The 41,043-nt window shown below is 65.1% G+C and carries 37 protein-coding genes and 1 pseudogene; 13 read left to right on the forward strand and 25 right to left on the reverse strand.

All coding sequences use genetic code 11. The annotated features are described in order from the left end of the window. The first annotated feature begins 65 nt into the window (after window positions 1-65). Together VSR34_RS33510 and VSR34_RS33515 are read left to right on the forward strand one after the other, a co-directional pair. Entirely contained in the window at window positions 66-266 is a 201-nt protein-coding gene (locus VSR34_RS33510; RefSeq protein ID WP_036019009.1) for a hypothetical protein, read from the forward strand. Then, on the forward strand, window positions 263-577 hold the full coding sequence (locus VSR34_RS33515) for a transcriptional regulator (protein ID WP_342964671.1): 315 nt from the start codon (window positions 263-265) through the stop codon (window positions 575-577). The genes VSR34_RS33510 and VSR34_RS33515 overlap by 4 nt, the downstream gene beginning before the upstream one ends. Window positions 578-619: 42 nt before the next feature. Here VSR34_RS33515 and flhA read toward each other — a convergent pair whose 3' ends face one another. From flhA to flhD, 17 genes are all read right to left on the reverse strand, one after another. Next, a complete protein-coding gene (flhA, locus tag VSR34_RS33520; protein WP_028212021.1) occupies window positions 620-2,719 on the reverse strand; it encodes a flagellar biosynthesis protein FlhA in 2,100 nt (699 codons plus the stop codon). Continuing rightward, window positions 2,716-4,101 carry a flagellar biosynthesis protein FlhB gene (flhB, locus tag VSR34_RS33525; RefSeq protein WP_342964672.1) on the reverse strand — a complete coding sequence of 462 codons (1,386 nt, stop codon included), beginning with the start codon at window positions 4,099-4,101 and terminating at the stop codon, window positions 2,716-2,718. The genes flhA and flhB overlap by 4 nt, the downstream gene beginning before the upstream one ends. A gap of 286 nt (window positions 4,102-4,387) precedes the next feature. Continuing rightward, complete coding sequence (locus VSR34_RS33530) at window positions 4,388-5,656, reverse strand: DUF3443 domain-containing protein (protein ID WP_028212020.1); 1,269 nt, start codon at window positions 5,654-5,656, stop codon at window positions 4,388-4,390. A gap of 16 nt (window positions 5,657-5,672) precedes the next feature. After that, window positions 5,673-6,173 carry a DUF2844 domain-containing protein gene (locus VSR34_RS33535; RefSeq protein ID WP_042290177.1) on the reverse strand — a complete coding sequence of 167 codons (501 nt, stop codon included), beginning with the start codon at window positions 6,171-6,173 and terminating at the stop codon, window positions 5,673-5,675. A gap of 327 nt (window positions 6,174-6,500) precedes the next feature. Further along, a complete protein-coding gene (cheZ, locus tag VSR34_RS33540) occupies window positions 6,501-7,199 on the reverse strand; it encodes a protein phosphatase CheZ (protein WP_028212019.1) in 699 nt (232 codons plus the stop codon). Between the two features lie 76 nt (window positions 7,200-7,275). Next, window positions 7,276-7,671, reverse strand: a complete 396-nt coding sequence (gene cheY, locus VSR34_RS33545; RefSeq protein WP_028212018.1) for a chemotaxis response regulator CheY — start codon at window positions 7,669-7,671, stop codon at window positions 7,276-7,278. A 130-nt stretch (window positions 7,672-7,801) separates the two neighbouring features. Continuing rightward, window positions 7,802-8,935 (reverse strand): chemotaxis response regulator protein-glutamate methylesterase, encoded by a 1,134-nt coding sequence (locus tag VSR34_RS33550; protein ID WP_028212017.1) that lies wholly within the window; start codon window positions 8,933-8,935, stop codon window positions 7,802-7,804. After that, window positions 8,932-9,762, reverse strand: a complete 831-nt coding sequence (gene cheD, locus VSR34_RS33555; protein WP_028212016.1) for a chemoreceptor glutamine deamidase CheD — start codon at window positions 9,760-9,762, stop codon at window positions 8,932-8,934. The genes VSR34_RS33550 and cheD overlap by 4 nt, the downstream gene beginning before the upstream one ends. Further along, complete coding sequence (locus VSR34_RS33560; protein WP_238327825.1) at window positions 9,759-10,706, reverse strand: CheR family methyltransferase; 948 nt, start codon at window positions 10,704-10,706, stop codon at window positions 9,759-9,761. The genes cheD and VSR34_RS33560 overlap by 4 nt, the downstream gene beginning before the upstream one ends. Before the next feature lie 239 nt (window positions 10,707-10,945). After that, complete coding sequence (locus VSR34_RS33565) at window positions 10,946-12,835, reverse strand: methyl-accepting chemotaxis protein (RefSeq protein ID WP_028212014.1); 1,890 nt, start codon at window positions 12,833-12,835, stop codon at window positions 10,946-10,948. Window positions 12,836-13,021: 186 nt separating this feature from the next. Continuing rightward, a complete protein-coding gene (gene cheW, locus VSR34_RS33570) occupies window positions 13,022-13,543 on the reverse strand; it encodes a chemotaxis protein CheW (RefSeq protein WP_174480114.1) in 522 nt (173 codons plus the stop codon). Between the two features lie 75 nt (window positions 13,544-13,618). Then, the gene (gene cheA, locus VSR34_RS33575) at window positions 13,619-15,883 is read right to left on the reverse strand and encodes a chemotaxis protein CheA (RefSeq protein WP_342964673.1); all 2,265 of its coding nucleotides are present in this window, start codon (window positions 15,881-15,883) and stop codon (window positions 13,619-13,621) included. Between the two features lie 54 nt (window positions 15,884-15,937). Further along, window positions 15,938-16,312 (reverse strand): response regulator, encoded by a 375-nt coding sequence (locus VSR34_RS33580; protein WP_028212011.1) that lies wholly within the window; start codon window positions 16,310-16,312, stop codon window positions 15,938-15,940. A gap of 13 nt (window positions 16,313-16,325) precedes the next feature. Next, window positions 16,326-17,399, reverse strand: a complete 1,074-nt coding sequence (gene motB / locus VSR34_RS33585) for a flagellar motor protein MotB (RefSeq protein WP_342964674.1) — start codon at window positions 17,397-17,399, stop codon at window positions 16,326-16,328. Window positions 17,400-17,409: 10 nt separating this feature from the next. Beyond that, window positions 17,410-18,270 carry a flagellar motor stator protein MotA gene (gene motA, locus VSR34_RS33590; RefSeq protein WP_028212009.1) on the reverse strand — a complete coding sequence of 287 codons (861 nt, stop codon included), beginning with the start codon at window positions 18,268-18,270 and terminating at the stop codon, window positions 17,410-17,412. Between the two features lie 343 nt (window positions 18,271-18,613). Beyond that, window positions 18,614-19,156, reverse strand: a complete 543-nt coding sequence (gene flhC / locus VSR34_RS33595; RefSeq protein WP_028212008.1) for a flagellar transcriptional regulator FlhC — start codon at window positions 19,154-19,156, stop codon at window positions 18,614-18,616. Window positions 19,157-19,254: 98 nt separating this feature from the next. Then, window positions 19,255-19,572, reverse strand: coding sequence for a flagellar transcriptional regulator FlhD (gene flhD, locus VSR34_RS33600; protein WP_028212007.1), 318 nt, complete (start codon window positions 19,570-19,572; stop codon window positions 19,255-19,257). 575 nt (window positions 19,573-20,147) lie between these two features. Between flhD and VSR34_RS33605 the strand changes: the two genes are divergently transcribed. Next, on the forward strand, window positions 20,148-21,215 hold the full coding sequence (locus VSR34_RS33605; RefSeq protein WP_342964675.1) for a glycosyltransferase family 4 protein: 1,068 nt from the start codon (window positions 20,148-20,150) through the stop codon (window positions 21,213-21,215). 196 nt (window positions 21,216-21,411) lie between these two features. On the opposite strand, the gene VSR34_RS33610 is transcribed toward VSR34_RS33605, so the two are convergent. Beyond that, entirely contained in the window at window positions 21,412-21,708 is a 297-nt protein-coding gene (locus VSR34_RS33610; RefSeq protein ID WP_028212005.1) for an H-NS histone family protein, read from the reverse strand. Between the two features lie 287 nt (window positions 21,709-21,995). Here VSR34_RS33610 and aqpZ point away from each other — a divergent pair, with 287 nt between their 5' ends. Both aqpZ and VSR34_RS33620 read left to right on the forward strand, forming a co-directional pair. After that, on the forward strand, window positions 21,996-22,742 hold the full coding sequence (gene aqpZ, locus VSR34_RS33615; RefSeq protein ID WP_028212004.1) for an aquaporin Z: 747 nt from the start codon (window positions 21,996-21,998) through the stop codon (window positions 22,740-22,742). Between the two features lie 67 nt (window positions 22,743-22,809). Continuing rightward, on the forward strand, window positions 22,810-23,643 hold the full coding sequence (locus VSR34_RS33620; protein ID WP_342964676.1) for a histidine phosphatase family protein: 834 nt from the start codon (window positions 22,810-22,812) through the stop codon (window positions 23,641-23,643). Window positions 23,644-23,717: 74 nt separating this feature from the next. On the opposite strand, the gene VSR34_RS33625 is transcribed toward VSR34_RS33620, so the two are convergent. Beyond that, window positions 23,718-24,539 carry a Cof-type HAD-IIB family hydrolase gene (locus VSR34_RS33625; RefSeq protein ID WP_028231353.1) on the reverse strand — a complete coding sequence of 274 codons (822 nt, stop codon included), beginning with the start codon at window positions 24,537-24,539 and terminating at the stop codon, window positions 23,718-23,720. Between the two features lie 153 nt (window positions 24,540-24,692). Beyond that, window positions 24,693-25,589: a BadF/BadG/BcrA/BcrD ATPase family protein gene (locus tag VSR34_RS33630; RefSeq protein WP_342964677.1), complete on the reverse strand. Its 897-nt coding sequence runs from the start codon at window positions 25,587-25,589 to the stop codon at window positions 24,693-24,695. Window positions 25,590-25,768: 179 nt separating this feature from the next. Between VSR34_RS33630 and VSR34_RS33635 the strand changes: the two genes are divergently transcribed. Together VSR34_RS33635 and VSR34_RS33640 are read left to right on the forward strand one after the other, a co-directional pair. After that, the gene (locus VSR34_RS33635) at window positions 25,769-26,365 is read left to right on the forward strand and encodes a DNA-3-methyladenine glycosylase I (RefSeq protein WP_028212001.1); all 597 of its coding nucleotides are present in this window, start codon (window positions 25,769-25,771) and stop codon (window positions 26,363-26,365) included. A 26-nt stretch (window positions 26,366-26,391) separates the two neighbouring features. After that, a complete protein-coding gene (locus VSR34_RS33640) occupies window positions 26,392-26,643 on the forward strand; it encodes a hypothetical protein (RefSeq protein WP_342964686.1) in 252 nt (83 codons plus the stop codon). Here the strand turns inward: VSR34_RS33640 and rpsU are convergent. Together rpsU and VSR34_RS33650 are read right to left on the reverse strand one after the other, a co-directional pair. Beyond that, window positions 26,640-26,852, reverse strand: coding sequence for a 30S ribosomal protein S21 (rpsU, locus tag VSR34_RS33645; RefSeq protein ID WP_004198205.1), 213 nt, complete (start codon window positions 26,850-26,852; stop codon window positions 26,640-26,642). The two genes, VSR34_RS33640 and rpsU, sit on opposite strands and share 4 nt — an antisense overlap. Before the next feature lie 415 nt (window positions 26,853-27,267). Further along, a complete protein-coding gene (locus VSR34_RS33650) occupies window positions 27,268-28,209 on the reverse strand; it encodes an aldo/keto reductase (protein WP_028212000.1) in 942 nt (313 codons plus the stop codon). 361 nt (window positions 28,210-28,570) lie between these two features. Between VSR34_RS33650 and VSR34_RS33655 the strand changes: the two genes are divergently transcribed. The 5 genes from VSR34_RS33655 to VSR34_RS33675 all read left to right on the forward strand — a co-directional run bounded on the left by VSR34_RS33655 (window position 28,571) and on the right by VSR34_RS33675 (window position 35,908). After that, window positions 28,571-29,743: a flagellin gene (locus VSR34_RS33655; protein WP_342964678.1), complete on the forward strand. Its 1,173-nt coding sequence runs from the start codon at window positions 28,571-28,573 to the stop codon at window positions 29,741-29,743. Between the two features lie 143 nt (window positions 29,744-29,886). Then, on the forward strand, window positions 29,887-31,464 hold the full coding sequence (gene fliD, locus VSR34_RS33660; RefSeq protein ID WP_342964679.1) for a flagellar filament capping protein FliD: 1,578 nt from the start codon (window positions 29,887-29,889) through the stop codon (window positions 31,462-31,464). Between the two features lie 23 nt (window positions 31,465-31,487). Next, complete coding sequence (gene fliT / locus VSR34_RS33665) at window positions 31,488-31,787, forward strand: flagellar protein FliT (RefSeq protein WP_342964680.1); 300 nt, start codon at window positions 31,488-31,490, stop codon at window positions 31,785-31,787. Window positions 31,788-32,140: 353 nt separating this feature from the next. Next, window positions 32,141-35,179, forward strand: a complete 3,039-nt coding sequence (locus VSR34_RS33670; RefSeq protein ID WP_342964681.1) for a tetratricopeptide repeat protein — start codon at window positions 32,141-32,143, stop codon at window positions 35,177-35,179. 60 nt (window positions 35,180-35,239) lie between these two features. Further along, on the forward strand, window positions 35,240-35,908 hold the full coding sequence (locus tag VSR34_RS33675; protein WP_342964682.1) for a class I SAM-dependent methyltransferase: 669 nt from the start codon (window positions 35,240-35,242) through the stop codon (window positions 35,906-35,908). A 231-nt stretch (window positions 35,909-36,139) separates the two neighbouring features. Here VSR34_RS33675 and VSR34_RS33680 read toward each other — a convergent pair whose 3' ends face one another. Then, on the reverse strand, window positions 36,140-36,982 hold the full coding sequence (locus VSR34_RS33680; RefSeq protein ID WP_342964683.1) for a hypothetical protein: 843 nt from the start codon (window positions 36,980-36,982) through the stop codon (window positions 36,140-36,142). A 137-nt stretch (window positions 36,983-37,119) separates the two neighbouring features. On the opposite strand from VSR34_RS33680, the gene VSR34_RS33685 reads away from it, so the two are divergent. Beyond that, window positions 37,120-37,251 carry a hypothetical protein gene (locus tag VSR34_RS33685; RefSeq protein WP_342964684.1) on the forward strand — a complete coding sequence of 44 codons (132 nt, stop codon included), beginning with the start codon at window positions 37,120-37,122 and terminating at the stop codon, window positions 37,249-37,251. A 9-nt stretch (window positions 37,252-37,260) separates the two neighbouring features. Here VSR34_RS33685 and VSR34_RS33690 read toward each other — a convergent pair whose 3' ends face one another. After that, complete coding sequence (locus VSR34_RS33690) at window positions 37,261-40,005, reverse strand: methyltransferase domain-containing protein (protein WP_342964685.1); 2,745 nt, start codon at window positions 40,003-40,005, stop codon at window positions 37,261-37,263. Window positions 40,006-40,166: 161 nt separating this feature from the next. Continuing rightward, window positions 40,167-41,043: pseudogene (locus tag VSR34_RS33695) on the reverse strand (heme utilization protein); the annotation flags it as partial.

A 41,043-nucleotide genomic window follows, 5' to 3' on the forward strand; every position in this document is an offset into this window, starting at 1 on the left:
GTCTTACGGCAAGCCCGTAGAGCGGATTTCGAGGCGGGGCGAAAACGCTGCGCAATGCACGGTAAATGTTGTGGCGGGTCAAGTCGCGCCGCCAGAAAGGAAAGCGTGGCGGCCTGCGGGTGATCTACTACTACTGGATGGAAGGCGCGCAATTCTGGATGTTTTTCATCTACGGCAAGGACGAGATGGACGATCTCACGCCCCGTGAAGCGAAAGCACTTGGCGCGATGCTCAGTACCGAGGTCGAACAGAGGACCGGCAAATGAAGAAAGATCGCCTTTTCGATGCCCTCAAGCAGGGTTTTGATGAACTCGCCGCGGAGCGTGCGGGCAAACTCACGCTGCACAAGGTCACGCTGGACGAACCTGAGCCGATTGACGTCACCGCGGAAGAAATCAAGTCTGTTCGCGAGTCGGTCAACGCGTCGCAGGCCGTCATGGCGAGGCGGCTGCGGGTCAACGTGCGCACCTGGCAAAACTGGGAACAGGGCAAAGCGAAACCCAACGCGCAGGCCGCCGTACTCATCAAGCTGGTCGAGAAGCATCCGGAAACGCTCGAACTCCTCGAAACGCTGTGACTCCTGCAAAGCACGCGCCGCCGACCCAAACGGCGGCGCGTGCTAGTTCGCCCCAATCACATTCACCACCTTCACATTGCGCGTATCCGGCACTTCGGCGTACGAAAGCACCTTGAGCTGCGGCAAGCTGCGGCGCAGGAAGCGCGAGAGCATCGGCCGCAGCGCGTGCTGCACCAGCATCACGGGAGCGAGACCCAGCGCCTGCTGACGCCCCATCGCCTGCTCGGTCTGCATGAGCAGCGTGTGCGCGAGGCCCGGTTCGAGACCGGGATTCGGGCCCGACGTCAGCGTCTGCGACAGCACGCGCTCCAGGTTCGCGTCGAGGCCCATCACCTGCATGTCGGCGTTGCCGGGGAACCACTGCTGCGTGATCGCGCGGCCCAGCGAGATGCGCACCGCCGCCGTGAGATCGTGCGCGTCGGTCAGGCGCGGCGTTTGCTCGGCGAGCGATTCCATGATGCTGCGCATATCGCGAATCGGCACGCCTTCTTCCAGCAGGTTCTGCAACACCTTCTGCAGCGTCGTGACCGGCAGCACCTTCGGCACGAGATCGTCCACGAGCGAAGGCGTGTCCTTCTGCACGCGCTCGAGCAGCGCCTGCACCTCGCGCCGCCCGAGCAGCTCGGCTGCGTGCATCACGACGAGGTGGTTCAGGTGAGTCGCCACGACCGTGCTCGAATCGACCACCGTGTAGCCGAACACCTGCGCCTGCTCGCGCACGTTCGAATCGATCCACACGGCGGGCAGCCCGAACGCCGGGTCGGTGGTCGGCGTGCCCGGCAGCACCGCGCTCACCTGCCCCGGATTGATCGCGAGCCACTGGCCCGGATAGGCTTCGCCCGTGCCTACCTCCACGCCCTTCAGCGCGATGCGGTACGCGTTTGGACGCAGCTCGAGGTTGTCGCGAATATGGATGACAGGCGGCAGGAAGCCGATTTCCTGCGCGAACTTCTTGCGGATGCTCTTGATGCGCTTGAGCAGCTCGCCGTCGGTGTTCTTGTCGACGAGCGGGATGATGCGGTAGCCCACTTCGAGGCCGAGCGTGTCGATGAGCGCGACGTCGTCCCACGTCGCCTCGGCGTTTTCGACCGGCGCGAGCGCGGCCGGCGCGGCGTCGGCAATCACGGCGCTCGCATTCTTCGCTTCGGCGTTCTTCTTCATCACGCGGCCGAGCTGGATCGCGCCGGCGCCCAGCAGCAAGAAGGCGAAGTGCGGCATGCCCGGAATCAGGCCCATGATGCCGATGATCGTGCCCGTGATCATCAGCACGCGCGGGTTGGTGAAGAGCTGCCCGGTGAGCTGCGTGCCGATGTCCTCGTTGGTCGCCACGCGCGAGACGATCACGCCCGCCGCGGTCGAGATGACGAGCGACGGAATCTGCGCGACGAGGCCGTCACCGATGGTGAGCAGCGTGTAGGTCTCGCCCGCCGCGCCGATCGGCATGCCGTGCTGCACGACGCCCACGATCAGGCCGCCCACGATGTTGATCACCATGATGAGCAGGCCGGCAATGGCGTCGCCACGCACGAACTTGCTCGCACCGTCCATCGAGCCGTAGAACTCGGCTTCCTGGGCAATCTCGCTGCGGCGCTTTCTCGCCGCTTCCTCGTTGATGAGGCCGGCGTTGAGGTCGGCGTCGATCGCCATCTGCTTGCCGGGCATCGCGTCGAGCGTGAAGCGCGCGGCCACTTCGGCGATGCGGCCCGCGCCCTTCGTGATCACCATGAAGTTGATGACCATGAGGATCACGAACACCACGATACCCACGGCGAAGTTGCCGCCCACGAGGAAGTGGCCGAACGACTCGATCACCTTGCCGGCCGCGTCGGGGCCAGTGTGGCCTTCAAGCAGCACGACGCGCGTGGAGGCGACGTTCAGCGAAAGGCGCAGCAGCGTGGAGAACAGCAGCACGCTCGGGAAGGCCGCGAAGTCGAGCGGCTTCATGGTGTACATGCTGACGAGCAGCACCATCACCGAAAGCGCGATGTTGAACGTGAACAGCAGATCCAGCAGGAACGGCGGCAACGGCAGGATCATCATGCCGAGGATCATGCAGATCAGGATCGGTCCCGCCAGCGCGCGCAGATTCGTGCCTTGCAGCATCTCCGGGCGCCGCGCGAGAAAACCGGTGCGGGCGTTCATTCTGTTGCTCCTTCAGTGCCTGCGCGCCTGGTGCCCGGGTTGGCGGCTCCATCGGCGCGGCCGGCGGTGTTCGATGCGTTGCCTGCGTTCGCGGCGTCTGCGGCGTTCGCGGCGTTCGTGCGGTTGGCCGCCTGAGCGGATGACTGCGCAGCTGCCTGCGCGGATGACTGAGCGGATGACTGCCCGGCGGCAGCGCGCTCCTCGGGCGTGAGGGCGTCGTCGGCTTCCTCCGCGGCGGCGTCGTCGCTCATTGCGCCCTTGTCCATCTCGGGCGGCACTTCGAGGTCGGTCGGAGCCATCGGCACGTCGCCGCCATGCTCGCGGAAGCGCTTGAGCTGATAGACCCACGCGAGCACCTGCGCGACCGCGCCGTAGAGCGGCCCGGGAATTTCTCGGTTGAGGTCGACGTTGTAATAGAGCGCGCGAGCGAGCGGCGGCGCTTCGAGCAGCGGCACGTTGTGCTCGGCGGCGATCTCGCGGATGCGCGCGGCGACGAGGTTCACCCCCTTCGCCACGACCTTGGGTGCGCCCATCTCGCCATCGGCGTACTTGAGCGCGACGGCGAAGTGCGTCGGGTTGGTCACGACCACGTCGGCCTTGGGCACCTGGGTCATCATGCGGCGGCGCGCGACGGCGCGCTGCTGCTGACGAATGCGTCCCTTCACGTGCGGATCGCCTTCGTTTTCGCGGTGCTCGCGCTTGACCTCTTCCTTCGTCATGCGCAGCTTGCGGTAGTACGACCAGAGCTGGTACGGCACATCGAGCGCGGCCACCACGAACATGCCCGCGACCGTCATGCCGCAGCACACCGCGACCAGATGCGTGGCGTCGGCGAAGGCGCGCGGTGCGGGCTGCATGCCGAGCCCGAGGATCTCGTCGCGCCGGCTCCACAGCGCCCAGCCGCCGATCACTCCCACCACGAGCGTCTTCGCGAGCGACATGCCGAGCTGGATCGGCCCGTTCACGGAGAAGATCCGCCCGAGCCCCGACATGGGATTGAGGCGGCCGAAGTTCGGCTCGAGCGACTTCGTGGAGATGAGCCAGCCGCCAAGCGCCATGGGCGCGAGGAGCGCGGCGAGCCCGGTGAGCGCGAGCACCGGCAGGAGGGCCATCAAACCCTCGCGCGCGGCCACGCCGGCGCCGATGAGCATGCGGCGCGTTTCGAACGCGCTCGCATGATTGAACGTGAACGCGCCGCGCATCATGGCCTGCATGTGCTCGCCGATCGTGCCGGAGAGCATCCATACGCCATAGAAGCCCGCCGAGAGCAGCGCGAATGTCGCCAGCTCCCGGGAACGCGGAACCTGCCCCTCCTCCCGCGCCTTTTCGAGGCGCTTGGGAGTGGCGGATTCGGTTTTCTCGAGGTCGCTGTCCTCAGCCACGCATGCTCCGGTCGCGGGCGCGCGCCGCTCGTCGCGGCTGCGCGGCTGGCGCGCGCCCTTTTTCAGTGACAGCGATTATTGCCGCCGCAGGCAAGCACCGATCGACGGAGTAAGGCGGGGAAACCAGGGTATTTCGGGCGATGGAAACGGGGCGCCATCAGTTGCGGACGCTGGCGCGCGGTGCGCCGGGACGTCCTTCGGCGTTGGCGAGCGGGCGAAATCGCCCGCTCATACGGGCACGGCCGACGCGGCGATGCATCGGCGCCGCGCCAGCCCGCCCAGTGCCTCAGAACGCGACGTACGGCGGCTTGCCGCCGCTCCCGGTCTGGTCCATGCCGTAGTAGACGTAGCGGCCATAGAAGAACGAGAGCCCGAGATCGAGGCTCGCCGACGACCCGAACTGACCGGCCAGGTCGTTCGCCGCGTAGTTCGAACCGCCGCCGAGCAACGCGCTCGCGTTCGCGACATTGAAGACCGCGGTGCCCGAGGCGCCGCCGCCATACGGGGTGAGCGTCGCCGTGAAGGACTGCGTGGCCGACGGGCAGTAGAACGAGCCGAGATTGCCGCCGCACTGCGGGAGGCTGCTGTCGACGAAAAAGATCGCGTTCGAGCCCGAGTCGAGGAAGGTATCGAGCGTGCGGCCGTTCAACGTGCCGCTGAGCCTGCCGAACGAATCTGTAGCGAAGCGTTGCCCAGCGTTCATCGCGTTGTTCGACTGCGTGCCGATGCCGAATACGAGCGTGCCCGTGGCGCTGGGCGCGCCGCTGTCCGAGACGGGCGCCATCTCGAGGATCACGCCGTTGTTGTCGGTGGTGAACTTCCGCACGGGGTTGGTGACGAGCTGGGACGATTGCGTGACCGATGTCGCGCTGCAGTTGGTGTCGCCGGGGCAGGAGTAATAGTCACTTGTGGTGTCATAGGGCGCGACACCAATGCCGAGAATGCCGTTCGCGCCCAGTTGCGCGACTGTGTCCTGTGCAACGCCGAAGCCCGTGCAGGCCTGCGGCACCGTAGTTGTGAGGTCGCCGATCACCTGGATCGGGATACTGGGCGCGGTCTCGCCGCCGATATTGACGTCGGCGGAGCGGACGCTGCCCCATGTGTAGCCGTCCGCGAAGGCCGCGCATTCGGCGAGATTGCCGCCGTTGTTCGCCTTGACCGGGGGCAGCGCTTGCAGGAACGCCGAGGGCAGCGCCGAGGCGAGCAGGCGCAGCCCGAACGACGCGGTATCCACCTGCACATGGTCGACGGTCTGGCAAGTGCCGGTCACGCAAACCTTCACGCTCACGGTAGGAATGTTCGGCAGCGTGCCGGTCAAGCCCCGGTCCACGGTGACGCTCACCGTGTTCGGAGCGTTCGCCGCGACAGGCTGCTGCGTGGGACTGGGCGACGCCGAGCTGCTGCTGTTGCTGCCGCTCGAGCCGCTGCTGTTGCCGCCGCCCCCCCCGCCTCCGCACGCGGCGATGAGCGAAATGAGCGATATCACTGCCGCAAGCGAAAGGAACCGGAAAGGGCGCAGCCGGCAGGCGGCGCGCGGGTTTCGTGAAGTCAGCACGGTCGGCCTCCGTTCGTCACTGGATGTCTTCGGCGCTGACGCCCGCAGGCAGCGCCTGCGGCAGCCATGCCTGCCCGGAGAAGTGACCCATGTGGCCGCCCGAGCGCACCACGAGGCCCGGGCTCTCGACCACGCCGGGCCCGCGCACGAGCCCGGCGGCATGGCTCGCCTTCACGCCGGACACGTATTGCGGAAAGTAGCCGCCGAGCAGCGTGGCGAGGTTGGGCGGCTGCGGGCCCATCCAGGCAACGCCGAACACGGTGCCGGCTTGCGAGAGGTACTCGCGCACGACGGTGCCGTTGGCGAGCGTGGTCTGCTGAACGGTGTAAGCGGGCGTCGCTGAGGCACCCGAAGCCGCGTTTTGCACCGCTGCGCGCGCAACGGTCGAAGCGTTACCCGTCGCCGCCGCGGCCGAGGCCGCGCTGAGCGTGCTGACGCTCGCGCCGGCCGGCGTGGGCATGGGCGCGCCGCCTAGTGCGGCGCTAGCGGGCGGCGGGAGGAGCGACGCACAAAACAGGGCGCAAAGGAGCGAAGCATGAAGCGAACACCGGAGCGCTGCGCCGGGCGCGCGGCCCGGCGAGGCGCGGTGGGCGGATTTGCCACAGAGCGATGCGTACGGATACAAGGCGGCCCCTCCTCTCGCAATGGCACTTTGCGCCATTGCGCTGTGAGGCCGCGCACGAAAGTCGCGGTGGCGCACAGCAGCGCAACGGGCAATGTCTGGCTACGCTTCGTTGCACCGGCGCGGCGTTCGCCGCCGCTGGGCACGAAGACACAAGCAGTAGTATGCCCGCCTTGGCCTACGAGATGCAGATTCGCCTGACGGCTAGCGCACCATCCCCTGTCAGAAACCGAGACTTGCGAGCAGGTCGTCGACCTGCGCCTGGTCCTGCACGACGTCGGTCTTGCCTTCGGGATTGATCTGCGGGCCATTGAGCAGGCCCTCGGGGCTGCCGGTGCTGCTCTGGGTTTCCGCGAGCGCCGCCGCCGTTGCCGCGAACTGCTCGCGCCGCTCCGGCGCAATGTTCTCGACGAGCACGGTGAGCAGTTGCTGCTCGATCAGATAGACCACGTCCATGATCTTCTTGATCACCTGGCCCGTCAGGTCCTGGAAGTCCTGAGCCAGCATGATCTCGAGCAGCTGCTGGCTGGTCGCCGCGGTGGCCTGCGGCACACCGTCCAGAAAGGCGCGTGTGTCGTCCATCAGCTGGCGCACTTCCTCGCGGCCGATCGGCGCGTCGTACCACGTCGACCAGCGGCTCGACAGCACCTTCGCATCGCGCTCCAGCGTTTCCTGCAGCGGCTTGGCGATGTCGATCGACGTCAGCACGCGCTCGGCGGCCTGCTCGGTCATGTTCGCGACATAGCGCAGCCGGTCGCGCGCGTCGGGCACCGCCTCGGCGGCGCGCTCGACGTGCTTGTCGAGACCGAGCTCGCGCATCGAATCGCGCAGGCTGCGCGTCAGATGGCCGATGCGCGCGAGGATGCGGTCCGTTGCCAGTTCGCCCGCCTCGCCGGCGGCGGGCGCCGCCGTATCGAACAGGGGCGGCGGCGCCAGCGGCTCGGCGCTCTCGCCTTCCGGCCACTCGCCGAACGGCGCACTGATGGGCTCGTTCACGTCAGCTCCCCGTCTTGGCCATCTTCTCGAGAATCTTGTTGAGCTTCTCGTCGAGCGTCGCGGCCGTGAACGGCTTCACCACGTAGCCGCTCGCGCCCGCCTGCGCCGCCGCGATGATGTTCTCCTTCTTCGATTCCGCCGTCACCATCAGCACGGGCAGATGCGAGAGGTTGGCATCGGCGCGGATCTCCTTGAGCATGGCGAGACCGTCCAGGTTCGGCATGTTCCAGTCGGAGATCACGAACTCGTAGTTGCCGCCGCGCAGGCGCGCGAGGCCCGCTGCGCCGTCTTCGGCTTCGTCGACGTTCGAATAGCCCAGTTCCTTGAGCAGGTTGCGGACGATCCGGCGCATCGTCGGAAAGTCGTCCACCACCAGAATCTTCATTCCCTTATCCATCATCTTCCATTCCTCCAGGCGAAAACCCGGGCAATTATCCAGAGAAGCGAAGCGCCTATCCAGATAAATTAATCGCGATCAATCGGGCAAGCGTTTGCGGCCCACACGATCTCTCGATACTGGTTATTCATCAGACGCGCTGGACCCGGTCGCCCATCGAGGCGAGACGGGTCATCACGCGCCGGCTCATGTCGGAGAGCGAGGCGATCTCGTCGGCGCCGCCCATCGCAATGGCTTCGCGCGGCATGCCGAACACGATGCAGCTCGCCTCGTCCTGCGCGAGCGTGTACGCACCGGCCTGACGCATTTCGAGCAGCCCGGCCGCACCGTCGCGGCCCATGCCCGTGAGAATCACGCCGATGGCGTTCTTGCCCGCGTTCTGCGCCGCCGAGCGGAACAGCACGTCGACCGACGGACGATGCCGGTTGACCGGCGGGTCGTCGGAGAGATGCGCGATGTAGTTCGCCCCGCTGCGCGCCAGCAAGAGATGCGCGTGGCCCGGCGCGATGTAGGCGTGGCCGGGCAGCACGCGCTCGCCGTGCTCCGCTTCCTTGACGGTGATGCGGCACAGCCCGTTCAGGCGCTGCGCGAACGACTTCGTGAAACCCGGCGGCATATGCTGCGCGATCAGCACCGCTGGCGCGTCGGGCGGCAGCGGCTGGAGCACTTCGCGGATCGCCTCGGTGCCGCCCGTCGATGCCCCGACGATCACGAGTTTTTCCGTCGAAACGAGCGGATTGTTGATCATCGGCGCGGGGCTTGCCGCTTGCGTCCCATGCGCCGCGTGGCCCGCGGCGGCCTGGGCGTGCGCTGCGCCGCCCGGCGCTGCGGGGGCCGCATGATGCGCGCGCACGCGGGCGCGCGAGGCGGCGCGCACCTTGTCGGCGAGCTTTTCCGAGTATTCGAGCATGCCGTCGCGAATGCCGACCTTCGGCTTCGTCACGAAGTCGACCGCGCCCAGTTCCAGCGCGCGCAGCGTGATTTCGTTGCCGCGCTCCGTGAGCGACGACACCATCACGACCGGCATGGGCCGCAGGCGCATCAACTTCTCGAGGAAGTCGAGGCCGTCCATGCGCGGCATTTCCACGTCGAGCGTGAGCACGTCGGGGTTGTGCTGCTTGATCAGCTCGCGCGCGACGAGCGGATCCGGCGCGGTCGCGACGACCGTCATGTCGGGCTGCGAGTTGATGATTTCCGTCATCAGACTGCGGATCAGCGCCGAGTCATCGACGCAGAGAACCTTGATTTTTTGCACAGCGTTCACGCCTCCTCTACTGTCCTGGCGTTGTCTTGACCGGATGCGCGCAGCGCCGACGTCACGCCCGAGCCAAACAGCTCGATGCGAGGACGCCCGGGCTGCGGCTGGGATTGGGAAATCTGGGTGGCGAGCGTTGCCTGCGCTGCCTGGGCCGCATGATTCGCAGTGGTGGCGCCCGGCCCCGCGCGCCCGGCGCTGCCGAGCCCGAACAGCTCCACGCGCGCGCGCGCCCGCGCGAGCCGCTCGGCGCGCGCCTCGGCGGTCTGGGCGGCGAGCTGCTGCTCGCGCTCGGCCACGCTCGCGTCCTGCGAAAGGCGCAGCTTCTTCACCATGACCTGGCCCGTGCGCGGCAGGAACGCGACCTTGCGCGGATGCGAGCCTTGCAGATCCTCGGCCACGATGCGGATGTTCTCGGTCGCGAGATAGCGGCGCACGAACGCGGCGTTGCGATCGCCGATGTTCATCGTCGTCATGCCCGCCAGCACGGCCGCACCGCCGAACACCTTGGCCTCGAAGCGCTCGCGGCGGCCGCCGGCCTTGATGAGCTCGTTGATGAGCACTTCCATCGCGTACGCGCCGTAGCGCATCGAGTCGGAGGCGGCGGTCAGCGCATGGGCCGAATCTGCGCCGTCGTCGGGCAGCATGAAGTGGTTCATGCCGCCGATGCCGGCCGTGCGATCCTGGATGCACGCCGCCACGCACGAGCCGAGCACGGTGACGAGCACCATGTCCTCGCCCGTCGTGTAGAACTCGTTGGGCAGGAGCTTCACGCCGGGGCGCTGGAAATGCGAATCGAAATACCGGTTCGACGCAATCGGGAGGCTGGCGCTCATGCGGGCACTCCGAGCGCGTCGCTCGCACGGCGGGGCGCGGCGCCTGCGGCGTCGCTGCGGCCGCGCGTCAGTTCGTACACGGTCTGGCCGCGCAGACGGAAGGCCTGCGTGACGTAGGTGAAGTTCTCCGAGTGACCGGCGAAGAGCAGGCCGTCCGGCTTCATGAGCGGCTCGAAGCGCGCGAGGACCTGTGCCTGGGTCGGCTTGTCGAAGTAGATCATCACGTTGCGGCAGAAGATCGCGTCGAACGTCGTACGCAAGCCGTAGTCCGCATCGGTGAGATTGAGCTGCTCGAACTTGATCATCGCGCGCAGCTCCGGGCGCACCTTCACGAGCCCCGAGTGCGAGCCCGTGCCCTTGAAGAAGAAGCGCTTCAGACGCTCCGGCGACAGGTGCTTCACCTGATCGAACGCGTACACGCCCGCATCGGCCTTGGCGAGCACCTGGGTGTCGAGGTCGGTGGCGAGCACGCGCGCCTCGCGGGCCGCGCGATCGCCGAGCGCTTCGACGAGCGTCATCGCAATCGAGTACGGTTCCTCGCCCGTCGAAGCGGCCGAGCACCAGACCGAAACCGGCTGCGCACCCGCCACCCCCGCCCGGCGTTTCACGAAATCCGCGAGGATCGGGAAGTGATGCGCCTCGCGGAAAAACGCCGTGAGGTTCGTGGTGAGCGCGTTCGTGAACGCCTCCCACTCGGTTGCATCGTTGCGGGCTTCGAGCTGGTCGAGATATTCGCGAAAACTATCGAGACCGAGCGCACGCAGTCGCCGCGCGAGGCGGCTGTACGCCATGTCGCGCTTGTGGTCCGAGAGCGAGATGCCCGCGCGGCGGTGAATGAGCGCGCGAATGCGCTCGAAGTCCGCCGAGGTGAAGTCGAAATCGCGGTTGCTCTCCCCGCCCGCACCGCGCGCCGGTTCGTCGACGTCGTGGCGCGTATTTCGCAGCGCTTTCAAGCTGATGCTCCTTCGCATTGCGCGCTGCCCGCTGCATAGGCCATGCGTGTTGCGCACGACTGCTGCGCCACGCGCCTGCCCGGTTGCAATGCGTGCGGCGCATGGGCGGCCCGCGCAACGCGCGCGGCCCCGGGGGCCTCGCGCGGCAGGTCATGCCGTTGTGTAGCGCTCATGTGCATTGCAGTTGCTCGTCGTGTTCAGTGCTTCACTACTTTCCGTGCCGCGTTCGATCAGAACGTTTCCCAGTCCGAATCGTCCGAGGTGGATGCCGCGCTCACGTGCGTCTCGGTACGCGCCGCCGCCGGTTTGGCCGCGAACTTTGCTGCGGTTTGCGCTGCGGGCTTCGACGCGGGTTTTGCTGCCGGTGCCGCGGTGTCTGCCGATGCCGAAGTCGCTGCCGCCGCCGTGGGCTTCGCCACTGCCGAAGCCGAAGCCGGCGACTGCGCGCTGCGCTTCGCAGTGCCCGCCACGGCCGCAGGGGCGCTCGCCGGCGTCACGCGAGCCGGGCTCACAGCAGGGCTGACTGCAGGGCTAACAGCAGGGCTGACTGCGGCGCCGAAACTCGCGCCGCCCGTGCGCCACGTGCCGAGCACGCTTTGCAACTGGCGCGTCTGCTCCTCGAGCGACGCTGCGGCTGCGGCCGCCTGCTCGACGAGCGCGGCGTTCTGCTGCGTGACCGTATCCATCTGCGTGACCGCGCGGTTGACCTGCTCGATGCCACCCGACTGCTCCTCGGACGCGGCGCTGATCTCACCCATGATGTCGGTCACGCGCCGCACGGCCTGAAGGATCTCTTCCATCGTCGAGCCGGCGCGGCCCACGAGTTGCGAGCCGCTTTGCACCTTCGCGGCCGAGTCGTTGATGAGTTCCTTGATCTCCTTCGCCGCGCTCGCGCTGCGCTGCGCGAGGCTGCGCACTTCGCCCGCCACGACCGCGAAGCCGCGCCCCTGCTCGCCCGCGCGCGCCGCTTCCACGGCCGCGTTGAGCGCAAGGATGTTGGTCTGGAACGCGATGCCTTCGATCACGCTGATGATGTCCACGACCTTCGCCGAACTCACGGCGATGTCCTGCATCGTGTTCACGACTTCGCCGACCACCTCGCCGCCGCGCGTCGCGATGTCCGAGGCGTTCACGGCGAGCTGGCTCGCCTGGCGCGCGTTCTCGGCGTTCTGGCGCACGGTGCCGGTGAGCTGCTCCATGCTCGACGCCGTTTCCTGCAGCGACGCGGCCTGCTGCTCGGTGCGCTGCGAGAGGTCGGTGTTGCCCATCGCGATCTCGCGTGCGCCCACGTCGATCGAACTCGCGCCCGTGTTCACCGCGCTCACCAGCGTGACGAGGCTCTCCTGCATGCGCTTGATGCTGCCGAACAGACGCCCGATTTCGTTGTCGCTGTACACCACGACCGGCTGCGAGAGGTCGCCGTGTGCAATGCGTTCGAAGCACGAGACAGCGTCCTCGAGCGGCTGCACGATGAGGCCTCGCATCGCGAGGCGGATCGCCACCACGAGCACGAGCGCGATCGCGATCACCACGCCGATCGCAATGCGCATCGTGGCGATCTTCTCGCGCGCGCCCACTTCGCGGGCCTGTGCGCCGTCCTGCAAAGCCTGCGCGAGCGGCCCGGCGACGTTGTCGTAGTCGACGAACATCGGGCTGATCTTCGCGTCGGCGATCGCGTGATAGGCCGCTTGATCGTTTGCGCGAAGGGCCGCGAATTCGGGCTGCACGCCGTCCTGCATGAGCCCGGCGCGTTTGGCCGCGAGCGCGTCGAGCGCGGCGGCGTCGAGACCGCCCTTGGGCGCGCCCTGGAAGGCCTGCCATGCTTCGTTGGACTTGCCGAGCAGTTCCTGCGCGCGATCGAGCACCTTCTTCGCGTCGTCGGCCTGGCCTGCGGCCGTGAGCGCGCTGGCGCGATCGATCGCGAGGCGCGTGCGCAGCAGATACGCCGACGCATCGTTGAGCGCGTGCATCGCGACGAGATCACCTCGCACGATCTCGCCGAACGCATCGCTCGCGCGGCCGAGCGCGACGAGCCCGAGCCCGCCGACCAGCACGGTCAGCGCAACCAGAATGACCCCGACGCCCGTGAGCGTCGTGCGGATCGACCATCTTTGCAGCATCTCGTTTGCTCCTGTCCTGTGCGAAACGGGGCGGACTATTCGGCGAGGCGCGGCCAGGCGCAGCGACACCTCGAGCCTCGCGCGAAGGGGCGAGCGAACAGGAAGGCGGCTTGCCGCTCTTCGGCGGCGGCTTTTCCGCTCTCTCTCACGCTGGCCTCGCGGCCCCCCGGTTTTACTCTCGGCGCGTCAGACCAGCGCCTCGATCAGAGCCATTTCGCGGCTCGTCATCAGTTTTTCGATGTCCATCAGGATCAGCATGCGGCCTTCCACGGTGCCGAGTCCCGTGAGGTACTCGGTCGTGAGCGTCGCGCCGAACTCGGGCGCGGGCATGATCTGCTCCATCTGCAGCGTGAGCACGTCCGAGACGCCGTCCACCACCATGCCGACCACGCGATGCGCGACGTTCAGGATGATGACGACCGTCTGGTGGTCGTACTCGACACGGCCCAGATGGAACTTGATGCGCATATCGACGATCGGCACGATGATGCCGCGCAAGTTGATCACGCCCTTGATGAAGTCGGGCGCGTTCGCGATGCGCGTCACGCTGTCGTAGCCGCGGATTTCCTGCACCTTGAGGATGTCGATGCCGTACTCTTCCGCGCCGAGGGTGAAGACGAGGAATTCCTGACCGCCTGCCTCGGCCTGCTGCGCGTCGCGGCGTTGCGCGCCGGCAAGCACCGCGCCCTGCGCGCCGCCGCCTTGAATCGATTGGACTTCTGCCACGTTAGCCCCTGAACGGTTGGGAGTTGGTTGATTGAGTGCGTCCGGACTTCACTTCGATCACGCGAATTCGGCGAACGCACCCGAATTTGCGCTGGCGCTCACGCCGTGCGTCGCGCGCGTCTCGCGATTGAGCGCGGCCACGTCGACGATCAGCGCGACGCTGCCGTCGCCGAGAATGGTCGCCGCCGAAATGCCGTGCACCTTGCGGTAGTTCGTTTCGAGGTTCTTCACCACGACCTGCTGCTGGCCGACCAGCTCGTCGATCAGCATGGCGAAGCGCCGTCCCTCGGTTTCCATGATCGTGACGATCCCCTGGGTCGGGTCCGTGCGCGCGCCTTCCACGTTGAACACCTTGTGCAGCGCCACGAGCGGCAGATATTCGCCGCGCACGCGCACCACGCGGTCGCCGTTGGTGACCGTGTAGATATCTTCGTGGCGGGGCTGCAGCGACTCCATCACGAAGTTCAGCGGCAGGATGAAGATTTCCTCGCCGACCTTCACCGACATGCCGTCGAGAATCGCCAGCGTGAGCGGCAGGACGATGCGCGTGGTGCTGCCCTTGCCCGCGTGCGAGGTGATCTCGACGTGGCCGCCCATCGACTGGATGTTGCGCTTCACGACGTCCATGCCGACGCCACGGCCCGACACGTCGGTCACCTGCTCGGCGGTCGAGAAGCCCGGCAGGAAGATGAGGTTCCAGACCTCGTCGTCGGACATGGACTCGCTGACCTGCATGCCCTGCTTGATCGCCTTGGCGAGAATCTTGTCGCGGCGCAGGCCCGCGCCGTCGTCGCTCACTTCGATCACGATGTTGCCGCCGTGGTGCGCGGCGGAGAGCACGAGCTGGCCCGTGCTGTCCTTGCCCGCGGCACGGCGCGCTTCCACGGTTTCGATGCCGTGGTCGAGCGAGTTGCGCACGAGGTGGGTGAGCGGGTCGATGATGCGCTCGATCAGGCTCTTGTCGAGTTCGGTCGCCTGACCGAAGGTGACAAGCTCGACCTGCTTTCCGAGCTTCGCCGCGAGATCGCGCACGAGGCGCGGGAAGCGGCTGAAGACGTAGTCCATCGGCATCATGCGGATCGACATCACCGCTTCCTGCAGGTCGCGCGCGTTGCGCTCGAGCTGCGCCATGCCGTTGTAGAGGCGGTCGTGGAGCGCCGGGTCGAACGTGCTCGTGGTCTCCGCGAGCATCGCCTGGGTGATCACGAGTTCGCCCACGAGGTTGATGAGCTGGTCGACCTTTTCGACGCCCACGCGAATCGAGCTGCCTTCCGCCGATGCGGCGGCGGCGCCCGGACGCGCCTTGCGCTCGCCTTCGGCTTGCGCGGGAGCGCGCGGCGTTTCGTGTTCCGCGTGCGGCGCAGACGGCGCGGCCGGAACGGCCGCGGGTGCGCTGGCGACCGGCGCAGGCGCGGCGGCGGCCGGTGCTGCCTCTGCGGCCGGTGCTGCCGGCGGTGCGGCCGGTGCCGGCGCGGCGGCTGGCGCTGCCGGTTGCGCGTCGCCTCGGGGTGCCGCGCCGCGGCCGATCGAGATCTGCTTCTCGTCGATCACGAAGCAGCACACGGCGATGATGTCGTCGGCGCTCACGTCGGTTTCGAGCCACAGCGTGAGGTCGTCGCCGGTCTTCACCTGGCCGAGAATGCGGCCAAGGTTGCCGAGCTCCTCGACGAGCAGTTCCTGGTCCTTCGCATCGACGGCGCGCAGCGTGACGCGCAGGTGCGGACCTTCGCTGCCGGCTTCGGCGTTCGACGGCGCGGGGGTGCCTGCCGCATCGATGGCCTCGCTCACGACGTGCTCGGGCGCGCCCGCCGCGCCCGCGACCGTGCTATGCGCTTCGAAGGCGGCTTCGAGATCCGCTTCCGAGTCGAGTGCGGGAGCCGGTGCCGGCGTTGGCGCCGGTGCGGGGGCAGGAGCCGGCGGCGGCAGGCCGCGGCTTTCCGCATAGAGGTGCTCGAGCTTCGCGCGTACGGCGGCCGCCGCAGCGGCGTCGGGTTCCTCGCTCGCGCGGTAGGCGCCGAGCTGGTCCGAGAGCACGTCCTTGGTTTCGAGGAACGTGTCGATCATGTCCTTGCGCAGCACGAGTTCATTGTTGCGCGCGCGATCGAGCAGCGACTCGAGGATGTGGGTCGTCTCGGTCAAGGCCGTGAAGCCGAACGTCGCCGCGCCGCCCTTGATGGAGTGCGCCGCGCGGAAGATCGCCGCCAGATCCTCGGGATCGGGGCGGCCGACGTTCAGGTTCAGGAGCAGTTGCTCCATCTGCGCGAGGAGTTCGTCCGCCTCGTCGAAAAACGTCTGATAGAACTGAGTGATGTCGAGAGTCATTGCTCTTTCACCGCGTTAAATGCCTGGGGGGATGCTTTGCCGCTGCGCCGCACCTCAAGGGCGGGCCTCGCCGAGCGCGCTCGCCAGATCGACGAGCAGCTCGGGGTCCACCGGTTTTTCGATCCAGCCGGTCGCGCCTGCGTCGCGCACGGCTGCCTTGAAGCCTTCGTCCGATTCCGTGGTCAGCACGAGGATCGGCGTTTCGTGGTACGAAGGATTCGCCCGTAACTGCTTGATCAGGTCGAGTCCTCCCATGCGCGGCATGTACAGGTCGGTGAGCACGAGATCGAAGCGCTGGGCGAGCGCGTGCTCGAGCCCTTCGTCGCCATCGCTCGCCACCGTCACCTCGTAGCCGGCCGCACCGAGCGCCGCACGCAGGATCTCCCGCATGGACACCGAATCGTCGATCGCCAGAATGTGTCTGATCATCCGTTCCTCGTTGTCATTGCGCTGCTGCCGCCGGCTGCATGGGGGCCAACGCCGCCGCTGCCGGTACCACCTTCGGCGCCACGTTCGGCGCGATCGCCACCGGCGCCATCTTGCCCGGCATGGCCTCCGGCGCGAGCACGGGCAGGCTCTTGCCCGACCCTGCCGCGTCGTCGGAGAGCGTGGTCGTGGTCGAGTCGTCGTGCATGAGCGCGTCTTCGGACTTCCTGTTCAACACGATGATGCTGATGCGGCGGTTCTCCGGATCGAGCGGGTCGGCCTTGTTCAGGTTCTGCGTCGAAGCGAGACCGAGCACGCGCATCACCTTCGACTCGTCCATGCCGCCCGCGATCAGCTCGCGGCGCGAGGCGTTCGCGCGGTCGGCGGAAAGCTCCCAGTTGCTATAGCCTTTGTCGCCGCCCGCGTAGGGCACGGCATCGGTGTGGCCCTGCACGACGATGCGGTTGGGCACGTCGTTCAGCGTCTTCCCGATCGCCTGCAGGATGTCGCGCATGTACGGCTCGACCACGTCGCGCGCCGTGGCGAACATCGGGCGCTTCTGCGAGTCGACGATCTCGATGCGCAGCCCCTGCAGCGTGGAGTCGATGCGGATCTGCTGCTTGAACTGGCGCAGCACCGGGTTCGCCTCGATCGCCGCCATCAGCTTCACCTGCAGGTCGTGCAGGCGCACCTGCTCCTTGCGTTCGAGCGAGCCTTCGAGCTGCTTCGACGCGTCGTCGTCGTTGTGCTTCGACTGCTCGCGCTGCGAGCGCTCGCTCGCGCCGTCGGTGCGGCGCGTGACGCCCTGATCCTGCGACGAGATGTCGCGTCCGCCGCCCTTGAGGATGCTCGAGTCTTCGGCGCTGCGATCGCCGCCCCACAGCGTGATCTTGAGCGGCTGGTTGAAGTAGTCGGCAATGCCGCGCAGCTGCACCGTCGACGCCGACGACAGCAGCCACATCAGCAGGAAGAACGCCATCATCGCGGTCATGAAGTCCGCGTAGGCGAGCTTCCAGGCGCCGCCGTGGTGGCCGCCCTTCTTCGGCGCTGCACGCTTGACGACGATCGCGCGGTCCTTGTTGTTGCTCATGGCCCGTTCCTTACTTCGCCTTCACGCGGCGCACGTGCTCTTCGAGCTCCGTGAACGACGGACGCTCGGTCGAGAACAGCACCTTGCGGCCGAACTCCACGGCGATGGCCGGCGCGTAGCCGTTCAGGCTCGCGAGGATCGTCACCTTGATGCACTGGAACATCTTGGTCGACTCGGTCACGCGCTGCTCGGCGAGGCTCGAGAGCGGGCCGATGAGGCCGTACGAAAGCAGAATGCCGAGGAACGTGCCCACCAGCGCCTGGGCGATCATCTCGCCGAGGATCGCGGGCGGCTTGTCGGCCGAAGCCATGGTGTGCACCACGCCCATGACCGCCGCGACGATACCGAACGCCGGCATGGCGTCGCCCACCTTCGCGAGCGCATGCGCGGGCGCTTCGCCTTCGGCGTGGTGCGTTTCGATTTCCTCGTCCATAAGACTTTCGATTTCGAAAGCATTCATGTTGCCGCCCACCATGAGCCGCAGGTAGTCGGTGAGGAATTCGACGATGTGGTGATCGGCCAGGATCTTGGGGTACTGCGTGAAGATCGGGCTCTTCTGCGGATCGTCGATATCGGCTTCGAGCGTGAGCGTGCCTTCCTTGCGCGCCTTCGCGAGCAGGACATAGAGCAGCGCGAGCAGCTCCATGTACACGTCCTTGTTGTACTTGGCGCCCTTGAAGAGCGTCGGGAGGACGCGCAGCGTGGCCTTGATGGTCTTGATGCCGTTGCCGAGGATGAACGCGCCGACGCCAGCACCGCCGATCATGAGCAACTCCATCGGCTGCATCAGGGCGCCCAGATGGCCACCCTCGAGCGCATAGCCGCCGAAGACGCAAAAGATCGTCACGAGTGTTCCAACGATGATCAGCACAGCGGGGTCCTCACTAGAAATGCGCCGCGAACCGCCGTCGGCCCGCGCCCTTAGCTGGGTTTACGGCAACGGCGCGAAAAACTTTGGGATGGGATGGCCGCGAAGCGGCCTTGGAGCGTCCGCTCGCCGGACGCGGGTCGCCTGCCGCCGGCCGACGTGCAGCAGGAATCTGGGGCCTGATTTCAAACCCCTGCCCGATAAGGCTCTACGGGCTTTTTCTGGGTCCCGCCGGGCACCTGCGCGGTGCCGTTTCCCGCTTGCGGGCGGCGCGACGCCGCGCCGCATCCGGGGCTGGGCCGGGTTTATCCGGGTGCGCGCCCCCGACGGCCCCCGGGGGCTCGCGTCAAGCGGCGATCCCCGACGCGAGCGCGCTGCGGCGCGTGCGGCCCGCCCGAGAAGGCGGCTGGCACAGTCCACAGACGAAACCGCGCTGCGGGTCGTGCGCGTGGGCCACATAGTGGCCGCCGCAGCGGGTGCAGGGTGTCATCTGCAGGAGGCCCGAGGTGAAGTAGCGCACGAGCGTCCAGGCACGCGTGAGGCTCAAAGCGGGCGTCTCGTCGTGCACCCGCAGGTGCTCGAGATAGAGACGGTAGCTCTTCACGATGGCGTGAATCGGCTCGCAGCGCGCATGGCGGCACATGAACACGAACGTGTTGTAGAACAGCGAGGAATGAACGTTGGGCTGCCAGGTCATGAACCAGTCGGTCGAGAACGGCAGCATGCCCTTCGGTGGCGACTCGCCCTTCACTTCCTTGTAAAGCCGGATGAGCCGGTCGCGCGAGAGCGAGGTCTCCGCCTCGAGCAGTTGCAGCCGCGCCCCCAGTTCGATGAGTTCGATCGCCAGCGCGATCTCCTTTACCTCCCGCACCACACTCTTTGTCGCCATAGACACCCGTTGGAAGCCGCAAAGGAATGCACATCGCCGCCGGCGCGCCCCTCGGGACGTCCGTTGCAATGCTGCCGCGCGCGGCGGCGCGGGCAGGTTCAGCCGATTTGCTCGACGTCCTGGCCCGCCATGATGATCGCCGAGTGGGTCAGCGCGGTTTTGCCCTTGTCGGCGAGCGCGCTGAGAATGGCGTGGTCGTCGAACCGGAAGCGGCAAAGCAGCTGGTTCGATGCGGCAAGGCGTACGGTCTGTGCGAAAGAGAGGTTGGCAAGCACCTCGGCGGACTGCTCCGAAATGCCCATGCGGAACATCCCCGTCGGCCTGTCTTCGCGCAAGAGACGTTGCGCGAGCAACAGGTACGACAGGTTCACTTCCTTGATCTCATTGAGCATGTCGCTGTGCGTCGTCGCGCTCATGGATTCCCCCGAATCAAAACGCGGCGGCTGGTCAGTCCGCCTATGGAAAACGTTTGCTCGTTCGGCCGCAGTACAAACGCAGCCGAACGGCCTGTTTATGGTCGTGATCGCATTGTGGCCGGGGCGCGAACAAATAGAAATCGGACGGATGCCGCGACGCGTTGCGGGAAAAAGTTTCGCAAGCGTGTAGGAATTTCTCTGACAACGAGAGCGGAGCGGCGGCGGGAAGGGGCGCGCGCCATGTCAGCCGCATAGGGCCGCTCGAAAGATGCGCGGATGATACGCCTTTCATTGGCGCGTCACATTCGCGCGCCTGCGCCCTTCGCTCGCGAGCGCGGACGGCCGCTTCGGGCATGAGCCTTGCGGGGTGCGCCCATGGCGCGTCACGTTTTGCAATGCCCTTTTACACCCGCTGTTTCCCGCTGTAACAACATTAAGCGTTTGCAAAACCGCGTGTATCAGGCCGGGCGGCATGACCATAATCGAGTCAGGGATAACCCGAAACCCGCAATTCCGCCGCAGTGCCGCATCACTCGCATTCGTTGCACGCGGCCTTTTGCCCAGGAGATCGAACAATGCGAATCGCACAAATTGCGCCACTTTATGAAGCGGTCCCGCCGAAGCTTTATGGCGGGACAGAGCGGGTCGTCTCGTATCTGACCGAAGCGCTGGTCGAGCTGGGCCACGAGGTGACGCTGTTCGCGAGCGGCGATTCAGTCACGTCCGCCAAACTCGATGCCGCCTGGCCGCGGGCCCTGCGCCTCGACCCGACGATTCGCGACGCCCTCGCGCCTCATATGGTGCTGCTCGAGCGCGTGCGCCGCGTCGCACACGAGTTCGACGTGCTGCATTTTCACCTCGACTATCTGCCGTTCCCGCTCTTCTCGAACATGGACACGCCGTTCGTCACGACGCTGCATGGCCGCCTCGATCTTCCCGAACTGCAGCCGGTGTTCGAGCAGTTCCCTACCGCACCCGTGATCTCGATTTCGGATTCGCAGCGCCAGCCCCTGCCGCACGCCGCATGGCAGAACACGATCTATCACGGCCTGCCACAGGACCTGCTCACCCCGCAAGCCGACCGCAAGCCCGAGTACCTGGCGTTCCTTGGCCGGATCTGCCCGGAAAAGCGCGTGGACACGGCGATCAGGATCGCCGCGCTCTCGGGCCTGCCGCTGAAAATCGCCGCGAAGGTCGACAAGGCCGACCAGGACTACTTCAGGACGGAGATCGAGCCGCTGCTTTCAGAGGCGCATGTCGAATTCATCGGCGAGATCAACGAAGCGCAGAAGCCTGCGTTCCTTTCGGGCGCGAAAGCGCTGCTCTTTCCGATCGACTGGTCCGAGCCGTTCGGGCTCGTCATGATCGAGGCGATGGCGTGCGGCACCCCGGTGATCGCCTTCAATCGCGGCTCGGTGCCGGAAGTGATCGATCCGGGCATCACGGGCCACGTCGTCGAGGACGTGCAAGGCGCCGTGGCCGCGCTTCAGAATATCGATTCGTTATCGCGCGAAGCGATTCGCCAGCAGTTCGAACGCCGATTCACATCGCACATCATGGCCAGCAATTACGTCGACACTTATACCGCGCTCATCGAGGCCGCGCAGCGTCCGGTACTGCGCCGTGTGGCGGCGGGTGGCTGAGTACCGCGCATTGCACAATTTTGGGATAAATGCAGACAAATTGACGGCGTGAATCGTTTGCCTGGGTTCGAATAGCGCCAATGAACGTTGCATTTCGCGATATGCAGAAAAAGAGCCGCATGATCCCATGCGGCTCTCTTATTACGTTTGCGATGACGCGGTGCGGGAGCGAAGTGGTAGCCCGCGCGAGCGTGCGTCAGGCAATCAGATAGCGCTCGCGATTCTTGCCGGCGATCCATTTTGGCGGCTTGCCGCGCCCGCTCCATGTCGCGCCGCTCTTCGGATCCTGATAGCGCGGAGGCAGCGGTGCCTTCTTCGGCGGACGACCGCGGCGCGCGGCCTCGGCAAAGCCGAGATCGTGGGCGGAGAGGCCGTACTCTGCGATTCTTTCCTTGATCGTGGCGATGACGTCCGCGATCTCCGCGCGGCGCGCCTCTTCGGCCTGAGCCTGGAGTTTTGCGATCTGCGCCTTTAGTTCTGAATATTGCGACATTGCTTTCCCCCTTCGTGCGCGTTAAACCAACTCGAATGGAGATTAGACGCAAATAACGAAATTCGCAATCGCTACTAATACTTCTTTATCACGTTATATCTCAATTTAACCTTCACCGGCTTGACGCATGTTTTCGCGCGTACACCTATCGCAATAATTCGATCAATTACGTCAAAATTGACAATCCTTGACACCGCCCAAAAGTGCGACTGCCTAGAATCTGGCATTTCCGGATGCCGGTGCTTTTCGCGGCTCGTTCAAAAATCGACCTTTCGAGGTGTCATACAGTGCACTTATCCAAACGACTCATTGCCGAGCTGATCGGCACGTTCTGGCTCGTCCTGGGCGGCTGCGGCAGCGCCGTCCTTGCCGCGAACTTCGCCGGCCCGGCTCACGGTCTCGGCATCGGTTTCGTGGGCGTGTCGCTCGCGTTCGGCCTGACGGTGCTAACCATGGCCTTCGCGATCGGCCACATTTCGGGCTGCCATCTGAACCCGGCCGTGAGCGTGGGCCTCACCGTGGCCGGCCGCTTCCCGGCGCGCGACCTGTTGCCCTATATCGCCGCGCAGGTGGTGGGCGCGGTTATCGGCGCGTTCGTGCTCGCGCTGATCGCCACGGGCAACCCTGGCTTCGACGTCGCCGCGAGCGGCTTCGCGACCAACGGCTACGGCGAGCACTCGCCGGGCCACTACGCCATGGGTGCCGCGTTCGTGTGCGAGGTCGTCATGACGGCGTTCTTCCTGTTCGTCATTCTCGGTGCTACCGACAAGCGCGCGCCTGCCGGCTTCGCGCCGATCGCCATCGGCCTGTGCCTCACGCTGATTCACCTGATCTCGATTCCCGTCACCAATACCTCGGTCAACCCGGCCCGCTCGACCGGTCCCGCGCTCTTCGTAGGCGGCGAGGCGATCGCGCAGCTCTGGCTGTTCTGGGTGGCGCCGATCGTCGGGGCGGTGATCGCGGGCATCGTCTATCCGGCGGTGGCGGGGCGGCGCGAGGCGATCACGGCCGTGGCGGCGCGCGAGACGGCCTGACGGTTCGACACGGCGCAAGGCGGCGCCGCGACCCAGCCATGCCGCAGCAACGCGAACGGGCGCTCAGGTGCCCGTTCGCGTTGCTGCGGCGCGTGCACCGGTGGGCAAGACCATGGCGGCTGCGCTGCTAGAATCGGGCGACCATCCTTCGGAGCACCCGCCCAGCATGAAGCGCTCACGATCCCGGCCGTACCGGCTCGCCCCTACGCTCGCCGCAGGTCTGAGCGCAATGCTCGCTGCCTGCGCGCCGCTGCCACAGGCCGGCGCCCCCAGCGGCGCTGGTGGCACAGCGCAAACGAGCGAGAACGGCGCGGCCAGCTTGCAAGCTGCGCACGATGTGCGCAACATCGAGACGCTCGTATTCGTGAGGCACGGAGAAAAGCCGCCGGAAGGACTCGGGCAGCTCAGCTGCAAGGGGCTGAACCGCGCGCTCGCGCTGCCGGCCGTGATCGCGGCCAGGTACGGCAAGCCCGACGCCATCTACGCGCCCAATCCTGCCGAGCAGAAGGACGACAACGGCCACCCGTACTACTACGTGCGCCCGCTTGCCACCATCGAGCCGACCGCGATCCAGTTCGGCATGCCCATCCAGACCCCGTACGGCTATTCGCAGACCGACGCGCTGCAGACAACCCTCGTCGCTCCGCAATGGCGCGGACGCACCGTCCTCGTCGCCTGGGAGCATCGGGAGATCGAGGCACTCGTGCGACGCGTCGTCGTCGAGCATGGCGGCCAGGCGAACGACGTGCCGCGCTGGGAAAGCGCGGACTTCGACAGCATTTATGTAGTGCGGATCGACTGGACCGGCAACACCGCACGCGCGCGTTTTTCGCACGAGCGCGAAGGGCTCGATGGACGAGTGGACGACTGTCCATGCGCGCAACTGCCTGAAGCGCAGTAACGTTCAGCTGCAATCGTCAAAGAAGTCACCGCCGGCGAACGCGACGTCCGCCACCGGGATCGCGCCAGTCTGGATTACGAAGCGATTTCGTCGTTGATCGTAAAGAGCTTGCGCAGATGGTGCGCGACGCCGGCCTCGAAGTTATTGCCGATGCGTGGCACCGACGGTAGCCGCTTGATGAGATCGGGGTTGGCGTTGTTCATCATGAACGGATAGCCCGCCGTTTCCAGCAGATCGATGTCGTTCATGTTGTCGCCGAACGCGACGCAATTCGCCGCCTCCAACCCGAGGCGGTCGAGCACGACGCGCAGCGCGCGCCCCTTGGAAACACCGGCCACCATCACCTCGAGACAATCGGGCAGCGAGTACGTGACATAGAGCGCGTCGCCAAACTCGCGCGCGAGATTGCGAGCGACGTGCGCGAGATCGTCCGGGTCGCCGATATAGAGCGCCTTGGCGATGCCGGCGCCAGCGTGGGCGCGCAGATCCACCACCTGGTACTCGAAGCCGGAGTCCTGGTGATAGGCGAGCAGTTCGGGAGCGTCGCGGTCGATGAGCCAGGCATCGTCGGTAAAGAGGCTCACGATCACGCGGCCGTGCTCGCCCACGGTGTCGGCAGCAACCAGACGCTCGACCAGGGGGGCGGACAGATCGCTGGCGTGCACAAGTGTGTCGTCGGGGGCGTGCACGCGCGCGCCGTTCGACGTGATCAGATACGGCCGGATGCCCAGCACGTCGCGAATGCCGGCGACGTCGCAATAGTGGCGGCCGGTTGCGATCACGAACGGCAGGCCCTGCGCGTCGAGCGCGCCCAGCGTGGCAACCGTAAACGGATCGACCTGATGGTCGCTGTTGAGGAGCGTTCCGTCGAGATCGGTTGCAATGACCTTGTACATGGTGATCGGACAGCTAGCGGGAAACGGGCAATCGTAGCATTTGCCGCCGGCCCATGCCTTTGATCTACGTGCCGTGCGGGCTGGCGCACCCGTGCACTTTCGCCCCTTAGCGAGGCGCACAGGGGCCGCAAAACCGCCACCGTGCACGCCTTGCTAGTTGCCCGCGGCGGCGCCTTGCAGCCGGCGCGCTTCCTGTTGCGCGAGCCGCAGCGCGCCCGTTGTGGAATCGGCGAGCGGGGCGCGCAGACGATCGCGCACCGCCTGCGGCACCCATTCGCGCAGCGGCTGCCCAAGACCGCCCGAGAGCGCCGCCGGCAGGCTGGCCGCTGGATCGAGCGCGGCAATGAGCTTCGAAATCTCCAGACCGGCCTCGGCCAGCAGCTTCGCGGCAAACGGATGCTCACGATGCGCCAGCACGACCGGCGCGAGGCTCGCATAAGCTGTCTGGTTAGCCGCGGACTGCCACACGATGAGGCTCTCGCGATCGGTTGCGCGCGCCTGGGCGAGCAGCGCACGCGCGAAGTCGTCCATCGCGGCGCGCCCATCGAGCGCCTGCTGCGCCCAGACGATGGCGCGCAGGCCGAACCACGCGCCGCTGGCTTCATCGCCCGAGGGAAAGCCAAAACCACCTGCGATGCGGCACTGCCCGTCCTCACCGAGCGCCGCGGCGATGCTGCCCGTGCCCAAGGCGACCACCACGCCAGGCGCCCCGCCATGCGCGCCGAGCAGCGTCGTGTACGCGTCGCTTTCCACCGCGAGACCTGCCACCGGCGGCTTCGCGGCACGAAACGCCGCGAGCCACTCGGGGTTGTTCACACCGGCGAGCCCGCAGCCAAGCACGCAATGCGACCAGTCGAACACAAGGCCCGCTTGCGCAAACGCAGCGCAGCAGCCTTCCTCGATCGACCGCCAGGCGCGCTCGATGCCGAGCCCGAGGCCCGATGGGCCCGCAGCGGCGCGCGCCAGTTCGATACCGTTCACGTCGCCGAGCGCGACGCGTGTGCCCGTGCCACCGCCGTCCACGCCGATCAACCAGGTGTATTTCTGCATGATGTCTGCCGCGCTTGGCGCGCCCTCGAACCCGGTCCGAACGCCGGAATTGATGTCGTGCCGCAGAGACTAACGGCTTCCCTGTGTTCGCACAATCGGCCATCTGGCCAGGGTGGTGGCGAGGCACCGTTGCGCTATGCTTGCGTGGCCTGAAAAACGTCCCGGAAGGAGAATTCAACGTGGAACACCGCTGCAACTGGGTATCGGCGGGCGCGTCGCCGCAGTATGTGCAATATCACGACGAAGAGTGGGGCGTGCCATCGCGGGACGACCAGCATCTGTTCGAAATGCTCGTGCTCGAAGGCGCACAGGCCGGACTTTCGTGGTCCACGATACTCAACAAGCGCGAAGGCTACCGCCGCGCTTTCGCCAACTTCGACGTCGCCAGGGTCGCACGCTTCACGCCCAGGCACGTGGAAACGCTGTTGCAGGATGCGTCGATCGTGCGCAACCGCGCCAAGATCGAGGCCGCCATCGCCAACGCGCGCGCCGTGCAGCAGATCCAGGCCGAGCATGGCTCGCTCGCAACCTTCGTCTGGTCGTTCGTGAACGACACGCCCATCCAGAACGACTGGGCGTCGTATCGCGATGCGCCGGCCTCCACTGAGGTCTCGGATGCCCTGAGCAAGGCGCTCAAAAAATACGGCTGCAAATTCGTTGGCACGACGATCTGTTATGCGTTCATGCAGGCCGTCGGCATGGTCAACGACCACGAGCGCGACTGCATGTGCCGCGCGGCTTGCGCGGCGCAGGGCAAGAAAAAGCGCCGCGCCTGAGCATAGCGAACGGTGCGGTCAGATACATGCTGAAAAAGGCGCTGCTGCGCGCCCATATCGACGTCTACGATTTGGCCACGGTCAACCTGCTGAGCTGTCTGCAGAATGTCCACGGCGTCTTTGGCGTGTGGGAATGGGGGCGAGCATGCGAGACGCCGCCTGACTGGATCCGGCGCACGCAAACGCACGCGGATGACGCGCAAACGCAAACGGCGGCGCAGCTTCTTGCGAAGCATGCGCCGCCGTCTGGCGGAACACCGAAAAGCGAAAAAGCTTAGTGGAGCTTCTTCGGCAGCATCTGGCTGCGCAGGCGCTTGTGCAGACGCTTCACAGCAGCTGCCTTCTTGCGCTTGCGAACGGCCGTCGGCTTTTCGTAAGCTTGACGCTCACGCAGCTCGGCGATCAGGCCGTTCTTTTCGATTGCACGGCGGAAGCGGCGAATGGCCACTTCGAACGGCTCGTTTTCCTTCAGAAGAATCGTCGTCATGTATTTCCTAACTCAAATCGCTTAATACGGTTCAAAGGCGCGAGCGTCGAAACTGCTCGCGCGCCGGCCCTCCGGTCGTTCGCCACGCTGGGGCTGAACGAGAGGCAAGGCGGCCACGGAGGCCGGAAAAGAGAAGTAGGGGGTTCACAGCGGAACGCGATCAGGTTGACCTTGCTGCAACACACCTGACCGCCGGTTTGCGGCCGCCAACAGTAACGAACACGGCAACAAAACAGGCAAAGATCTCAATTCACTCTCAATGATATCAGGAAAAAATCCGCCAAGCCATACTTTCTTGATTCTACTCAGTGACTTGCGCGGCGGGCCGCGGCCTGCGCGCCCGCCTTGTCGCCGCACTGTCGCTTAGGACACCTGGATGAATCGCGCTTTCGCGCCTGTCCGGCGAGGCCCGCCCTCAGGCGCTCGCGTCGTTTAGCGCCTGTATGTCGGCTGGATCGAGCTTCAGCCGCACAGCCGCCGCGAGACTCTCCAGTTGGTCGAGCGAAGTCGCGCTTGCGATCGGTGCCGTGATGCTCGGGCGCGCGATCAACCAGGCGAGCGCCACCGCGGCGAGCGAACTGCCGTGGCGCTCGGCCACGTAGTCGAGGGCCGCGAGAATGCGAATGCCGCGATGATCGAGGTACTTTTCCACGCGCGAACCGCGCGCGCTCTTCGAAAGATCCTCCCGCGACCGGTACTTGCCCGAAAGAAAGCCGCTCGCCAGGCTGTAATAGGGCACGACCGCGAGCCTCTGGGCCATCGCGACCGGCTCGATATCGGCCTCGTAGGGTGCGCGGTCGTACAGGTTGTACTCGGGTTGGATGATCTGATACGCGGGCAACCCCGACCGCTTCGCAACCGCCAGCGCTTCTTCGATGCGCGCGCCCGTGTAATTCGACGCGCCGATCACCCGCACCTTGCCGGCCTCGATCAGGCGCTGGTACGCACCGAGCGTTTCCTCGAGCGGCACCTTCTGGTCGTCTTCGTGCGAGAAGTAGACGTCGATGTAATCGGTCTGCAGGCGGCGCAGCGAATCTTCCACGGCGGCCGCGATGTTTGCGGCGGACAGGCCGGGACGGCGCGAGTCCTTCGCGACCTTCGTTGCGATCACCACCTTGTCGCGCTTGCCGCTCTTCGCGATCCACTTGCCGATGATCGTCTCGGATTCGCCTCCGTGGTTGCCGGGCACCCAGGCGGAGTAGACATCCGCCGTATCGATGAAGTTCAGGCCGGCGTCGGTGAAGGCGTCGAGGATCGAGAACGAGGTGGCTTCATCGGCGGTCCAGCCGAAGACGTTGCCGCCGAACATGAGCGGGGCGACCTGCAATGACGAAGTGCCGATCCTGCGCAGTTCCATGGGACCTCCTGTAAAGGGCGAGCGGGAACCGTTGAGGATACGCCGCCGCGCGCCGGGATGCAGCGGGCCATACGGACCGCCGTGCGCGCCGGCCGAGGTGCACCGCTAAACCGCAAGCACGGGCTGCCGTAAACACGCTTGCAAACGGCATTACGCAGTCGCAGGTGCAAGAAAGGCGGGGAGCATTCTGCGGGGGGCGTTTTATGCACCGCGCAAATGAGGTCTCGATTGTTGGTGCGTCCCCTCAAGTTTTTTTTACCGACGCCGACAACCTTCACTGAGGCGGCCAGCAATGAAAGATTGCTTCCGCCGCGGCCATAGTGGCTTGTAACGGGCTCACAGCCCGCTTAGGAGAATTTCCATGCTCGGAATCAACAGCAACATCAACTCGCTCGTCGCGCAACAGAACCTGACGGGCTCGGGTAGCGCGCTGTCGCAAGCGATCACGCGTCTGTCGTCGGGTAAGCGCATCAACAGCGCAGCTGACGATGCGGCAGGCCTCGCGATCTCGAACATCATGCAGACCCAGATCAACGGTCTGAACCAGGGTGTGTCGAACTCGAACGATGGCGTTTCGCTGGTCCAGACGGCATCGAGCGGTCTGTCGTCGCTGACGAACAGCCTGCAGCGTATCCGCCAGCTCGCCACGCAAGCGGCCAACGGCTCGATGACCAGCAACGACCGCGCAGCACTGCAGCAGGAAGTCAGCCAGCAAGTTTCGGAAATCAACCGTGTCGCATCGCAAACGACGTACAACGGCATGAACGTGCTGAACGGCACGCTCGGCACGGTGTCGTTCCAGGTTGGCGCGAACGTCGGCCAGACGATCAGCCTGAACCTCACGCAAAACATGTCGGCGGCTTCGATCGGTAGCGGCGTGCCGCAAGCTGGCAACACGGTCGGCACGTTCACGGGCCTGACCCTGGATTCGACGGGCGCTTCGGTCGCCGCCTCGGCAGCAACCGTCACGTCGATCAATGTGGTCTCCGACGGCAGCGGCGGCTACACCTTCACGGACCAGAACAACCAGGCACTGAGCAACGGCGCGGTCACCACGCTGTTCACCGCCACGGGCGCCGCCAGCACGAACGGCAACGGCTTCCAGGGTTCGGGCACGGCGGTCACGCTCACGGCCGCCACCGTCATCACGGACGCGGGCTCGGCAGGTTCCGCCGCTGCGACCGCTATGGAGGCTCAGGTCAACGCCTACAACGTGCCGACGACGGTTGCAAGCGTCGACATCAGCACGGCAAGCGGCGCCAGCATGGCCATGGAGTCGATCGACAACGCGCTGACTACGCTGAACAACCTGCAAGCAACGCTTGGCGCAGCGCAAAACCGCTTCACGGCAATCGGCACGACGCAGCAAGCTCAGTCGACCGACCTGTCGACCGCACAGTCGTCGATCCAGGACGCCAACTTCGCGGCAGAAACGGCGAACCTGAGCAAGGCGCAAGTGCTGCAGCAAGCCGGTATCTCGGTGCTCGCACAAGCGAACTCGCAACCGCAGCAGATCCTGAAGCTCCTGCAGTAACAAGCTTCAGTAGCCAGGCGTTGCGTGCCCGGCCGCCATACCCGGCGCACGCAATGCAAGCCAATCGGGAGGAGCGCCTCCCGATTGGCGTTTTCCAGACCTGAACCGATTCACACTGCAACGCCGACGCACGGAGCCCCTTCATGTCCACCGTAACCAGTTCGACAGCCAGCACGATCGCGAGTACCGTTGCAGCCCAAACCGCCGCGAGCAACGCCGCTCTGCAGCAAGCTGCCCAGTCGATCGTCAGCGGCTCGACGGGCAACTCGTCGATGGATGTGACCTCCCTCGTCACGGCGCTCGTCAACGCCAAGATCGCCGGCCAGGCCGCCACGATCAGCGCTCAGCAGACCCAGGACAACACGGAAATTTCCGCGTACGGCGCGCTCTCCGCCGCACTTTCCGCGCTTCAGGCAGGCCTCGCGCCGCTCTCCAACGGCACGACCCTCAACGCCTACACGGCGACGACCAGCGGCACCGGCATTACGGCCACCGCAGGCAGCGGCGCAGCGGCAGGGTCGTATTCCCTTGACGTGAAGCAGATAGCGCAAGCCCAGGTGCTGACCTCGACGGGCTTCACCGCAACCCAGGCGCTCGCTTCGGGCTCCTCAACGATGACGCTGACCGTCAACGGCGCGAGCACCACCATCTCGCTCAACAGCACGAATAGCACCGTTGCTGGCATCGCATCGGCGATCAATTCGGCCACCAACAATCCCGGTGTGACCGCAACGGTCGTCAATGGCGCCGATGGTGCGCACCTCGTGCTGCACTCGACCTCGACCGGTTCGGCGAACGGCATCAGCATCGCGATCAGCGACTCGAATTCCGGCGACGCGTTGAACAGCCTGGCCGTGACGACGACGGCGGGCACGGCGATCACGAGCGCGAGCGCGACGTCTGCCAACCTCGCCGCGAACCAGTCGACGATCTCCAGCACGACCACGTGGACACAGTCCACGGCCGCTCAGGACGCCTATTTCACGATCGACGGCACGGGCGCCACCAGCTCGAACAACACCGTGACCTCCGCCTTGTCGGGTGTCACGCTGAACCTCACGGCAGCGGCCGTCGATACGTCGACCACGGGTAGCGGCGCACAAACGCTCACGGTCGCGCAGAACACGAGCGCCGAATCGTCAGCCATCAACAATTTCGTCACGCTGTACAACACGCTGGTGACGACGATGGCCGCGCTCACCTCGTTCAGCTCGACTTCAAAGTCGCAGGGCGTGCTGCTCGGCGACTCCACGCTGAACCTGATCCAGAATCAGCTCGCCACGATCGTGGCAACGGGCGTGAAGAGCGGCAACACCACGACGAGCCTCGCGGCGATCGGCATCACGCTGAATTCGGACGGCTCGCTCGCGGTCGATAACACCACGCTGAGCACCGCACTGCAGAATAATCAGTCGACCGTAGCCGCACTGTTCAATTCGACCAACGGCATTGCCGCGCAGTTGAACACGAACATTACGAGCTACACGTCCAGCACGGGCGTCATCACGACGCGTACCAACGCGATCAACACCGATCTGACGAACCTCTCGACACAGAAGTCGAATCTCGCCAACTATCAGACGCAGCTCACCAGCATGTACACCGCGCAGTTCACCGCGCTCAACACGCTGATGGCGACGATGAACAACAACCAGCAGTACCTCACGCAGCTCTTCGGTGGCTCGAATAGCGCCGGCGCGCTGGCGACCAACAAGAGCTAAGCGCATCCGGCAGGAGAAACGACATGGACATCCCCGCGCCCATCGATCGCATCTGGCAGATCACGAAAGACATCGAGCAGGCCGCGGCCGTCGGCGATTGGGAAAGGGCCGCCGAGCTCGCGAGCGAGCGCTCGCCTCTTCTCATGTCGCTGCCCGCGAAACAAACCGACGCGGCGCTCGACGTCCTCAGGCAGGTGCACGCGATCGACATGCGCATCGCTGCGGAGGCAGAGTCGGCGCAATCCGCGTTGAGCGCCGAATACCGGACGGCCATCCAGGCGACTCGCAACGTCAACCAATATCAACGCATTGCGCAGTTCTGAAGTCCGGACTTCGCCCCCCGTGCAGGAATAACGCCAACAATTGCGCCTTGCGGGGCGCATTCGCGTAGCTCGGCCCGCCTTGTGCGGGCTTTTCTTTGCGCGCCTGCGTTGCGCGGGCGTCTGGCAGCAACGGCTGACCACTCAGGCCTCCTTCCCGCCCCTTGCTCGCCCTCGAATTGGCGGCCGTTTTGACGTTACCTCGACGATTCGCCGCGAGGGAGCGCCACAGATAATTGCCAGACTCCTGCTACTTGCGGCGCAAGCACGCCATCGTCATGACTGCTCTCCTAACTCCGACCGAGACCACCGCGCCAGTCCCCGAATCGCAAATGGGACAAGACATCGAGTTGGTCATGCAGACCGCGATCGAACATCATCGCAACCGGGAATACGACGATGCAGCCGCGCTCTACACCGCGGTTCTCGGCGCGGATGGCGATCATGTCGACGCCAACTACCACCTTGGCGTGCTGTACATGCAAACGGACCGGCCAGCCGAAGCCGTACCGCATTTCGAATCTGTGCTCGGCCACACGCCGAACTTCCATCAGCTCTGGGTCTACTACTTCAACGCCCTTACAGCCAGCAAGCAGTTCGAAGCCGCGCGAGTCTCACTCGACCTGGCTCGGCAATGCGGTCTTCCGAAGGACGCCATCGATACCTTGACCGCGCGCTTGCCCCGGCAGGACGGCCAGACAGAGCCCCAACCCTCGTCCGAAGCTTCTCCGGTGGCAGCGTCGACAGAAGAGAAGCAGAAACAGGAAGCGCCGGACACGCCCGCAGTGAAGGACGATCCGCGCCGGGCAAGCACCGCGGAGTTCCGCGAGTTTGCCCAACTTTTCAATAGCGGAAAAAACGAGGCGGCGCTGAAATTCGCACGTCGTTTGACGGAGCAAAACCCGTCGCATGGCGAATGCTGGGTTGCGCTAACGCACGCCCTGCAACGCGCAGGCAAGTATGCGGAGTCAGTGGACACAGCCGAGCGTGCCACCACCCTGCTGCCCCGCGATCTCGCCGCCCAAACGATGCTGGCTGACGCGCTACATATCACGCGCCAAGCCCACCGAGCCATAGCGCACTGCCGCCAGGCGCTCGAAAAGCATCCCGATAGTGCGGCATTGAATCGCACTCTGGGGGCGGCCCTGCAGGTATCGGGCCGGGCCACCGAGGGCATCGCCCATATGCGGCGCGCCGTAGAACTGGCGCCGGACAACGCTCTTGAACTCGACGCGCTTGCTAACGCGCTGTCCGAAGACGGCCAGTACACCGAAGCGGAAAGCACCTTCCGGCGTGCGCTGGAACTCGCACCAATGCAGGCGGCAACTCACAGCAACCTGCTGTTCTGCCTGATGCACAAGACCGATCTCGATGCGCCAGGGGCGTTCGCCGAGTTCAGCGAGTTCGGCAAGCGCCAGGAAGCCCCCCTGCGCGGCCACTGGACGCAGCATACCAATGACCGCGACCCGTCGCGGCGCCTGCGGATCGGCTTCGTTTCGGGCGACCTGATCAATCACCCGGTCGCCTATTTCTTCCAGTCGGTCGTGGAGCACCTGGCGCGCGACACGAGCCTGTCAGTTCACGTTTACTCGAACTACTCGGTCACCGACGCCTTCACCAAACAGATCCGGGAACACGCGCACAGTTGGCACGAGGTCTTCGGCATGACTGACAAAGCGGTCGCGCAAAAGATCCGGGATGACGGCATCGATATCCTCATCGATCTGTCCGGCCATACCGGCCGCAACCGTCTCGTGGCCTTCGCGCACAGGCCCGCGCCGGTTCAGGTGAGCTGGATCGGCAATCCGGCCACGACCGGGATGACGTCAATCGACTATTACATATCGGACCGCTTCGTCACGCCGCTCGAAGAGTTCGCCGGCCGTTTCACGGAAAAGCTCGTGTTCCTGCCTGCGCTTGCGCCATTCAAGCCGTACGCGCAGGCGCCCGAGGTAAACGAGCTGCCTGCCTTGAAGAACGGCTTCGTGACGTTCGGCAGCTTCAGCCGCCTCGTGAAGATCGGGCCGGAAGTGGTGGCGCTTTGGGCGCGCGTGCTGCGCGAGATACCGAATTCGCGCATGCTCATAGGCGCGATTACGTCGATAGAGCAAATGAACAGGCTGGCCGAACTGTTCGTGCGCGAAGCGATCGACGTGAGCCGCATCAGTTTCATGCAGCGCAAGGGGATCGATGGCTATATGCAACAGCATCAGCAGGTCGACGTATGTCTCGACGCGTTCCCCTTCGCCGGTTCGACCACGACCATGCACGCCCTCTGGATGGGCGTGCCCACCATGACGCTCCCCGGCGTTTCGATGGCGAGCCGCGGCAGCACGGGGTGGCTCTCGCACCTCGGGCTCGACGAGGCATTCGTCGCGCGCGACAAAGACGACTTCGTGCGCAAGTGCGCGGCGCTGGCCAACGATCTGGACGCACTCGCTACGGTACGCCGCGAACTGCGCCAGCACTGCATGCAATCGCCCATTATCAGCGCGAGCACGATCGCCGACGCCGCTTCACGTGCGCTGCGCACCATGTGGCAGCGCTGGTGCGACGGGCTTGCGCCCGAGCATTTTGAAATCTTCGCGCAGCCGCAAGACGTCGCTGCGAAGCAAGTCATGGCCGAGGCTCGCGAGGCGCAGACTCACATCGCCCCCTCTGCCGGATCGATTACATCAATCGACGCCGTGGCCAACATACCCCTCGCGGCGAAACCCATCCGTATCGTCTGCGGCACCCGTCGTAACCGTGAACAGTTCTCGAATGAAACGGCACTTGGCCGCTCGCTGAAACTTTACGCGCATCTGCCCAACGTCGAACTCCAACTGTTCGACAGCAACACGCGTGGGCTGTCCAGCATCTACAACACCGCGATCGATGAGGCGAAGCAGCGCCCGGCTATCCTCGTATTCGTTCACGACGATGTCTGGCTCAACGACTTCTTCTGGACGGAGCGAATCCGCGAATCGCTGGCCCGTTTCGACGTGGTCGGTCTCGCCGGCAACCTGCGCCGCGTGCCCCGGCAGCCAGCATGGGCCTTCACCACGCCGGATCTGCAATGGGACGAGCGCAAGTACCTGAGCGGAACCGTTGGCCACGGCAAGGGATTCCCGTGCGAAATCGCGTCGACGTTCGGGCCTGCTGGACAGGAATGCAAGCTCCTTGATGGACTTTTGCTCATCGCGGACAGCGACGTACTCGCGCGCAGTGGCCTTCGATTCGACGAACAATTCAAGTTCCATTTTTACGACATGGACTTTTGCCGCCAGGCTGAACTCAGGGGCCTGAGCATGGGAACCTGGCCCCTGAGCGTCGTTCACGAAAGTGGCGGCGCCTTCGGGACATCCAGCTGGCACGAAGGTTACGCGCGGTATCTTGGCAAATACGGGGACTGACGCCGCACGGCGTGCAGCAATCGCATTACTTATCGGAAGAGAAAATCACCGGAGTTCACGTTGGACCAAACCCCTGTTCACCAGAACCACAACCCGGATTTGCTTGCCCTCATGCCCTTGGGCGCGAGGCGTGTGGTGGAAGTCGGCTGCAGTTCTGGCGCTTTGGCGCGCGAGTACAAGAAATTGAATCCGGCAGCGCATTACACCGGTACGGAAATCGTCCCTGCCTATGCCGAGATGGCGCGAGCGCACTGTGATCGCGTGCTCGATGTGAATATCGAAAAGCTGCCCGCCGAGCAGTTTCGCACGGACTTCGACGCCGACTGCTGGATCTTCGGCGACGTGCTCGAGCATCTCTACGATCCCTGGGCGCTGCTGAAGAAGATCCGTGGGTCAATGGACCGCGGGGGCTGTGTCGTTGCGTGCATTCCCAATGCGCAGCACTGGAGTCTGCAAGCTCGCGTGAGCATTGGCGATTTCCGCTATCAGGATTCGGGCTTGTTTGACCGGACACATATCCGCTGGTTTACGCGCGTCACGATGTTGGAGCTGTTTCGCGACGCCGGATTCGTGGTTGATGCCGGCAAGGCGAGGATATTCAACGAACCGCAGCGCGAAGCCTTTTTGCCCGTTATTCGCGCAATGGCGACTGCGGCAGGTGGCGATGCCAACGCAGCTGTTGAGGACGCGAAGCCGCTTCAGTATGTGTTTCGGGCACTCGTGCAGTGACCGGAACGGCAGCAATAAGGTACCGCGTGCGTCTGGGCCGGGGTGCGCGCCCGGCCCTTTCCGCCGCAATCATAAAGAGCAAATAGCTGCCGACTGGCAGTTTTGGTGCGCTCGGCTGCCTGGTCAGCATCCGAGCGTGTGACCGAGGTTCCGGAGCGGGGTCGCGCGCGCCTACCGATTAAGTTGAGGGGATCGATATCGCAAGGGATTCCATGAGTTTCCCGGGTACCTCTAAGAGAGCACCTGTTCAAGAGCGGTTTTCAAATATTGCGTAATCGGGCGCGACTGAACAAGCTCGAAGCCTTGCGCCGCGAGTCGTGCACGTTCGTCCTGCGATACCACCAGGCTCAACGCCATCTGCGGCAGTTCCTCATAGCTGCCAAATTTCACCCCGTTTGCCAGTGCAGCATCCTCCACAGGATCGGCGCTGTGTTCGCTAAGTACGGCACAACGGTTGGCCAGCAGATAAGCGATCCGCGGCATCTCCAGTACTTTGGCTTCGTAATAATGAACGTTCAGGACCAGTTTTGCGCGGCTGATCACTGCATCACGAGCCGCGCCGTAGACGCCGAACAAGGTTTCGACTCGGAGGCCCAAGGCGCGCATCTGGTCGATCGTTGCCTGGCGCCGCGCATTTATTGAGCCAAAAAAAAGTACGTCGATATCGGGTTGAGCCGCTAGTTCGATACGGGAGAGTTCGGGCACGTAGCCCACAGGGACAATTGCAGATACCTGCACGTCCAACGAAGCCAGTTTCGTAGCATTTTGTTGGTTATAGTCCCAAACCGTGTGCCGCCGCATCATCGCGAGCATCTCTGGAGGGAAGTGCAGCGAATCATGTTGCACCTGCTCGAAGTTGTAGAGTATTGCGTCGGCGGACAGTGGCAGTGGATAGTGCGGTAGCAGGTTGGCGCCGAGGACAATGTGCTGACGCTCAGGCAATTGCCCTTCTGCCGTTAGAACAGAGTCGTAACCCAGCGCTAGCAGCCCGTAGTGGAGTGTTTCGGCAATCTCATGGAAAGCTGCCGAGTGGACATATCCCGGCGGAGATACGATGGTGATGGCGAATTTCATGTCGATATTTCGTAGTTTGCAATTAAGTGTCCAAGGCCCATAGCCCGGCATTCTTCAGGACACCTCATGTCCCAAGGAAGCTCACCGTCAGTTCCAATCGAGTGAGCGAGACGCTGGACGGCCCACGGATCGGTGGGTTGGACTACCAAAACGGGGTGCCGCCGACGAGCACGCCCATCGCGTCACGCATCCGCCGCAAGCCCGAAGGCTCGCATGCGACGGGATTCGGTCTGCGCAAGGGCAAGCCCGGCTTCCGGCTGCCAGCCTAAGCGGCACGGTCAGCTCCCACACGGCTTGATGGCGTACAGCTCCATCAGCGCAGGCTGTGCGGGCGTTTTTCGGAGGTCCGCCACTTCGAATCCGCACTCGCCAAGAAGGCGCACGAGGGTCTCCCGGCTAAACAGGTGGCTATTCGCAATTTCCTGCCAGAACGGATTCGCGTTGCTGCTCTCCAGCAACTTCCAGACCGACGAATTGAACTGCGTCGCGCTCACGACCAGCACACCTCCCGGGCGCAACACGTCGTACGCCTTGCGCAGCGCCGCTCGCGGATCTGTCATTTGCGGCAGGACGTCCATCATGGTCAGGACGTCGACCACGATCTCGATCTGCAGGGTCGTGAAGTCGTGCTGCATCGCCATCAGACCGCGCTGTCGCATAGCGTTGACCGCATCGGGGTTCGTGTCGAGGCCGACTGCCGTGTAGCCGTAGTCCGATGCGGTCATGACGAGCCCGCCTCCACCGCATCCCACGTCCACCCAGTAGACCGGGGCTTCCCGTCGTGCGATCGCCTGGCCGTAGCCGCCCAGAACCTCCACGACTCTGTCGACTACGGGCACCCATTTCGCTGGATCGATGGCAGAAATGGCTGTGGTTCCGGCTTTGAGCAACGCGCGCCCAGCCTCGCTCCAGTGGTATCGCGCATGCACGTGCCGACAGGCCGGCGCGGTGCACTGCATCCAGGTGAACTCGGTCGGCAACGGCGCGCGCCATGCGGGCAGCGGGCGGCAATCGACCGCGCCTAGCGTCGTGCTTACGCTCTGGCAGAGGGGGCAGGCGCCGAACAGCGTGCGCAGCGCAGTGCTCTTCGATGGTTCCGAGACAGCGGAATCGCTCGCGGCAACGGGGCCGACATCGACGATGTCGACGTGCTCGAGCGCGCCGCCTTCATACTGCTTCTGCACCATTGCTTCGATGCCGCGCTCGAAGTTGCGCGTAAAGCGCAGCGTATCGAACAGCGGCTCTGTGAGACGATTGGCCTCGACCTTCGCGCGCAGGGCGGCGCGATATGCCGCGTCGGTGGCTATCTGCACGGCAATCCGGACCATGTCGTCACGATCGCGGCCGACGAGTTCAGGCACACCCAGCGCGTTGAGCAAGCTCTCACTCACCCGCGAAGAAAAGTGCGGGCCGCGTGCAGTGATCACAGGCACACCGGCCCACAAGGCGTCGGAGGTCGTCGTGTGACCGTTGCAGACCAGCGTGTCGAGCACGGCATCGACGAGCTGCAGGCGCGTCAGGTGATCGTGCGGATCAGCGAACGGCGCGAAGATCACTCGCGCCGGGTCGATGCCCAGGTTTTCCGCGGCGCGAGCGAGGTTCGCCATCTGGGCCTCGCTTTGTCCCAGCAGCCAGAGCACGGCGTCCGGCACGGACGCGAGCACGCGCATCCACAGCTCAAAGCTGCCGCGATCGATTTTGTACGACTGATTGAACGCACCGAAAACAATCTTGCCCTCGGGCACTCCATAAGCCGCGCGGGGTCCCGGTTTCGGCGGCGTCAGCCGCTTGCGGTCGTTGCACTGGTAGCTATGCGGCAGGCGGCAGAATTTTTCGATGTAGTACGGCGCGCTTGAATCGGGCGTAACCACGCGGTCGGAGACGATGTAGTCGATATGCGGACTGCCAGCGCTCCCTGGGAACCCGATGTAAGCGGCCTGCAGTCGCGCGGGCCGGTACGCCATGATGCCTGAGCGTCCGCCGCCGGTGTACAGCTTCAGGTCGAAGAGGATGTCGAGGTCGTCCTCGGCAATGCGCTCGGCGGCCTGGCGGTCGTTGAGCGCGTGAATCTCCACATGGTGCTCGACCGCATCGAGAAAGCGCTGGCGGTAATCCGAGACGTCGGGCACGGTGTAGTCGTAGGCGAAGATTTCGAAGCGCGAGCGGTCATGCGATTCGAGCAGGCCCGCCATCAGGTGCATGGTCGCGTGATTGCGGAAATCGCTCGACAGGTAGCCCACGCGCAGGCGACGCTCGCCGGGGGCGCGCGAAGTGCGCGCCGAACTCAGCACCAGGTCGATCGACGGCACTGTGCGCGCCACGTAGGCGCGGGTGACCGCGAGGTTGATGGCCTCGTCCGCGCACCAGGTGAGGTTCGTAAGCGGATATTCCTGAGTGGCGGCAAAGTGGCCTTGTGCGTACCACGCGAGCATTTTCTGCTGCAGAGGCTCGATGGTGTCCCATTGGCAGGTGTAGCGCGTCGCCACCAGCGAGGAACCGACGATGGTCGCGTCCTCGGGTGCGAGATCGAGGAGCTTCCTGAACGCGCGCGCCGCTTCGTCGAACTTGCCGACGTTTTGCAGGAATAGCGCCGCGCGAGACAGATAAGTGGGATTGGTGCTCACTTCGAGCTGCCGGTACGCAGCCTGCACGCCGTCCTTGAAGCGGTTCGCGTTGAAGGTCGTCGTGATGAGCGTGTCGAGGACCGTATCATCGTCGGGCGCTTCGGCGCGGGCACGTTCGAGACATTCCAGGGCCGCATCTGTGTCGCGCTCGCCAGCCAGCAGCGTGCCCGCGACGAGCCAGTTGCGCGATCCAGCACCCTTTTTTGCCGCGTAGCGATAGGCGCCGATGGCCTCACGAATCCGGCCACACAGACGCAAGGCTTCGGCCTTCAGCGTGAGGAGGCCCAGATCTTCGGGGTGTAGCACGAGCCTGCGCTCCAGTTCCGGCAGCGCCGCGGCAGCCTGGCCGCCGTTTATCTGTTGGAGCAATGCCGCGACAACCACTTCGCCGTTTGCCATTTCGTGCGTGACAGGAGTTACAGGTAAAGGAAAAAAATAAGCGAGCGGCGCGGCTGGCGCACCACTCGCCCAATCGCATCACCCGGCACATTTTGTCCATCATCATACGGACGCCACGTGCCGGGCAATGTCGAGCTTTGAGGCCCTTTTGGGCCCCTGTTTTACAGATTGAGGTAGGAGAACTGCGTGGTGCTCAGCGAGTTGATCTGCGCAGACGTCAAGTAGCCGGACTGCGTGGCGTTCAGGCCCGCGATCTGTGTGGTCGTCAGTGCCGCCACGTTCAGGTTACTCACCTGAGCGCTCGTCAGCGCATTCAGATCCGTCACGGACAGCCCCTGGATCTGGCCGGTCGAGAGACCGGTCGCCAGTTCGGCCGTCGAGAGGTTCTGGGCCTGGAGCGTCGTCAGCGCGCCCATCTGGCTCGACGAGAATCCATTGACCAGCTGAGCGACCTGTGCGTACTGCAGTGCAGAGACCTGGCTCGTCGACAGCATGCTCGTGGTGAGCGACGCGACGCTGGTACCGAGCGCCTGGATGTTCGCCGTCGAGATCGACTGCGTCTGGGCGGTGTTGAGGCCGCTGAGCGCTTCGATCTGGATCGTCGACATCGCGGCGACTTCGGTCGTCGACAGCATGCCAACGGTGAGCGACGCCACTGCCGTGCCCATCTGCTGGATCGTGCTTGTCGCGAGGACCTGGGTCTGCGCGGTAGTCATGCCGGTCAACGCTTCGATCTGCGTGTACTGCATCGCGGCAATCTGCGACGTCGAGAGCATTGCCGTGGTCAGCGACGCGACGTTCGTGCCCAGCGCCTGAATAGTCGTCGTCGAGATTGCCTGCGTCTGGGCCGAGCTGAGGCCCGTCAGCGATTCGATCTGCGCGGTCGTCAGCGCTGCCACCTGCGCCGTCGAGAGCGACGACGTCGTGAGCGAGGCCACTGCCGTGCCCAGCGCCTGGATGGTCGCCGTCGAGATCGCCTGCGTCTGCACCGAGCTCAGCGTGCCCGTCAGGCTTTCAAGCTGCGCCGTGGACATTGCC

The sequence above is a fragment of the Paraburkholderia sp. JHI2823 genome, from assembly GCF_038900695.1.
Lineage (GTDB): Bacteria > Pseudomonadota > Gammaproteobacteria > Burkholderiales > Burkholderiaceae > Paraburkholderia > Paraburkholderia mimosarum.

Excerpts from the sequence above, each read along its gene's own strand:
- VSR34_RS33640 (WP_342964686.1), top strand. The coding sequence starts at position 26,392 with ATGCTGAAAAAGGCGCTGCTGCGCGCCCATATCGACGTCTACGATTTG.
- VSR34_RS33510 (WP_036019009.1), top strand. The coding sequence starts at position 66 with ATGTTGTGGCGGGTCAAGTCGCGCCGCCAGAAAGGAAAGCGTGGCGGC.
- flhD (WP_028212007.1), bottom strand. The coding sequence starts at position 19,572 with ATGAGCGCGACGACGCACAGCGACATGCTCAATGAGATCAAGGAAGTG.
- rpsU (WP_004198205.1), bottom strand. The coding sequence starts at position 26,852 with ATGACGACGATTCTTCTGAAGGAAAACGAGCCGTTCGAAGTGGCCATT.
- VSR34_RS33515 (WP_342964671.1), top strand. The coding sequence starts at position 263 with ATGAAGAAAGATCGCCTTTTCGATGCCCTCAAGCAGGGTTTTGATGAA.
- flhC (WP_028212008.1), bottom strand. The coding sequence starts at position 19,156 with ATGGCGACAAAGAGTGTGGTGCGGGAGGTAAAGGAGATCGCGCTGGCG.
- VSR34_RS33605 (WP_342964675.1), top strand. The coding sequence starts at position 20,148 with ATGCGAATCGCACAAATTGCGCCACTTTATGAAGCGGTCCCGCCGAAG.
- cheY (WP_028212018.1), bottom strand. The coding sequence starts at position 7,671 with ATGGATAAGGGAATGAAGATTCTGGTGGTGGACGACTTTCCGACGATG.
- fliT (WP_342964680.1), top strand. The coding sequence starts at position 31,488 with ATGGACATCCCCGCGCCCATCGATCGCATCTGGCAGATCACGAAAGAC.
- motB (WP_342964674.1), bottom strand. The coding sequence starts at position 17,399 with ATGAGCAACAACAAGGACCGCGCGATCGTCGTCAAGCGTGCAGCGCCG.
- VSR34_RS33670 (WP_342964681.1), top strand. The coding sequence starts at position 32,141 with ATGCAGACCGCGATCGAACATCATCGCAACCGGGAATACGACGATGCA.
- VSR34_RS33655 (WP_342964678.1), top strand. The coding sequence starts at position 28,571 with ATGCTCGGAATCAACAGCAACATCAACTCGCTCGTCGCGCAACAGAAC.
- VSR34_RS33680 (WP_342964683.1), bottom strand. The coding sequence starts at position 36,982 with ATGAAATTCGCCATCACCATCGTATCTCCGCCGGGATATGTCCACTCG.
- cheD (WP_028212016.1), bottom strand. The coding sequence starts at position 9,762 with ATGAGCGCCAGCCTCCCGATTGCGTCGAACCGGTATTTCGATTCGCAT.
- VSR34_RS33580 (WP_028212011.1), bottom strand. The coding sequence starts at position 16,312 with ATGATCAGACACATTCTGGCGATCGACGATTCGGTGTCCATGCGGGAG.
- VSR34_RS33630 (WP_342964677.1), bottom strand. The coding sequence starts at position 25,589 with ATGCAGAAATACACCTGGTTGATCGGCGTGGACGGCGGTGGCACGGGC.
- VSR34_RS33610 (WP_028212005.1), bottom strand. The coding sequence starts at position 21,708 with ATGTCGCAATATTCAGAACTAAAGGCGCAGATCGCAAAACTCCAGGCT.
- fliD (WP_342964679.1), top strand. The coding sequence starts at position 29,887 with ATGTCCACCGTAACCAGTTCGACAGCCAGCACGATCGCGAGTACCGTT.
- flhA (WP_028212021.1), bottom strand. The coding sequence starts at position 2,719 with ATGAACGCCCGCACCGGTTTTCTCGCGCGGCGCCCGGAGATGCTGCAA.
- VSR34_RS33650 (WP_028212000.1), bottom strand. The coding sequence starts at position 28,209 with ATGGAACTGCGCAGGATCGGCACTTCGTCATTGCAGGTCGCCCCGCTC.
- cheA (WP_342964673.1), bottom strand. The coding sequence starts at position 15,883 with ATGACTCTCGACATCACTCAGTTCTATCAGACGTTTTTCGACGAGGCG.
- VSR34_RS33625 (WP_028231353.1), bottom strand. The coding sequence starts at position 24,539 with ATGTACAAGGTCATTGCAACCGATCTCGACGGAACGCTCCTCAACAGC.
- VSR34_RS33690 (WP_342964685.1), bottom strand. The coding sequence starts at position 40,005 with ATGGCAAACGGCGAAGTGGTTGTCGCGGCATTGCTCCAACAGATAAAC.
- VSR34_RS33565 (WP_028212014.1), bottom strand. The coding sequence starts at position 12,835 with ATGCTGCAAAGATGGTCGATCCGCACGACGCTCACGGGCGTCGGGGTC.